21 protein-coding genes and 1 rRNA gene (1 of these 22 running past the window's edge) are annotated in these 57,671 nt (G+C 73.8%); 2 read left to right on the forward strand and 20 right to left on the reverse strand.

From position 1 onward, the window contains the following. The first annotated feature begins 151 nt into the window (after positions 1 to 151). Positions 152 to 268 (forward strand): 5S ribosomal RNA (rrf, locus tag AC0680_RS10745). Positions 269 to 1,035: 767 nt separating this feature from the next. Here rrf and AC0680_RS10750 read toward each other — a convergent pair. The 14 genes from AC0680_RS10750 to AC0680_RS10815 form a co-directional block, all read right to left on the reverse strand. Next, positions 1,036 to 2,127, reverse strand: coding sequence for a hypothetical protein (locus AC0680_RS10750; protein ID WP_478626732.1), 1,092 nt, complete (start codon positions 2,125 to 2,127; stop codon positions 1,036 to 1,038). Then, positions 2,124 to 4,118: a hypothetical protein gene (locus tag AC0680_RS10755; RefSeq protein WP_478626735.1), complete on the reverse strand. Its 1,995-nt coding sequence runs from the start codon at positions 4,116 to 4,118 to the stop codon at positions 2,124 to 2,126. The genes AC0680_RS10750 and AC0680_RS10755 overlap by 4 nt, the downstream gene beginning before the upstream one ends. Then, positions 4,115 to 4,870 carry a toll/interleukin-1 receptor domain-containing protein gene (locus AC0680_RS10760; protein WP_478626737.1) on the reverse strand — a complete coding sequence of 252 codons (756 nt, stop codon included), beginning with the start codon at positions 4,868 to 4,870 and terminating at the stop codon, positions 4,115 to 4,117. Before AC0680_RS10760 ends, AC0680_RS10755 begins: the two co-directional genes overlap by 4 nt. 13 nt (positions 4,871 to 4,883) lie before the next feature. Then, on the reverse strand, positions 4,884 to 5,903 hold the full coding sequence (locus AC0680_RS10765; RefSeq protein WP_478626740.1) for a transcriptional regulator: 1,020 nt from the start codon (positions 5,901 to 5,903) through the stop codon (positions 4,884 to 4,886). Continuing rightward, positions 5,843 to 6,340 (reverse strand): helix-turn-helix domain-containing protein, encoded by a 498-nt coding sequence (locus AC0680_RS10770; protein ID WP_478626743.1) that lies wholly within the window; start codon positions 6,338 to 6,340, stop codon positions 5,843 to 5,845. The genes AC0680_RS10765 and AC0680_RS10770 overlap by 61 nt, the downstream gene beginning before the upstream one ends. Positions 6,341 to 6,603: 263 nt before the next feature. Further along, positions 6,604 to 7,983, reverse strand: a complete 1,380-nt coding sequence (locus AC0680_RS10775; RefSeq protein ID WP_478626746.1) for a helix-turn-helix transcriptional regulator — start codon at positions 7,981 to 7,983, stop codon at positions 6,604 to 6,606. Between the two features lie 668 nt (positions 7,984 to 8,651). Beyond that, a complete protein-coding gene (locus AC0680_RS10780) occupies positions 8,652 to 9,452 on the reverse strand; it encodes an oxidoreductase (protein WP_478626748.1) in 801 nt (266 codons plus the stop codon). Positions 9,453 to 9,525: 73 nt separating this feature from the next. Continuing rightward, complete coding sequence (locus AC0680_RS10785) at positions 9,526 to 9,990, reverse strand: nuclear transport factor 2 family protein (RefSeq protein ID WP_478626750.1); 465 nt, start codon at positions 9,988 to 9,990, stop codon at positions 9,526 to 9,528. 58 nt (positions 9,991 to 10,048) lie between these two features. Further along, complete coding sequence (locus tag AC0680_RS10790; RefSeq protein WP_478626753.1) at positions 10,049 to 11,269, reverse strand: cytochrome P450; 1,221 nt, start codon at positions 11,267 to 11,269, stop codon at positions 10,049 to 10,051. Between the two features lie 56 nt (positions 11,270 to 11,325). Beyond that, on the reverse strand, positions 11,326 to 17,520 hold the full coding sequence (locus AC0680_RS10795) for a type I polyketide synthase (RefSeq protein WP_478626755.1): 6,195 nt from the start codon (positions 17,518 to 17,520) through the stop codon (positions 11,326 to 11,328). A 38-nt stretch (positions 17,521 to 17,558) separates the two neighbouring features. Beyond that, entirely contained in the window at positions 17,559 to 23,198 is a 5,640-nt protein-coding gene (locus AC0680_RS10800) for a type I polyketide synthase (protein ID WP_478627112.1), read from the reverse strand. Then, on the reverse strand, positions 23,162 to 27,877 hold the full coding sequence (locus AC0680_RS10805) for a type I polyketide synthase (protein ID WP_478627114.1): 4,716 nt from the start codon (positions 27,875 to 27,877) through the stop codon (positions 23,162 to 23,164). Before AC0680_RS10805 ends, AC0680_RS10800 begins: the two co-directional genes overlap by 37 nt. A gap of 48 nt (positions 27,878 to 27,925) precedes the next feature. Beyond that, positions 27,926 to 39,751 carry an SDR family NAD(P)-dependent oxidoreductase gene (locus AC0680_RS10810; protein WP_478626758.1) on the reverse strand — a complete coding sequence of 3,942 codons (11,826 nt, stop codon included), beginning with the start codon at positions 39,749 to 39,751 and terminating at the stop codon, positions 27,926 to 27,928. 50 nt (positions 39,752 to 39,801) lie between these two features. Continuing rightward, a complete protein-coding gene (locus tag AC0680_RS10815) occupies positions 39,802 to 47,628 on the reverse strand; it encodes a type I polyketide synthase (RefSeq protein WP_478626759.1) in 7,827 nt (2,608 codons plus the stop codon). A 504-nt stretch (positions 47,629 to 48,132) separates the two neighbouring features. Here AC0680_RS10815 and AC0680_RS10820 point away from each other — a divergent pair. Then, positions 48,133 to 48,960: an SAM-dependent methyltransferase gene (locus AC0680_RS10820; protein ID WP_478626760.1), complete on the forward strand. Its 828-nt coding sequence runs from the start codon at positions 48,133 to 48,135 to the stop codon at positions 48,958 to 48,960. Between the two features lie 58 nt (positions 48,961 to 49,018). Here AC0680_RS10820 and AC0680_RS10825 read toward each other — a convergent pair whose 3' ends face one another. The 6 genes from AC0680_RS10825 to nadC form a co-directional block, all read right to left on the reverse strand. Beyond that, the gene (locus AC0680_RS10825) at positions 49,019 to 49,438 is read right to left on the reverse strand and encodes a MarR family winged helix-turn-helix transcriptional regulator (RefSeq protein WP_478626761.1); all 420 of its coding nucleotides are present in this window, start codon (positions 49,436 to 49,438) and stop codon (positions 49,019 to 49,021) included. A 115-nt stretch (positions 49,439 to 49,553) separates the two neighbouring features. Further along, positions 49,554 to 50,717 (reverse strand): 3-deoxy-7-phosphoheptulonate synthase, encoded by a 1,164-nt coding sequence (locus AC0680_RS10830; protein ID WP_478626764.1) that lies wholly within the window; start codon positions 50,715 to 50,717, stop codon positions 49,554 to 49,556. Continuing rightward, positions 50,714 to 52,684 carry an FAD/NAD(P)-binding protein gene (locus tag AC0680_RS10835; RefSeq protein WP_478626765.1) on the reverse strand — a complete coding sequence of 657 codons (1,971 nt, stop codon included), beginning with the start codon at positions 52,682 to 52,684 and terminating at the stop codon, positions 50,714 to 50,716. The genes AC0680_RS10830 and AC0680_RS10835 overlap by 4 nt, the downstream gene beginning before the upstream one ends. A gap of 44 nt (positions 52,685 to 52,728) precedes the next feature. Next, positions 52,729 to 54,954 (reverse strand): anthranilate synthase component I, encoded by a 2,226-nt coding sequence (locus AC0680_RS10840; RefSeq protein WP_478626768.1) that lies wholly within the window; start codon positions 54,952 to 54,954, stop codon positions 52,729 to 52,731. Between the two features lie 76 nt (positions 54,955 to 55,030). Continuing rightward, positions 55,031 to 56,659: an AMP-binding protein gene (locus AC0680_RS10845; RefSeq protein WP_478626770.1), complete on the reverse strand. Its 1,629-nt coding sequence runs from the start codon at positions 56,657 to 56,659 to the stop codon at positions 55,031 to 55,033. A 253-nt stretch (positions 56,660 to 56,912) separates the two neighbouring features. Further along, positions 56,913 to 57,671: the 3' portion of a carboxylating nicotinate-nucleotide diphosphorylase gene (gene nadC / locus AC0680_RS10850; RefSeq protein ID WP_478626773.1), read on the reverse strand. Its footprint extends 171 nt past the window's final position; only the last 759 of its 930 coding nucleotides appear in the window; its start codon lies beyond the right edge, outside the window; the stop codon is at positions 56,913 to 56,915.

Genomic DNA, 57,671 nt, shown 5'->3' on the forward strand with positions numbered 1-57,671 from the left:
GGTTGATAGGCCAGATATGGAAGCGCCGTAAGGTGTGGAGTTGACTGGTACTAATAGGCCGAGGGCTTGTCCTCAGTTGCTCGCGTCCACTGTGTAGGTTCTGAAGTAACGACCGTTGAGTCATGCTCCGGTTGATTTAACTTCATAGTGTTTCGGTGGTCATAGCGTTAGGGAAACGCCCGGTTACATTCCGAACCCGGAAGCTAAGCCTTTCAGCGCCGATGGTACTGCAGGGGGGACCCTGTGGGAGAGTAGGACGCCGCCGAACTTTCTTTGTGGGAAAGCCCCGCACCGTTATGGTGCGGGGCTTTTCTGCGTTCCGAGTCCGTTCGCCCCCTTCCGAGTGCCGGTCGCTTGGGCCGCTCTACGGGTTCATCAGGGCGCAGGTGGCGTCCGCCCCTTCGCTAGGGTTCGGCTCCGTTGCGTATGCCTCTGCTACGCCGCCTTCTAAATTCCCCTGTCCCGTAAAGAGCCCTCCGTGAGGTCGACAAACGGGTGCTCGCAGAAGGCGCGCTGCTCGTCCTGGCCACCGCCTTCATGGTGGAGGCTGAGGTCCTCGAGGACTGGCTGGCGCAGGATGACAAGCGCCGCGGCCGGGCCACGTGGACCAACCACCGCATCAAGCCGATCTTGGGCCACCGAGGGCGGCGAATCCCTCGCCGATCTGGTTCGGCGGGTGCTCGATGAGCTGGAAGAGCCGGACAGGGACGAGCCGGCCGCGTTCGCACGCGACGGAGGAAAGTGCGGCGGGGCGTCCGTATGGGGCTCCCTCGGGAGCTAAGTGCGGAGAACGTCCCCATGGCCCGCCCTCGGCATCGCCTTCTTTGCCCAGCTCGCCAAGCCCCAGGCTCGGGGCCGGTTGCCGGAGCCGCCACACCGTGCCCCGTAGCGCTCGTTCGATGCTTCGAGAGGCTGACAGCCCGCCTGGCGGGCATCGAAAGGTGGCCGGACCGTCTGAGCTGGGGGGCGAGGGTAGATGCGAGTGGTGGCTCTGGACGTTGTGAGAACGGTCAACTCGCTGTCCATCGCCCTCTCCTAGACGAGTGGGGACCCGGATGTCTCGTCGGGCGCGTCAGTGTGGGGGTTCGGCCCCTCGCCTTCGTTCGGTGTGAAGGTCGCCGGCGGATCGAACCGGCGTAGCAGGCCCTCGGCTGTCTCGTGGCGGTTCTGCTGCTCGATGATGCCGGAGATCTGTTTGGCCAGCATCGCCCGCCGCACGTCTCCCTCTGTGAAGCCCATGGCGTCGAAGAAGCCAGAGAGATGATCCGCAGCCGTCCGCTCCTGCGGGGTGGCAGCGGGGTCCTCCTCCAGCGATTCCGGCGCGGCCGGTTCGCCGGGCTGCTGTGACACGACGTTGCGAAGTCGCTCGGGGATGTCGGTGTCATTGGCTGCGGACGTGAGCTGCGCGAGCAGAGGAAGGTCTGCCACGGTCTTCTCCACGTGCTCGTCGTGCTTGGCGAGCCACCAGACCACTGCACTGCCGGTGTCCTTCAGCACGTCCTCGCCCAGATACTGGCGCTTGCTCTGCTCGTACTTGCGTTGGTGCTCCCAGACCGCCTTGTCCTTGCGTACTCCGGCGAGTCTGTCCAGGCGTTCCTGGTCCTGCCCGAGCAGGGTGAGGTTGATGTTCTCCGCCATGGCCTGGAGGTGTCCTGTGGGGTCCAGGCACATACGGCTGAGGGCACCGCTGAGCTCGTGCTGAACGAGTGAGGCCTGACCCGGCTTCCGTTTCTCGGTGATGGCGCGGGCACGATTCAGGACTGCTTCGACGGCGAGCCCTGCCGGATTGAGGACAGGGGCGCCTCCGGGGGTCTCGGCGAGATACCACCGTACGGTCGCCGAGAAGACGAAGTCGTAGTCGTCCCAGAGGCTGGGCAGTGCCACTTGGCTGACGTGGTGTTCCGTGCGTTCCACGGGGGAGGCCGTGCGCTGTTCTTCGAAGCTGACCGGCACGGCGCCGCGGCGCCGCGAAGCGATCCGGAAGGCCGCTGCGGGGACAACGAGGAGGAGCACGGCCAGCGTCGGCCATGTCCACGTGGGCCACCGTTGCGTCAGGCCGACGATGGTCAACAGCAGGCCGCATAAGACGGTGAGGAAGACGGTCGTCGTCTTTCGTGCGGTCGTCATGGGTGGGTCCCCCTGGCTGATGCCGGCGGCGGGGCGGCAGGACCGAGGCCCTGGGCCACGCCGATCTTGTGGAGTAGTAGTTCGGTGGTCCCGACGGAACGCGCGGGGCCTCCCGGAGCGGTGCGCTCGGCTTCGCGGGCGCTCGCATACAGGGCGGCGAAGACCTCACCCCGCTTTTCCCCGCACCGCTCGGCCGCGCTGACGAGGATGTCCAGCAGAAGCTCACCGCGGTGACCGGTGCCGTCGGCCGCGCGGTGGAGCCAGCGCTCGGCGTGTGGCTGCCACGTTGCCCGCGGTATCTCGGCCAGTACCGTATGCCAGCAGACGGTCAGGGAGCGCTGAACACCGTTCTCCTCCACCAGCGCGCGGGAAGCGGTGGCGGCGTCCGTCAGCGGCACCGGATCGCAGGCTCGCAGGAAGATGCTGACGTCGTCCGGTGAGAGGTCGGATCGTGCCAGGCGGTCGAGCAGCCTGCGGCACAACCGGCGACTGCCGGCCACCAGGTCGCACAGCGCTTGGAGGGCCCGCGTGGTGTCGCGCTCACGACGGGCCAGGTAGTACAGCCTGAGCAGGGCCTGATCCGGGTGGCTGGCCGCAATGACATCGGCGCAGATCTGGACGAGTACCTGTGCGAGCTCTCCCCTCAGACGTCGGTAGGCACACCACTGATAGATCCGTTCGCGGAAGTCTCTGCCGTGAGCCGGATCATTGAGGCCACACGTGAGCGCATGGACAGCGGCTTCGAGCCGCGCCCTGCCGGTCGCCTCGGAACTCCATCCTTCGACGAGAGATGCCAGACCGTCCCCGCGCCCGGTCCGTAGATATTCACCGGCCATACGCGCCACCAGACCGTCACGAACGGCTGGGACGAGGTGCGGCTCGTTCAGATCCACGACTCTCGCAGCCCAAGTGCCGAGGTGTAGCCGTAGGTCAGGCATGTGGTCCCAGAAATGGGCGCGGACGGCGGAGTCGTAGTCCAATTCCGTGAACCGCACGTGTCCGCCCGGCCCGGTGACGGCTGAGATCTCCTTGAACCGCTCAGCGAGGTCCCTGTGCGCGAGCAGCGAGACCCCATCCGACGGGGAGTCGAGGGTGCGCAGTAAGAGCTGGGCCGCACAGTGGATGACGTCGGCGTGTGCCCCATGGAGCATGGAGACGGCGATCAGCAGTGCCCGCTGAGGCGCCTCGCGTAGTCCGGCCACGAGTGCGGCGACTTCCTTCCGCCGGTCGTTGCGTGCTCTCTTGGCCGTTGCGCACCACTGCGCGAAGCCTTCGTCCGGTCGAGCGGTCTCGCGGGCGCGGCGCACCAGGTCGGCGAAGTCCGCGATCTCCCGCATCGGCCTTTCGTGCAAGAACTCGCTGACGGCGACGTCGTCCTGGATGTACTGCTCGTACGGTACGCCGTGCATGCGGAGGTGCCGCCGGAAGACGTCCAGGCCGGGAGGCTGCTGGATCTCGACCCGGTAGTACTGGAGGTCCGGGTCGAGGATGCCTCCCTGCGGCATGACGACGACAAGATGTGCGTGCTGTTCGTGGACGGCCTTGCGGAGGGCGGGGAGGCCGGCCCGTACCGCGGACCACTGGCGGTCGTCGGCGGCGGACAGGTCCAGCAGCAACTGGTCACCGGTTTCGACCAGGGCCGGAGCGTGGAGGGACAGTTCGTCTTCCTCGCCGGGCAGAAGTTCGTGGAAGACGCCGCTGTCCTGGTGATACTCGCGCAGGAGTACGCGGGCCGCAGAGGTCCGGCCGCTGCCCGGTGTGCCGTCCAGGATGACGGTGCCGGTGTCGGCGAGCTTGGAGCGGGCCTCGCCCATGTTGAGGGGTGCTACCAACACGCGCTGCAGCCAGCGGAGTTGGTCATCGGCGATCTGCCGGAAGGCCGGCTTGTCAGAGTCCTGTAATTGCTCACCGATGTTGACGTTGATATCGCCTGGGCCCGTGTGCGTAAAACCCCTGAGGTTCTCGATCCGTGTACTGCTGTGCTGGTTCACCGGCTGTCGTCCTCGCGTCGATCCGGCTCACCGAACCGATGCTGGATGGTGCCGTGATGGTCTCCCTCGAAGTACGTCATCCCGTTCCCCGAGATGTGCCGGTCGCCCGACACGTGGCGGGAGTTCTGGTAGATGTGGCCGTTTCCTGTGTGGACAGGGCCGTGGGAGCCCTTCACGACGGTGCCGCCGACGTCTCCGGTGAAGTCGCGGCTCTGTACGACTGTTCCGGTTACGTCCCTGACCGCATTGGTCACGGTGCCCGACGCGGGCGATGCGATATCGGCTTGGGTCAGGTCGCGTAGTCCTGGGACCATCTCGGCCACCACATCACCGATGCGCCCGACACCTGTCTCGGTGTCGTGGGTGTCGAACGGAATGGATTGGAGGTCGGCGAGCCGTGCCAGCTCTGGCGGCAGGTCGGCCTTGCTCAGCCGGTTCGTCTTCCGGCCGTCCAGGATCGGAACGACCGGAAGTTGGCACCTGAATGCCTCTTCGATCTCCCTGCGCACCCAGTCTTCCGGATCGTGCAGTCGTGTCCGGAAGTTCGTCCAGTCAGGTCCGACAATGGCCAGGAGGAGGGAGCTGTGTCGCAGCGTTCCCAGCAGGGCGTCGGGGTAGGCATCGCCGGGGGCGATGGACTTCGACGCACGGAAGATGTGCTCGCGGCCGAAGCGACGCGACAGCTCCTGGTCGATCAGGGCGGCGGTCTTTTCACCGTCGCCTGTACGGTAGTTGATGAAGACCTTGTTCATGGTGATGTCTCCCTCAGGAAGTGGACAAGCGCGATAACGTGCCGAGCCGCGGCCCCAGCCGACGTACCGAAGGGTGATCCGCATAGCGAGCCAGGACACGGGCGAGGCGCAGCAGATCGGTGGTGACGGTCGCTGAGCGCACTGTCGCCACGCCGTCGAGCAGCGGCGTCGTGAGCGCACATGCGTGGTCGATCTCGCCGGCCGAGGCATAGGCGAGCGCACGGCGTACGCCGTACCGCACCTGCGTGCGCACCGCGTCCGGGCCGACCAGGGCGAGCTGCCGGTCGAGCTCCTCGCTCGCTTCACGCGGCCGGCCGAGATCGACCAGGCACCAGCCGGTGACCATGCTGACCGGATCGGGAAGGTGCATGGTGCCGATAACCGGCTCGTCTGAACCGTCGTCGTGGCGAGCCAGGAGCGTTCGAGCACGCTCCAGAGCTTGCAGACAGGCATGGAGGTCGCCCGCGAGCGCGTGCCCTTGCGCTTCGCGTTGTGCGGCCAGCCCACGGATCCGTGGTGGCAGCGTTGCGCTCTGCGCACGACGGGCCAGGGCAATCGTCTGCTCGGCGTCGTCCCGGTACAGCGTGACCAAGGCCCTACGGACCAGTGCGTAGCCGGCCAGCGCCTGGTCACCGCCGGCGGCTGCCAGATCGACTGCGCGCTGCGTCCACCACAGTGCCGCACGTTCGTCGCCGGTCTCCTGCACCAGCCAGCCGACGTACTCGGCGTACCGGGAGCCGAGCGCCAGCAATTGCCGGCGGGTGCCGGAGTCGGCTTGAGCCGACAGCTCCCGCAGGGTGTGCGTCTGCGCGATCAGGACCGGAAGGAGCAGGCCGGGCTCCACGGCCTGGCCGAGTCTCCGGTAGTGCGTGAACAGCGATCGGGAGGCTTCCAGCATGCCGACACCCGCGGCCGGGGAGGCCGGCCCTGTTCCGTCCGACCGCCATGTCATCAGGGAGGCGACGCCGGCGCTCACCAGCTCTCGCCGGCCCATGGAGTGGAACCGGTTCGGGCCGTCCGGGGACAGCTGCATGATCCATTCCTCCTCGTGCCGGCAGCGGCCTGCGTGACCAGGGCGATCAGCGCACCGTCAGCCCCAAGGGCGGCGTCGCACAGCCGGACGAGGTCACGGCTGGGTGCCTTGAGACCTCGCTCGACTTTGCTCAACTGCGCCTTGCTGTAGTGCACGGCGCCGGACAAGGCCGTGAGGCTCAGTCCAGCCTCCAGACGCCGCTTCCTCAGCTCCTCGCCGAACTCGGTGGACGGCTGTGACACGGAATCCTCCAAAACCCGTCCGCCCAGGCCGAGGGGTTGCTGCACGAAAGAGTGCGGCAACCCCTCCCGGACGGACAAGGCGATCGATGCTGTTTCCCGTTTCCTTCTCCGATGGCAGGGCGCAGCATTCGTGGGATGGGAAGTTGTGCCGGTCACGTAGCCGGGCGAGCCAAGCTCCACCTGGGGGCACGTCACATGGCTCTGCGTCGGCGGGCCGATTTCATGTGGTGCGGTGTGGCTTCGCCCAGGCTGGGGCTACGGGGCGATCACGGGCGGCACGTCCGTAGGTGGGGTGTCAGCCGCATCTCGGGTTCCAGAGGCGGACTCAGCTGGAGCTGCTGGAGGCGAGCAGCTGCGGCTGTCCGGCAAGCCGAGAGGGGAACTGCGAGGCGGCCAGGCGCCGATAGCCGCTCCACTCGCTTGGACAAGGGGCGGGCTGTTCTGCGCCGGGGCAGCTGTCAGTTCGGGATGTCTCTCAGGAGCCTGAGGATTTTTGGGTGGTCGAAGGCGTTGCCGAGGGGGTCGGTGTGGGGGACCTGGTCGGGGTGTTGTTCGCTGAGTTCTCTTCGGATTTCGGTGAGGTGCTCTATTCGGGCCAGGTAGTCCGGGAGGAGGGTGTCGATGCGCTTTGCGGCTTCTTTTGGGTCGCTGGGCATCAGGGCGCGGACCAGGTGTTTGTATTCCTCGGGGGCTTCGAGGGGGGCGTGGCGGCGGGGGAGTTTCTTGATGACGGTGTACGGGTCGACTTCCTCGAAGGCCCAGGTTCCGTCGCTCTGCTCGGTGGCCCAGACGACGGTGCCCCGTTCGCGGGAGAGCGTGAGCTGGTGGCGCGGGCCCGCGAGGCGGCTGAGGAGGGGGAGCGGAATGGCGTGGGGGCCGGCCAGCTTGGCCGCGTCCCGCAGGGAGGGGACGGAGAAGTACGCGCCGGCGGTGGGGTGCGGCTGGGAGGCGCTGCTTGCCGGTGCCGTGTCGTAGGGGGTGCTCAGGGTCGCGTCGTCGGTGGGCTTCGGCTCGCATTCGTCCTTGAGCCAGGTGACGACGACCAGGCGGGAGTTGGGGAGGCCCGCCGGGTAGAGGACGTTGCTCACCACGTGGATGATCTCGTAGTCGTGCCGGGGCAGGGCCTGGAAGAAGTGGCGGCCCTCGCCGCTCTTGCGCACCTCGGAGCTCGCGTGCCACAGCCGTTCGCAGTCCGGGTCCTGGAGGATGTAGGCGAGCAGCTTTTGCAGTTCGGGGTTGTGGGGGTGCTCGGCGAGGGCGAAGCGGAGCTGTTCGAGGTAGATGGCGGCGTGGTGCTCCCAGTTGATGAACTGGCGGCGGGCTTCCTTGCTGCGCAGGGCCCAGCGCATCAGGTTCGCGCCCCGCTCCCGCACCCAGGGGTACCACTCGGCCATGGCGGTGTTGTAGCCGATGATGTCCCAGCTGAGGTCGCTGATGTAGGCCGGGCTGGGCATCTGCTGGTCGAGCAGGAGCTGCAGCAGGGTCGCCGCTTCGGAGCTGAGGGCGGGGATGGTGGTGGTGACGGCGCCGCCCAGGGCGTAGAGGTGGAGGGTCGTCTCCTGGTCGGGGCCGAGCATCAGTTCCCGGGCGAGCGCGTCGAGAATGGTCCGCTCCAGGCGGGGCGTGGCGCCGCCTTCGAGGTCGATGTACCAGCGCACGCTGCGGCCGATGGCCTGGGCCACCTCTTTCTGGGTGAGCGGCCTGCCGAGTCCCCGCTTCTCGCCGGCGGCCGCGCGCCAGGCCCGTAGCAGACCGGCCAGGCCCATGAGTTCGAGGGGAGTGAGCGCCGCTTCCCTGCCGCCCGAGGAGTCGTGGGGTATGGGCGCGGACTCGGGCATGCTCCTGTCCTCCGTAATTGGGAACGGGCCCCAGATCAGTGGGTGCGAAGTGGGGTCGGTAACCGCCTCCGCGGACTCGTTCTCCAGCGACGAATGCCAAGCCAACGCCTTCGAGGCGGGACAAGAGGTTGAAGCAAAAACCGGCCTGCCGGTCGGTAGATGCTCAATGGTGCGGGGGCGCAACACTTTGTACACCGTTTTGCCGCAGCTGTAAAAAATTGCACCCCGGGTGCATCAGTAGGAATCCTCACCTTCTGCCCGGTGGGGTGAGCAATTTCGGCCAGTGATGGCATGGGGGAGATTGCCGGTCATGATTTGGGAAAGTCCGCGGTGGGGTGTGGGTGGGGTGTGCTGGGGGTGGGGTGTGGGAACTGGGGCAAAGGGGGCAAGTGGGGGTGAGGGGGGCGGTTCGGTGGTCGGGTGCGGGGTGGAATCGTTGGCGGTGTGGGGGGTGGGGGTGGCGCCGGGAGGGGTGGAATCCGGCCTGTTGTTCGATCGGGGGGTGCTCAGCGGTTCGGGCCGGCGTCAGGAATGAGACGCCGGCCCGAACGGTCCGTCAGGGGGAGGGGATGTCTGGTAGGGGGAGAGGGGGTGGGGAGGGGGAGTTGCGGTTGGCGGCTGGGGCCGGGGCTGGGGTGGGTGGCTTGGGTTTGTGGTGGGGGTGGGGTCTACACCTGGGGGAGGGCGCCGGCGTCGATCACGTAGCCGGCGCCGGTGATGCGCTGGGCGCGGTCCGAGGCCAGGAAGGCCACGAGGTCGGCGACGTCGGTCGGCTCGGTGATGCCCGCCATCGGGGCGCCTTCGGCCTCGACGATCATGTGGACGACCGCCTCGCCGTCCTGGCCGGTGGCCCCCATGATGTTCTCCGCGACCATGTCCATGGCGGGTGTCTTGACCAGCCCGGGGAGCACGCTGTTGACGCGTACGTTGTGCGGGGCGACCTCGGTCGCCAGCCCCTTCGCGTAGTTGATGAGCGCCGCCTTCGCCGCCCCGTAGTGCAGCAGGGCGCCGGTCGGACGGCGGGCGACGGTCGAGGCCACCTCGATGATCACCCCGCTGCGGCGCTCGATCATCGACGGCAGGACGGCGCGGTCCAGCCGTACCGCGGCGAGGTAGTTCGTCATCAGTGCCTCGACCCAGTCCTCGTCGGGGATCGAGGCGGAGCCGCCGAAGTGCGGCATGCCGCCGCTGCTGGCGCCGCCCGCGTTGTTGACGAGTATGTCCACCCCGCCGAGCAGTTCGAAGGCGGCGTCGGCCAGGTGCTCGACGCCCTCCCGGGTGCTCACGTCGGCGGTGACCAGGTGTACCGAATCCGGAAGTCCCGGTGCCTCCTTGCGCGCCGAGGTCACCACGGTCGCGCCCTCCTCGACCAGGCGCTGAACGATCGCCAGGCCGATTCCGCGGGTGCCGCCCGTGACGAGTGCGCGCTTTCCCCGCAGGCCTGCCGAATTGCTGTTCCCCTGGGCCATGATGTGCTCCTGTCTTCGTCAGCGGTGGTGGTGATGAATGGGCCGGTGGGCTGCGGGCGCGGGCTCGGCGCCGTCAGTTCGCTGCCTTTGCCTTTTGCCGTTCCGCGGCGATATCCGCGATGTTCTTGTTTCCTTCCGCCCAGAGAATCGACATCGCCAGCTCGTCGATCTTCCAGCTGTCGCCGGAACGCACGAGATGGAAGCGGTAGGTTCCGCCGATGCGCCACAAAGGGGAGCCGAGCGGGTTTTCCAGCCGGTGGGTCGCCTGGAAGGAGGCGGTGCATTCCGCGGTGTCGCCGTCCAGGGTCACCAGATGATTGGTCATCAGGTGCTGGGAGGCGTCGTAGCCGCCGAGCACCGCGACCCAGGAATCGATGAGTTCCGTGGCCGTCAGCGTGACCGGCGTTCCGCCGAGCAGGCTGGTGTAGTCCAGGAGAACCTTGTGGGTGAACAAGGCGGTGGCCTTGTCCCATTCGTGGCGGTCGGTGTGCCAGCCCATGCGATCGCAGGTCTCGATGATCGCGTAACGGTCGTCCATATGTACGTCCTAATCGGGGAGGGGAGGCGGGTGGGCGGGTGGCTCCAGCGGGTGGCCCCTACCAGGTGACGGGGAGGTCGTGCAGGCCCTCCAGCGTCATGCCGACCTTCATGGAGACCTGGTCCATCGGGACGGCCAGCCGGAGCGTGGGAATCCGCTTGAACAGGGTGCCGAAGAGGATCTCCAGCTCGGCCCTGGCCAGGTTCTCGCCCAGGCACCGGTGGGGGCCGTGGCCGAATGCCAGGTGACCCTGGGTGGAGCGGCGGATGTCGAAGGTGTCGGGGTCCTCGAAGGCGCTGGGGTCGCGGTTGGCCGCGGCGGTCGAGAGGATGACGCCGTCGCCCTCCTTGATCACCTGCCCGGCCACCTCCACGTCGGTGGTGGCGACGCGCAGCGTGGTCAGGTCGGCGATGGACAAGAAGCGCATCAGCTCCTCCACCGCGCCGGGCAGCAGCTCGGGGTCCTCGCGCAGCATCGCCAGCTGGTCCGGGTGCTCCAGCAGCGTCAGGGTGCCCAGACCGATCATGCTCGTGGTCGTCTCCTGACCGCCGATCAGCAGGGCGACCATGAGCTTCGACACCTCGATCGACGTCAGCTCACCGGTGTTCAGCCGCTCCGTGATGAGCGTGCTGAGCAGGTCGTCGCCCAGGTTGGTCTGCTTGGCCTGTACGACCTTGACCAGGTAGTCCAGCAGCTCCCGGCCGGCCTCGACGGCCTTCTCCAGGTCGGGTGCCTGCATGATGCCCTGGGCGTGCACCTCGAAGAGCTCGTGCTCCTCGTAGGAGATGCCGAGCATCTTGCAGATCACCCGTGACGGCAGCGGGCGACCCAGCACCGAGACCAGGTCGACCGGCCCCCCGTGCCGCAGCAGTTCGTCGATGAGCTCGTCGGCGACCTGCTGGATCATCGGCCGGAGCCGCTCCACCTGCTTGGCGGTGAAGCGCGGCAGCAGCATGCGCCGACGGGACTTGTGCGGCTCCCCGTCCAGGCCGAACAGCTCCTGGGTGAACTCGGGGAAGTTCTTCTCCCGTTCGGCCAGGATCGGGAAGGCCGGGTTGTCGTGGTCGGAGGAGAAGAGCTTGGCGTCGGCGAACATCTCGCGCGTCTCCTTGTGCTGGGTCACCAGCCACGCGGTCCGGCCGTCGTACAGCCGCACCTGGGAGAGCGGGCCCTCCTCGGCGAGCTCGGTGTACTCCGTCGGCGGGTGGTAGGGGCAGCCCCGCCGCATCGGGTACTCGTGCAGTTCCTCGCCGGTCGTCGCCGTCGATGTCTCGGTCATTTCGGTCCTCTTTCGTTCGGAGTTGACGGAGCGTGGGTCTCCCGGGCCGCGGTCTGTCACGGGCCGGGACGGTGGGAGGGGGCGGTGAGCCAGGCGTGCACCGACCGCGCGACCGCTTCGGCGTCGTCCTCCACGATCGTGAAGTGGTCGCCGGGTACGGGCTCGACGGCCATGGGGAACGCCAGGGCGCGCTCCGTGGGGTCGGGCGCCGCCGCCGTGTCGCCGTCGGCGGGCATCGGGTCGGTGGCCTGGATCATGACGGTGGGCGCCTGGGTGGCAGCCGGCGTGAAGTCGGCGAACATCCGCAGATACGCGCCCATCGCGGTCCAGCGGACATGGTCGATCCGGCCGAAGGTGTCCTCCCGGTCGAACATGCCCCGGGTCAGCGCCGGCTGGACCAGCGGCAGGTTGTCGTCGACGAAGTAGGTGTCCAGCAGCACCACGGCCGACGGGCCGCGGCCGCGCCGCTCCAGACATCCCGCCACGGCGTTGGCGAGCCAGCCGCCGGAGGAGTATCCGGCCAGGGCGTACGGGGCGTCGCCCGCACAGCGCAGCACCGCATCGGCCTGGGTCTCCACCATGGTGTCGAAGTCGGCGGGCAGCAGCTCGCCCGCCACGAAGCCCGGCACCGGCAGCACCGACACCTCCCGGAGCCCGTCGAGAGCCGAGGCGAAGCGCGCGTACTGCAGCGGGCTCGACGACGCCCCGACGCTGGGGAAGCAGATCAGGGCGGGCCGTTCGGGGCCCTCGGACAACCGGAGCGGTTCCGCGGCGGCGGCGCCCTCCTGGCCGGCCGTGAACGTCGGCCGCAGCCTGGAGGCGGCTGCCAGGAACTCGTTCGCCTCGCCGATCCTGTCCTCCTCGCAGGCCTGCCGGTACAGGGCGTCGATGGTGTCCTCCGGCTGGGTGCCGCCGGCCTGACCGGGCCGGGCGGCGCCGAGCAGCTCGCCCAGCCGTGCGGCGAGCGCCGCCGGCGTGCCGCTGTCGAAGACCACCGTGGCGGGCAGCCGCAGGCCGGTCGCCTCGCCGAGCGCGTTGCGCAGTTCCACCGCGGTCAGCGAGTCGAACCCCGACTCCAGGAACGGCCGGGAGTCGTCGAACTCCTCCGCCGCGGTGTGCCCCAGCACGCCGGCCGCGCGCGCCCGCACCAACTCGCGCAGCGCCGCCGCCCGTTCCTCCTCGCCGAGTTCGGTCAGCGGCCGGGCCGCCGGGGCCGGCTGTGGACGCTCGGCGGGGAGCAGTCCGCGCAGCGCGGCCGGCACGCCCGCCCGGCCCGCCGTGCCGCGCAGCACCGCGGTGTCCAGGCGCATCGGGACGAGCAGCGGGTCGTCGCCGGCCCAGGCCGCGTCGAACAGGGCCAGGGCCTCCGCGGAGGTCAGCGCGACCACGCCGGTGCGCGCGAGCCGGGCCAGGCCGTCGCGGTCCAGCGTGCCGGTCATACCGCCCCCCTGCTGCTCCCACGGTCCCCAGGCCAGCGAGACCGCGGGCAGCCCCTGGGCGGCCCGGTGCTGCGCCAGCGCGTCGAGGAAGGCGTTCGCCGCGGCGTAGTTCCCCTGGCCCGCGGCGCCCAGGACGCCGGCCGCCGAGGAGAACAGCACGAACGCCGACAGGCCGGCGTCGCGGGTCAGTTCGTGCAGGTGCGCCGCCGCGTCCATCTTGGCCCGCAGCACCGCGTCCACCCGCTCCGGCGTCAGCGAGGTGAGCACGCCGTCGTCGATCACGCCGGCGGTGTGCACCACGGCGGACAGCGGGTGCGCGGCGGGGACGCCCGCCAGCAGCCCGGCCAGCGCGTCCCGGTCGGCCACGTCGCACGCGGCGACGGTGACCTGGGCACCGAGCCCGGCCAGTTCGGCGGCCAGCTCCGCGGCGCCGTCGGCCGCCCGGCCGCGGCGGCTCGCCAGGACCAGGTGCCGCACGCCGTGCCGTTCGGCCAGCCATCGGGCGACCTGGGCACCGAGGCCTCCGGTGCCGCCGGTCACCAGGACGGTGCCGTCGGGGTCCAAGGCGAGGTCCTGCCGCCCGCCGGGCACCGCCACCCGGGCGAGCCGGGGGACGAGGAGAGCGCCGGCGCGGATCGCCAGCTGGGGTTCGCCGGTGCCGAGCGCCGCGGCCAGTGCGCGCCGCGACGCCTCCTCCCCGTCGGTGTCGATCAGCACGAACCGGTCCGGGTTCTCGGTCTGCGCGGAGCGGATCAGGCCCCACACGGGCGCCTGGGCCAGTGCCGGGCCGTCCTCGCCGGGGCCGGTGGCCACCGCGCCCCGGGTCACGAACGCCAGCCGGGTTCCGGCGAAGCGCGGGTCGGCCAGCCACGACTGGGCCGCCGCCAGCGCCTCGTGGACGGCGCCGCGGCCCGCCGCCGCGGCGTCCACGCCGTCGGCGGGCGCGCCGACGGCCAGCATGACCGCGTCCGGTACCGGCGCGCCCGCGGCGACCGCCTCGCCCAGCTCCGCCAGACCGGTGGCGCGGACGACCTGGATGCCGGCGGACGCAAGGCCCGCGGCCGGCTCGGTGCCGTCCGCGCCCACCACGGCGCACGTCCGCACCGGCGCCGCTTCGGACACCCCGGCCCGGGGCCAGTCGACGCGGAAGAGCGCATCGCGCCGGACGCCGCCCGCGGCCCGGATCTGCTCGCGGGTGACCGGCCGCAGGACCAGGGACCGCACCGAGGCCACCGGCCGGCCGTCCTCGTCCGCGGCCGCCACCGCCACGCTGTCGGGCCCGGCCGGCGCGAGCCTGACGCGCAGGGCCGAAGCCCCGGTGCGGTGCAGGGCCACGCCGTTCCAGGAGAACGGCACCCGGGCCCCGCCCCCGCCCTCGATCAGGCCGCCCAGGCCGATGCCGTGCAGCGCGGCGTCCAGCAGCGCGGGGTGCACGCCGAAGTCGCCGGCCCCGCCCGTGCCCTGTGGCGGCAGCGCCACTTCGGCGAACAGCTCCGTGCCGCGTCGCCAGGCGGCCCCAAGGCCCCGGAACACCGGGCCGTACCCCAGGCCCGCGGCGGCGAGATCGTCGTAGAGGTCCGACACCGCGACCTCGGTGGCGCCTTCGGGGGGCCACACCGCGAGCCGCTCGGGCTCCTGGCCGGCCGGGGCGGCAAGGACGCCGGTGGCGTGCCGGGTCGGCTCCTCCTGCGGTGGTGCGTCCTCGGGCCGGGAGTGGACGCTCACCGGACGGCGCCCCGAGTCGTCCGCGGCGCCGACGAGGACCTGGACGTGCACGGCGCCGTGCTCCGCCAGTACCAGCGGCGCCTCCAGGGTGAGTTCCTCGACCTCGGGCAGTCCGGTCTCCCGGCCGGCGGCCAGGGCCAGGTCCACCAGCGCGGTGCCGGGCAGCAGCGGGGTGCCGAGCACCGTGTGGTCGGCGAGCCAGGGGTGGTCCGCCGACGACAGCCGGCCGGTGAGGAGCGTGGCGTCGCCCGTCGGCAGGTCGATGGCGCCGCCGAGCACCGCATGGCCGACACCGCGCAGACCCGCCAGGTGCGCCTGCCCCGCGCCCGGTCCCTCCTGCTCCGCGTCGAGCCAGAAGCGCCGGCGCTGGAACGGATAGGTCGGCAGGTCGACCGGCCGGGCCCCGGTGCCCGAGAAGTACTTCGTCCAGTCCACCGGTGTGCCGTGGGCGTGCAGTCGGGACACCGCCGCGACCAGCGTCTCCTCCTCGGACCGGTCGGCCCGTGCGGTCGCGGCCAGTACCGCGGCGCCGTCGTCCGCGAGCGCGCTCTGGGCCATGGGCGTAAGGACGCCGTCCGGTCCCAGTTCCAGGAATCGGCCGGCGCCGCGGGCTTCGAGGGTGCGGACCGCGTCGAGGAAACGCACCGCCTCGCGTGCGTGGCGCACCCAGTAGCCGGGCGAACCCAGCTCCTGCGCCGTCGCCACGTCCCCGGTCAGGGTGGACACCAGCGGGATCCGCGGCGCCCGGAATTCCAACTCCGCGGCCACCGCGCGGAATTCGTCCAGCATCCCGTCCATGTGGGGGGAGTGGAAGGCGTGGCTCACCTGCAGCCGCCGGGTCTTGCGCCCGCGTGCGGCGAACCCGCGCGCGGTCTCCTCCACCGCGGCCTCGTCGCCGCTGAGGACGAGCGAGGACGGCCCGTTGACCGCCGCGACGGCGACCCTGCCGTGGAAGTCCTCCAGGAACGGCAGCACCTCCTCCTCGGTGGCCTGGACGGCCACCATCGCCCCGCCGGAGGGCATCCGCTGCATCAGCCGGCCCCGTTGCGCCACCAGGAGCGCGGCGTCGGGCAGGGACAGCACGCCGGCCACGTGCGCCGCGGCCAGCTCGCCGATCGAGTGGCCCGCGACGAAGTCCGGCCGCACGCCCCAGCGCTCCAGCAGCCGGAACAGCGCCACCTCGAAGGCGAACAGCGCCGGCTGGGCGTACGCGGTGTGGTCCAGCAGGCCCTCGGCGCCCGCGTCGCCGGCGACCACCTCCTTGAGCGGGCGGTCCAGATGGGCGTCCAGCTGCTCGTAGACCGTGTCCAGCGCGTCGGCGAACGCCGGGAACGCGGCGTACAGCTCCCGGCCCATCTCCCGGCGCTGGCTGCCCTGACCGGTGAACAGGAACGCGAGCGGGGACGTGCCGGACACGCCGCGTACCAGGCCGGGCGCGGCGCTGCCGTCGGCCAGGGCGCCGAGCGCCCGGCGCACCTCGTCGCGGTCCCGGGCCACCACGACCGCGCGGTGGTCGAGCGCCGGGCGCCGGCTCAGCGACCAGGCCGTGTCGACCGGCCGCTCGCCGGGCCGCTCGTCGAGGTGCGCCACCAGAGCGCGCGCCTGCGCCCGCAGCGCCTCGGCGCTCTTCGCCGACAGCAGCCAGGGCAGCACCACGCCGTCGTCGTCGAAGCCCTCCGCGGCCTCGCCGCCCGTCTCCTCCCGGGGTGCCTGCTCCAGGACGACGTGTGCGTTGGTGCCGCTGACCCCGAAGGACGACACGCCCGCCCGGCGCGGCCCGGTGCCCTCGGGCCAGGCGCGTTGCCGGGTCAGCAGCTCGACGCCGCCGGCCGACCACTCCACGTGCGGCGTCGGTTCGTCGATGTGCAGACTCGCCGGCAGCACGCCCTGCCGCATCGCCATCACGATCTTGATCACTCCGGCGACGCCGGCGGCGGCCTGGGTGTGCCCGATGTTGGACTTCACCGAACCCAGCCACAGCGGGCGGTCCGCGGGGCGGTCCTGGCCGTACGTCGCAAGCAGGGCCTGTGCCTCGATCGGGTCGCCGAGGCGGGTGCCGGTCCCGTGCGCCTCGACGGCGTCCACCTCGGACGGCGACAGCCGGGCCTGGGCCAGCGCCTGACGGATCACCCGCTGCTGCGAGGGGCCGTTCGGCGCGGTCAGCCCGCTGCTGGCACCGTCCTGGTTGACGGCGGAGCCGCGGATGACGGCCAGCACCGGGTGGCCGTTCGCCTGCGCGTCCGACAGCCGCTCCAGCACCAGGACGCCGGCGCCCTCGCCCCAGCCGGTGCCGTCGGCGGCCGCGGCGAAGGACTTGCACCGGCCGTCGGAGGCCAGCCCGCCCTGGCGGCTGAACTCCACGAACACGCCCGGGGTGGACATCACCGTCACCCCGCCCGCCAGGGCCAGGGAGCACTCCCCGGAGCGCAGCGCGCTGCTCGCCAGGTGCAGCGCCACCAGCGACGACGAGCACGCGGTGTCCACCGTCACCGCGGGCCCCTCCAGCCCGAACGTGTACGACAGGCGGCCGGAGGCGACGCTGCCGGCGCTGCCGTTGCCGAGGTAGCCCTCCAGCGCCTCCGGGGCGTGGGTGAAGCGGCCGCCGTAGTCGCTGTACATCACGCCGAGGAAGACGCCGGTCCGGCTGCCGCGCAGGGAGTCCGGGGCGATCCGCGCCCGCTCCAGGACCTCCCAGGTCAGCTCCAGCATCAGGCGCTGCTGCGGGTCCATCGCCAGCGCCTCGCGCGGACTGATCCCGAAGAACTCCGGGTCGAACTCCGCGGAGTCGTACAGGAACCCGCCCACCCCGGCGTGCGACCTGCCCGGCCCGTCGGCGTCGGGGTCCAGCAGCCGGTCGAGGTCCCAGCCCCGGTCGGTCGGCAGCCCGGAGAGGGTGTCGCGGCCGTCGGCGACCAGCCGCCACAGGTCCTCGGGGCTGGTGGCGCCGCCGGGGAACCGGCAGGCCATGGAGACCACGGCGATCGGCTCCCGGGCCCGGGCCTCCACCTCGTCCAGGCGCTGCCGCGTCTGCTGCCCCTCCGCGATCGCCCGCTTGAGGTATGCGCGGAGCTTGTTCTCATCCGCCATGCGTTCCCCACCTTCCCGACAGCCGGCACGACGGCTGGTCAATTGGCATTGCTGAACCGGTTGTCCACCAGGTCGAACAGTTCCTCGTCACTCGCCGCGTCGAGTCCCAGGTCCGTGTCGTCGTCGCGCCCGGTCAGCTCGGTCAGCAGCTCCGACAGCAGCTCCAGGGCCCGCTCGCGCACCTCGTCCCCCTGCCGCGTGGCGCGCAGCCCGGCCGCCAGCCGGTCGACGCCGGCGAGGACGTCGGCGGCGGACCGGTCCCCGTCCGGGGCCAGCAGCGTGCCGAGGTGCCGGGCGACGGCCTGTGGCGTGGGGTGGTCGAAGACCAGGGTGGTCGGCAGGCGGCGTCCGGTCGCGGCGGCGAGCCGGTTGCGCAGCTCGACGGCGGTCAGCGAGTCGAAGCCCAGCTCCAAGAAGCCCCGGGTGTCCGCGATCTCGTCCGGGGAGCGGTGCCCCAGCACCGTCGCCACCGTGGTGCGGACGAGTTCCAGCAGCACCCGCTCCCGCTCGTCCTCGGGCAGCGCGTCCAGGCCCTCGACCGCCGTCGGCTCCGACGGGCCCACGGTGCCGCGGCCGGGGGCCGCCGCCCTGCGCACGGCGGGGCCCGCCAGGGTGCGCAGCACCGGCGGGACCGCACCGGAGGCGGCCCGCGCCCGCAGGGCGGCCGCGTCGATCCGCAGGGCCGCCAGCACCGCGTCCCCGTCCGCCAGCGCCCGGTCGAAGAGCTCCAGGCCCTCCTGCGAGGCCAGCGGCCGCATTCCCGAGCGCGCGATCCGGGCCAGGTCCACCTCGCCGAGGTGGCCGGTCATTCCGCTCTGCTGCTCCCAGAAGCCCCAGACCAGCGACGTGGCGGGCAGGCCGGCGGCCCGGCGGCGCTGCGCCAGCGCGTCCAGGGCGGCGTTCGCCGAGGCGTACGCCGCCTGCGCGGCCGTCCCGAAGACGCCCGAGGCCGACGAGAACAGCACGAAGGCCGACAGGTCCGTCCCGCGGGTCAGTTCGTCGAGGTGCGCCGCCGCGTCGGTCTTCGGGCGGCCGACGTGGCCGAGCCGCTCCGGTGTCACATCGGTCACCATCGCGTCGTCCAGCACACCGGCCGCGTGGATCACGGCGGTCAGCGGGGCACTGCCGGGTATCCGCGCCAGCAGCGCGGCCAGGGCGCCGCGGTCGGCCGCGTCGCACGCGGCCACCTCCGCCGTGGCGCCCAGCTCGGCCAGCTCCGCCACCAGCTCGTCGGCTCCCGGCGCCGTCGGGCCCTGACGGCTCACCAGCAGCAGGCGGGTGGCGCCGTGCCCGGTCACCAGATGACGGGCCAGCAGCCTGCCGAGCAGGCCGGTGCCACCGGTGATCAGGACGGTCCCCTCGGCGAACGGCCGCTGCCGCTCGGGCGGTCGCGTCGGTTCGCCGGCTTTGGCCAGCCGCGGTACCAGGGCCTCGCCGGCGCGCACGGCGACCTGGGGTTCGCCGGTGGCCAGCGCCGTGGCCAGCTGCTCGGCGGGCGGCGTGGCGCCGTCGAGGTCGACCAGGACGAAACGGCCGGGATGCTCGGTCTGCGCGGACCGCACCAGCCCCCAGACCGCCGCCTGCGCGGAGTCCGGGACGTCGTCGGTGTGCGCCGCCACCGCGCCCCGGGTCAGGAACACCAGCGGCGAGGCCGCGAGGTGGTCGTCGGCGAGGTGGGCCTGCAGCAGCTCCAGTGCCCGCACCGTCGTCGGCCGCACGGCGTCCATGCCGTCGCCGTCGGACGCCTCCGCGGCGCAGGACACCACCACGACGCCGGGCACCGGCCCGCCCGAGCCGACGCTCTCGCCCAGCGCGGCCAGATCGGGGTGGCGCACCGCGGCCGGTGCGTGCGCGCCCTCCTCGAAGCCGGGAGCGGAGCCCACCAGCGCCCAACCGCCCGGCGGTGCCTGCCCCGTTGCCGGGGCGGCCGGCCAGGTGAGCCGGTACAGCCCGTCGTGCCGGGGCCGGTGCGCGGCAGCCAGCCGGGCGGGGTCGACCGGCCGCAGGGCCAGCGAGTCCACCGAGGCCACCGGATTCCCGGACGGGTCGGTGAGGGTGACCGTCACGGCGTCGGTGCCCGCCGGAGCGAGCGCCACCCGCAGCGCGGACGCCCCGACGGCGTGCAGCGAGACATTGCTCCACGAGAACGGCAGCAGCAGGGGCCGCCCCCCTGCCGGCCCCGCGCCGTCCTCGCCGGCGGCCAGCCCCACGGCGTGCAGCGCCGCGTCCAGCAGCGCCGGATGCAGGCCGAAGGCCTCGGCGTCGGCGAGGTGTTCCTCGTCCAGCCGTACCTCGGCGAAGACCGATGCGCCCTGCCGCCAGGCGGAGCGCAGTCCCTGGAAGGCCGGCCCGTAGGCGTAGCCCCGGTCGGCCAGCGCGGTGTAGTGGTCGCCGACGTCGAGTGCGACCGCGTCCGCCGGGGGCCAGGCCGCGGCCTCGGGCGCGGGTGCCGGTGCGTCCTCGACCAGGACACCGGCCGCGTGCTGCGTCCAGGGCTCCTCGTCCCCGGTCCTGGAGTGCACGCTGACGCTCCACCCCTCGGCGTCGGCCCGGTCGGCGGCGACCACCTGCAGCGTCACCTCGCCGTCCTCGGGCAGCGCCAGCGGGGCCTGGATCGTCAGCTCCCGCACCCGGCCGGCACCCAGCAACTGGCCGGCGTGCAGGGCCAGTTCGAGGAAGGCCGTGCCGGGCAGCAGCACCGTGTCGTGCACCGCGTGGTCGGCGAGCCACGGATGGGAGCGGGCCGAGACCCGCCCGCTGAGCACCAGCCCGTCCCCGGTCGCGGTGGCCACGACCGCCCCGACCAGCGGGTGGTCGCCCGCCGCGAGGCCCGTCGCCGCGACGTCCGCGCCGGAGTCCCGGTCGTCCAGCCAGTAGCTCTGCCGCTGGAAGGCGTACGTCGGCAGGTCCACCCGCGCGGCCTCGCGGCCCGCGAACACCGGTGCCCAGTCGACGTCGACGCCGTGCGCGAACAGCCCGCCGGCCGCGCGCAGGAAGCCGTCCAGCCCCCCGTCGTCCCGGCGCAGCGACCCCGTCACCAGCGCGCCGGTCACCTCGGCGTGCTCCATCGTCTCCTGCATCGGCACGGTCAGCACCGGATGCGGGCTGATCTCCAGGAAGGTGTCGTATCCGCTCGTCGCCAGCTCCCGGGTGACCTCCGCCAGCCGCACCGGCTGCCGCAGATTGCGGTACCAGTACTCGGCCCGCAGGTCGTCCGCCTGAAGGAAGGTGCCGGTGACCGTCGAACAGAACGCCACCCGCGGCGCGTTCGGGGTGATCCCGGCCAGCGCCCGGTGCAGATCGTCGCGGACCGCCTCGACCTGCGGGGAGTGCGAGGCGTAGTCCACCGGGATGCGGCGCGCCCGCACGCCGTCCTCGTCGCACCGGGCCATCAGCTCCTCCAGCGCCGCGCCGTCGCCGGACACCACGACCGAGGAGGGGCTGTTGACCGCCGCCACCGACAGCCGCTCGCCCCAGGGCGCGAGCAGCGCCGCGGCCGCGGTCTCGCCCAGCGCGACGCTGACCATGCCGCCGCGGCCGGCCAGTGCCCGCAGCGCCTTGCTGCGGACGGCCACCACCCGGGCCGCGTCCGCCAGCGACAGCGCGCCCGCCACGCACGCGGCGGCGATCTCGCCCTGTGAGTGGCCCACCACCGCGTCCGGCTCCACGCCCACCGAGCGCCACAGCGCGGCCAGCGACACCATCACCGCGAACAGCGCGGGCTGCACGATGTCGACCCGCTCCAGCCAGTCGTCGTCCGCCTCGCCGCGCAGCACTTGAAGCAGCGACCAGTCCACATGCGGAGCCAGCGCCGCGGCGCACTCCTCGACGGCCTCCCGGAAGACCGGTGAGGTCCGAAGCAGTCCGGCGGCCATGCCGGCGAACTGCGAACCCTGGCCGGGGAAGACGAACACGGTCTTCGCCCGCTCCGCGGCCCCGGCACCCTGGTCGTCGCCGGCGACGACCGCCGGCGACTCCTCGCCGCGGGACAGCGCCACCAGGCCCTTGACCAGGTCGCTCCGGTCGGCGGCGACCACGACCGCGCGGTGCGCGAAGACCGACCGGGTCGTCGCCAGGGCGTGGCCGATGTCCGCCGCGGCTACCTCCGGCCGGCCCTCGGCGTACGCGCCCAGCCGCGCCGCCTGCGCCCGCAGCGCCTGGCGGCTCACCCCGGACACCACCCACGGGAGCGCCGAGGGCCCGGCCGCCGCGGGGGCGGTGTCCGGCGCGGCGGCCTCGGCGGTGAGGTCGTCGGGCAAGGCCTGCTCCAGGACGACATGGGCGTTGGTGCCGCTGACCCCGAAGGACGAGACGGCCGCCCGGCGCGGCCGGTCGTCCGCCGGCCACTGCCGCTCCTCGGTCAGCAGCCGCACCGCGCCCGCCGACCAGTCCACATGCGTCGTGGGCGCGTCGACATGCAGCGTCCGCGGCAGGACGCCGTGCCGCATCGCCATCACCATCTTGATCACTCCGGCCACACCGGAGGCCGCCTGCGTGTGCGCGATGTTGGACTTCACCGACCCCAGCCACAGCGGACGGTCCGCCGCCCGGCCCTGGCCGTAGGTCGCCAGCAGCGCCCGGGCCTCGATCGGGTCGCCCAGGGTGGTGCCCGTGCCGTGTGCCTCGACCGCGTCGACCTCGGCGGGCGAGAGCCGGGCGTCGGCCAGCGCCTCCTCGATCAGCCTCTGCTGGGAGGGGCCGTTGGGGGCGGTCAGACCGTTGCCGGCGCCACCGTGGTTGACGGCGGAGCCGCGGATGACGGCCAGCACCGGGTGGCCGTTGCGCCGCGCGTCGGAGAGCCGCTCCAGCACCAGCGCGCCGGCGCCCTCGCCCCAGCCGGTGCCGTCGGCGGCCTCGGCGAAGGACTTGCACCGGCCGTCGGAGGCCAGCCCGCGCTGCCGGCTGAACTCCACGAAGGCGTTCGGGGTGGCCATCACGGTCACCCCGCCGGCCAGGGCCAGGGAGCACTCCCCGGAGCGCAGCGCGTGGCACGCCTGGTGCAGCGCCACCAGCGAGGACGAGCACGCGGTGTCGATGGTCACCGCGGGACCGGTCAGTCCGAGGACGTAGGACGTCCGCCCGGCCGCCACGGCCGCGGTGGAGCCGGTCAGCCGGTAGCCGGCCGCCTCGTCGCTCGTGCTGACCCGCGACGGGAAGGCGTACCCCTGGTGCGTCAGCCCGACGAAGACCCCCGAGCGGCTGCCCCGCAGGGAAACCGGGTCGATGCCGGCGCGCTCCAGCGCCTCCCAGACGACCTCCAGCCACAGCCGCTGCTGGGGGTCCATCGCCAGCGCCTCGCGCGGGTTGATCCCGAAGAACTCGGCGTCGAATCCCGCCGCGTCGCCGAGGAAGGCGCCGGTACGGACGTAGCTCTTGCCCGGCCGGCCCGGCTCCGGGTCGTAGAGCGCCTCCAGGTCCCAGTTCCGGTCCTCCGGGAGCCCCGAGACGGTGTCGGTGCCGTCGGCGACCAGGCGCCACAGCTCTTCCGGGGACGCCACGTCCCCGGGGAAGCGGCACCCCATGGCGACGATCGCGACGGGCTCGTGCTCCCGCTGCTCGGCGTGGTCGAGACGGGCGCGGGTCTGCCGGAGCTCGGTGGTGACCAGCTTCAGATACTGGCGAAGTTTGTCCTCTGAGGTCGTCACGAGATTCCAAGCTCCTTGTTGACGATGTCGAATATCTCCTCGTCGGTGGCGAGCGTCAGCGCGTCGTCCCCGGCCGCCTCGGTGGTGCCGTCCTCGCGCCGGTCCCACTTCCACAGCAGCGACCGCAGCCGGGCGACGACCCGGCCGCGCGCGTCGTCGTCGGGCGCCATCGCCTCGACGGCCGCCTCCCACCGGTCCACTTCGGCGAGCACCGCGGTGATCTGCCCGCCGTCGGGCCGCAGTTGCTCGCGCAGGTGCCCGGCCAGCGCGGCCGGAGTGGCGTGGTCGAAGACCACCGTGGTCGGCAGGGCGAGACCGGTGGCCTCGTTGAGCCGGTTGCGCAGCGTCAGCGACGCCATCGAGTCGAACCCGAGGTCCCGGAACGCCAGCGTGGCCCGGACGTGATCGGGCGTGCGGTGCCCCAGGGCGTCGGCCGCGTGCGTGCGCACCAGGTCCAGCAGCAGCCGGTCCTGGTCGTCCTCGCCCAGCGCCGCGAGCCGCTCTTGCAGGGCGTCGGCCCGGCCGGGCCCCGCGGCGCCCTGGACGGCGCGCCGCGCCTCGGGCAGGTCGTTCAGCAACGTGCGGGAGCGGGACATGCTGTACGCGGGGGCGAACCGGTCCCAGTCGATGTCGGCGAAGGCCGTGAGGGTCTCGTCGCGGTCGAGTGCCGCGCGCAGACCCGCCAGGGCCGTCTCCGGGGCCATCAGCGGTACGCCGCGCTCGCGCAGGCGCTCGCCCGCGCCGTCGGCGGCGGCCATCCCCCCGCCGTCCCACGCGCCCCACGCCACCGAGGTCGCGGCCCGGCCCCTGGCCCGGCGCGCGCCGGCCAGCCCGTCCAGGAACGCGTTGCCCGCCGCGTACGCCGCCTGCCCGACGTTGCCCCACAGCCCGGCGCCGGAGGAGAAGAGCACGAACGTGTCGGGGGACCGGCCGGGGGACCCGTCGAAGACGGCGTCCAGGTTCCTGGCGCCCTCGACCTTGCCGGACAGCACCTCGGCGATCTCCGCCAGGCCGCACTCGGCCAGCGGCTTCTCGGCCTGGACCGCGCCGGCCGTGTGCACGACGGTGCCGACCGGATGCTGCCGGGGCAACGACTCGACCACCCGCCGCAGTTCGTCCCGGTCGCCGAGGTCGCAGGCGGCGATCGTCACCTCGCTGCCGAGCTCCTTCAGCTCGGCGGTCAGCTCGGCCGCACCGGGGGCGTCGGGGCCGCGGCGGCTGAGCAGCACCAGGTGCTCCGCACCCTGGGCGGCCAGCCAGCGGGCCACCTGCGCGCCGAGCGCGCCCGTTCCGCCGGTCACCAGCGCACTGCCCGTGGGCTGCCAGGCGCGCCGCACCGGCGCCTGCGCCAGCGGCGAGCGCACCAGCCGGCACCCGTGCACCCCGTCGGCCCGGACGGCCAGTTGGCTCTCGTCGCCCGGGTCGGCGAGGACGCCGACGAGGCGGGACAGGGCGGACGCGTCCAGCGGCTCGGGCAGATCGATCAGGCCGCCGCGGCGCTGTGGCCATTCGAGTGCCGCCACCCTGCCCAGCCCCCACACGGCCGCCTGCGCCGGATGCCGCACCGGGGCGTCGCCGGTGGCCACCGCGCCCTGGGTGAGGTACCACAGCGGGGCCTCGACACCGGCGTCGCCGAGCGCCTGCGTCAGCACCGCCGTCGCCGCCAGACCCCGGGTCAGCGCGGGCAGTTCCGGCATCGGCCGGTCGTCCGCGGCCAGTACGGACAGCACACCCGCCAACGGCTCGGCACCGGCGGCCTCCCGCAGCCGGCGGGTGAGCGCCGCCCGGTCGATGCCGGCCGCGTCGACGCCGAGGCGGAGCACCTCGCCCGCCCCGGCGCGCTCGCACGCCGCCACAACCTCGGCCGCCGGGCCGTCGCCGCCGTCGGAGGAGAGAAGCAGCCACCGGCCGGTCAGCCGGTCCGGGCCGGCGTCGGGCAGCGCCGCCCAGTCGACGCGGTAGCGGTGGTCGTCCACCTGGGCCGGGCCGGCGTCGGCCGCGGCCGACGCCAGCCAGAACCGCTCACGCTGGAAGGCGTACGTCGGCAGTGCCACCGGGCGGGCGCCGGTACCGGCGAACACCTGGGGCCAGTCCACCGCGACGCCGCGCACATACAGCTGGCCCAGCGCCGCCAGCAGCGTGCGCTGTTCGGGCTCGTCGCGGTGTGCCGCCGCGGCGAAGACCACGTCGCCGGTGGCGGCGGACTCCTGGCCCATCGCCGCGAGCACCGCGTCGGGGCCGAGTTCCAGGAACGTGGTGGCGCCCTCGGCCTGAAGCGTCCGCACCGCGTCGAGGAACCTGACCGTCTCGCGCGCGTGGCGCGCCCAGTACTCCGGCGCGCACACCTCGTCGGCGCTCACGACGGTGCCGGTCAGCGCGGAGACGACCGGAATCCGCGGGGCGTTGAGACGGACGCCCCGCACCACGGCGGTGAACTCCGCCACCATGGCGTCCATGCGGTGCGAGTGGAACGCATGGCTGACCCGCAGCCGCTTGGTGTTGCGGCCCCGGTCGGCGAAGTGCGCGGCCACCTCGGCGACGGCGTCCTCGTCACCGGCGACCACCACGGAGGAGGGGCCGTTGACCGCCGCGAGCGAGACGCGGCCGGGCCGCTCGGCCAGCAGCGGCGCGACCTCGTCCTCGGTCGCCTGCACCGCGGTCATCGCCCCGCCCGGCGCGAGCGCCTGCATCAGCCGGCCCCGGGCGGCGGCCAGGGTCGCCGCGTCCGCGAGCGAGAGCACCCCGGCGACATGCGCCGCGGCCAGTTCGCCGATGGAGTGGCCGGAGACGAAGTCCGCCCGCACCCCCCACGACTCCACCAGCCGGTGCAGCGCGACCTCGACCGCGAACAGCGCGGGCTGGGTCCAGCCGGTCTCGTCGAGCAGCCCCTCGGTTCCCGGCCGGCCGAAGACCACGTCGCGCAGCGGCCGGTCGAGATGCCGGTCCAGCTCGGCGCACACCGCGTCGAAGGCCTCCGCGAACACCGGGTAGCGGTCGTACCATTCACGCCCCATGCCCACCCGCTGCGCGCCCTGGCCGGTGAACAGGACCGCCAGCTTGCCGTCGGACACCTCACCGCGCGCACCGGCGCCGGGCCGCTCGCCGCCGGCGAGCCGGCGCAGGCCGTCCGCCAGCTCGGCGCGGTCCGCCGCCACGACGACCGCGCGGTGGTCGAACGCCGAACGCGTCGTGGCCAGGGAGTACGCCACGTCGGCGAGGTGCGCGGACCGGTCGCCTTCGAGATGCCGGCGCAGCCGCTCGGCCTGGGCCCGCAGCGCGTCCTCGTCCCGGCCCGACACCGGCCACGGCAGCGCGAGGTCCGCCGCCCGGGGCGGGCGCGCGGCGGCGTCGTCCCGGTCGGCCGCGGGGGCCGCCTCGACGATCACATGGGCGTTGGTGCCGCTGATGCCGAAGGACGACACCCCGGCGCGTCGCGGCCGCCCCGGGTCCGGCCACTGCCGGGTGTCCGTCAGCAGCTCGACCGCGCCGGCCGACCAGTCCACATGGGTCGAGGGCCGGTCGACGTGCAGGGTCTTGGGGAGCACGCCGTGCCGCAGCGCCATCACCATCTTGATGACGCCGGCGACGCCCGCGGCCGCCTGGGCGTGCCCGATGTTCGACTTCACCGAGCCGAGCCACAGCGGGCGTTCGCGCTCGCCGCCGAACGTCGTCAGGATCGCCTGGGCCTCCATCGGGTCGCCGAGCGGTGTGCCGGTGCCGTGCCCCTCGATCGCGTCGACGTCCGCGGCCGACAGGCCCGCGTCGTCCAGTGCCTGCCGGATCACCCGCTCCTGCGACGGCCCGTTCGGCGCCGTCAGCCCGCTGCTCGCGCCGTCCTGGTTCACCGCGGTGCCGCGCACCACGGCCAGGATGCGGCGGCCGTTGCGGCGGGCGTCCGACAGCCGCTCCAGCAGCAGCACCCCGGCGCCCTCGCTCCAGCCGGCCCCGTCCGCGGCGTCGGCGAACGACTTGCACCGGCCGTCGGGGGCCAGCCCCCGCTGCCGGCTGAACTCCACGAACGTCGACGGTGTCGACATCACCGTCACCCCGCCGGCCAGGGCCAGCGAGCACTCGCCCCGGCGCAGTGCCGAGGCCGCCAGGTGCAGTGCCACCAGCGACGACGAGCACGCCGTGTCCACCGTCACCGCCGGGCCCTCCAGGCCCAGGGTGTAGGAGATCCTGCCGGAGGCGACGCTGCCGGCGCTCCCCGTGCCGAGGTACCCCTCCACCTCCTTGGTCGCCACGCCGGGCCGGGCGCCGTAGTCGTGGTACATCACCCCGGCGAAGACACCGGTCCGGCTGCCCCGCAGCGACAGCGGATCGATGGCGGCCCGCTCGACCGCCTCCCAGGAGGTCTCCAGCAGCAGCCGCTGCTGCGGGTCCATGGCGAGCGCCTCGCGCGGCGAGACGCCGAAGAACCCGGCGTCGAACTCCGCCGCGTCGTAGAGGAATCCGCCCTCCCGCGTGTACGAGGTACCGGGCCGGTCGGGGTCGGCGGAGAACAGCGACGTCAGATCCCAGCCCCGGTCGGTGGGGAACCCCGAGACGGCGTCCTTGCCGTCCAGGACCAGCTCCCACAGGTCCTCGGGGGAGCGCACGCCGGCCGGGTACCGACAGCCCATCCCGACGATCGCGATCGGCTCGACCGCGGCCTGGGCCGCGTTCCTGAGCCGCTCGTTCTCCTTCAGCGAAGCCCGTAGTGCTTCGACCACCGCTTCAGACGATGTGGCCATGACCCCTCCCGCAATTGGCATCCAAGATCAGGACTTGTCCCCGCCGAAGGCCGTGCGCACGAGATCCTCGACGTCCATGTCGTCGATCCCGGCCGCCTCGCCCGCCTGTGACGGTTCCGCGGCCGCCTCGCCGCCGGCGAGCCGGAGCACGTCCGCCAGCAGGCCGGCCTGCCGGAAGCGGGCCAGTGGAATCGAGGCCAGCGCCTCGCGGAACCTCTTCTCCTCCGCCTCGGACTCGGTCAGCTCCCGGCTCTCGGGGAAGAGCCGGTCCCGCAGATAGCGGGCCGCGGCGGCCGGTGTGGCCTGGTCGAAGACGAGCGTCGCCGGCAGCCGCAGGCCGGTGGCCGCGCCCAGCCGGCTGCGCAGCTCGACCGCGGTCAGCGAGTCGAAGCCCATCTGCAAGAAGCCCCGGGTGTCCTGGACGGCATCGGGCGAGGCGAGCCCCAGCACCGTCGCCGCCTGCTCCCGTACCAGGCGCAGGAGCGCCGGCTCCCGTTCCTCGGCGGGGAGTTCGGCCACCCGGGCCGCGAACGACCCGCCCGCTCCGCCCGGCGTCTCGGCGCCGCCGCGGCGCCGCCCGGCCCTCACCACCGTGCGCAGCACCGACGGCACCAGCCCGGGCTCGCCCGCGGCCAGCATCGCCGCGGGGTCCAGCTTCATCGGCACCAGCACGGCGTGCGGCGCCTCCAGCGCCGCGTCGAACAGCGCCAGGCCCTCCTCGGTGGGCAGTTGCCCGACCCCGGACCTCGCCATGCGCCGCAGATCCGCCTCGGACAACTCGCCGGTCAGACCGCTGCGCTGCTCCCACATGCCCCACGCCAGCGAGCTGCCCGGCAGACCGGCGGCCCGCCGGCTGCGCGCGAGCGCGTCCAGGAAGGCGTTCGCCGCCGCGTAACCGCTCTGCCCCGCGGTGCCCAGCACCCCGGCGGCCGAGGAGAACAGCACGAAGGCCGACAGCTTCGCGTCCCGGGTGAGGTCGTGCAGGTTCAGCGCGCCGTCCACCTTGGGCCGCAGCACCCGGTCGATCCGCTCCGGCGTCTGCGCGGTGAGCACCCCGTCGTCCAGCACACCGGCGGCGTGCACCACCGCGGTCAGCGGATGCGCCGCCGGGATCCGGCCGAGCACCGCCGCCAGGGCGTCCCGGTCGGCCACGTCGCAGGCCGCCACCGTGACATGGGCTCCCTGCCGGGCCAGGTCCGCCTCCAGCTCGGCCGCGCCCGCCGCGGCCGGGCCGCTTCGGCTGGTGAGCAGCAGCCTGGTGACGCCGTGCCGCGCCACCAGGTGACGGGCGATCAACTCGCCCAGACCGCTGGTGCCGCCGGTGATCAGCACCGTGCCGTCCGGCGCGAGCGCCGGCTGCCCGGCCGGCTCCTCGGCGGCCGCCGGGACCCGGGCGAGCCGCACCGCGCGCACCACGCCGCCACGAAGGACGAGTTGGGGCTCCTCGGACGCCAGGGCCGCCGGCAGGGCGCGGCGGGAGGCGGCGTCCTCGTCGGTGTCCAGCAGGCCGAACCGGCCGGGGTGCTCCGACTGCGCCGAGCGCACCAGACCCCACAGCGGCACCTGCCGCAGGTCGTGCCCGGTGCCCTCGTCGTCGACGTCCATCGCGTGACGGGTGACGAAGACCAGCCGCGAGCCGGCGAACCGCTCGTCGGCGACCCAGGCCTGCGCCTGCGCCAGCGCCCGGTGGGTCGCCTCGCGGGCGGCCCGGGCCGGGTCTGCCTCCTCCTGCGGGTCGCACAGGCAGGGCACCAGGACCACGTCGGGCAGGGGCGCTCCGGAGCCGACCGCCGTACCCAGCGCGTCCAGGCTCTCGTACCCGTCGAGCCGCGCCCCGGCAGCCTCCATGACGGCCCCCAGCTGGAGGTCGTCCGGCCCCAGCACCGCCCAGGTGCCGGTGACCGGGGCGGGTGTCGCCGGCGGCGCGAGCCGCTCACCGGTGATCCGGAAGAGCGAACGGTGCGACACCTGGCGGGCGTTGCCGAGGGATCCCGGCGGTACCGGCCGCACCATCAGCGACCCGACCGAGAGCACCGGTTCGCCGGACGCGTCGACCGCCGTCAGCGACACCGCGTCCGCGCCCGCCGGGGACAGCCGTACGCGCAGCGTCGACGCCCCCGTGGTGTGCAGGTACACGTCGTTCCAGGCGTACGGCAGCCGCGGCTCGCCGCCGTCGGCCACCAGCCCGCCCAGCACCATCGCGTGGAGGGCCGCGTCGAAGAGCGCCGGATGCACGCCGTACTGCCGGGCCTGCGCCTCGTCGGGGAGGTGGACCTCGGCGAAGACGTCCGGGCCCTGCCGCCAGACCGCGCGCAGCCCCTGGAAGGCCGGGCCGTAGTCGAGTCCGGCCGCCGCCAGCACCGCGTACCCGTCGTCCAGCGCCACCGGCTCCGCGTCCGACGGCGGCCACTGGGGCAACCGGGCCGGGGGCGCGGGGCTGCGGGTGGCGAGCACCCCGACGGCGTGCTGGAGCCACGGCGTGTCCGCGGGCGCGTCCTCCGGCCGGGAGTGCACCTCCACCGGGCACCGCCCGGTGTCGTCCACTTCGCCGGCCATCACCCGCAGCTGGACCGCGCCGTCCGCGTCGACGACCAGTGGGGCGAGGAGGGTGAGCTCCTCGATCGTGTCGCAGCCGCTCTCCTCGCAGGCGCGCAGCACCAGTTCGACCAGTCCCGTGCCGGGGAAGAGCACCGTGTCCAGCACCGCGTGGTCGGCGAGCCAGGGCTGGGACCTGACCGACAGCCGTCCGGTCAGCACCGTGCCGGCCGAGCCGGGCAGGGCGACCAGGGCGCCGAGCAGCGGATGGCGGGTCGTGCCCAGGCCGGCGGAGGTCACCTCGCCCGAGCCGCCGACCCGCTCCAGCCAGTACCGCTCACCCCCGAAGGGGTAGGTCGGCAGCTCGGCCCGGCCGACGCGGCGGCCGGCGAAGGCGGCGGCCCAGTCCAGCGTCACGCCGCTGGTGTGCAGCTGCGCGGCCGAGGCCAAGAAGCGCGCCGGGCCGCCGTCGTCGCGGCGCAGCGAGCCCACCGTGATGCCGTGGGCGACGTTCGCGGCGTCCATCGTCTCCTGGATCGCCATGGTCAGTACGGGGTGCGGACTGGCCTCGACGAAGACGTCGTAGCCCTGCTCCAGCAGCAGGCGGGTCACCCGCTCCAGGTGGACGGTCTGCCGCAGGTTGCGGAACCAGTACTCGGCGTCCAGCTCCGTGGTGTCCAGCTCCGTGCCGGTGACCGTCGAGTAGAAGGGGATCTCCGAGCGCCGGGGCGTCAGGGGGGCCAGCTCCTCCAGCAGCCGCTCGCGGACCTGCTCGACCTGCGGGGAGTGCGAGGCGTAGTCCACCGGGAGGGTTCGGGTCCGTACCCCGTCCTCCTTGCAGCGCGCCAGCAACTCCTCCAGCGCGTCCAGGTCCCCGGAGACGACCGTGGACGACGCGCCGTTCACCGAGGCGACGGAGAGCTGACCGTCCCACCGCGCCACCAGGCGGGACACCGCCTCCTCGCCCAGCGCGACCGACACCATGCCGCCCTGGCCCGACATCGCGGCCAGCGCCTTGCTGCGCAGGGCCACCGCCCGGGCCGCGTCGTCCAGCGACAGCGCGCCGGCCACGCAGGCGGCGGCGATCTCGCCCTGGCTGTGGCCCATCACCGCGTGCGGCCGCACCCCGTAGGACTGCCACAGCCGGGCCAGCGACACCATCACCGAGAACAGCGCGGGCTGGACGACGTCGACCCGGTCCAGCGACGGCGCGCCGTCGGCGCCGCGCAGCAGGTCCGTCAGGGACCAGTCCACGAAGGGGGCCAGGGCGGCCTCGCACTCCCGGATCCGCTCGGCGAACACCGCATCGGAGTCGAGCAGTTCGGCGGCCATCCGCGGCCACTGCGATCCCTGGCCGGAGAAGACGAACACCGTCCGGCCCCGGTTGCGGGCCGCGCCCTGGACGACGGAGTCCGCCTCGCGGCCCTCGGCCAGCGCGGTGAGCCCCTCCAGCAGGGCCTGCTGCCCGTCCGCGACCACCACGGCGCGGTGGTCGAGGGTGGCGCGGGTGGTGGCCAGGGAGTGGCCGACGGCCGCCAGGTCGGGGTCGGCGGCGTTGGCGAGGTGGGTCAGCAGCCGGCGCGCCTGGGCGCGCAGCGCCTCCTCGGTCTTGCCGGACAGCGCCCACGGCAGGGCCGTGAGCGGGGCGGCGGCGTCCGGCTCCGGGGTGCTCGCCGCCGGCTCGCCGGTCGCGGCCGGGGACTGCTCGATGATCACATGGGCGTTGGTGCCGCTGATGCCGAAGGAGGAGACCGCGGCCCGGCGCGGCCGCCCGGTCTCGGGCCACGGCGTGGACTCGGTCAGCAGCGCCAGCCCGCTCCCGGACCAGTCGATCTCCGGCGTGGGCCGGTCGACGTGCAGGGTCCGGGGCAGCACCCCGTGCCGCATCGCCGCGACCATTTTGATCACGCCGGCCAGTCCCGCGGCGGCCTGGGTGTGCCCGATGTTGGACTTCACCGAGCCCAGCCACAGCGGACGGTCCTCGGCGCGCTCGCGCCCGTACGTCGCCGACAGGGCCTGGGCCTCGATCGGGTCGCCGAGCCGGGTGCCCGTGCCGTGCGCCTCCACCGCGTCGACGTCGTCGGCCGACAGGCGGGCGTTGGCCAGCGCCTGCCGGATCACCCGCTGCTGGGAGGGGCCGTTCGGTGCGGTCAGGCCGTTGCTCGCGCCGTCGGAGTTGATCGCCGAGCCGCGCACCAGCGCCAGCACCGGGTGGCCGTTGCGGCGCGCGTCCGACAGCCGTTCCAGCAGCAGCGTGCCGACGCCCTCGCCCCAGCCGGTGCCGTCCGCGGCCGCCGCGAAGGCCTTGCAGCGGCCGTCCGGGGACAGCCCGCGCTGGCGGCTGAACTCCAGGAAGATGTCGGGCGAGGCCATGACGGCGGCCGCACCGGCCACGGCCAGCGAGCACTCGTTGCGCTGCAGGGCCTGTACGGCCATGTGCAGCGCCACCAGGGACGAGGAGCAGGCGGTGTCGATGGTCACCGCCGGCCCCTCCACGCCGAAGGCGTAGGCGATCCGGCCGGACATGACGCTGGAGGTGCTGCCGGTCAGCAGATAGCCGCCCAGGTCCTCGGGGGCCTGACGCGGGTCCGAGGGGTAGCCCTGGGCCGCGGCCCCGACGAACACCCCGACCTGATCGCCCTTCAGCGACAGCGGGTCGATCCCGGCCCGCTCCAGCGCCTCCCAGGAGGTCTCGAGCAGCAGCCGCTGCTGCGGGTCCATCGCCAGCGCCTCGCGCGGGCTGATCCCGAACAGCCCCGCGTCGAACCGCGCGGCGTCGTCGAGGAATCCGCCCACCCGCACATACGTCGTGCCCGGCCGGCTCCCGTCCGGGTCGTAGAGGGCCGCCACGTCCCAGCCGCGGTCGGAGGGGAACGGCGAGACCGTGTCCGACTCGTCGGTGACCAGCTGCCACAGGTCCTCGGGCGTCGCGATGCCGCCGGGGTAGCGGCAGCTCATCGAGACGATCGCGATCGGGTCGTCGTCGACGGCCACGGCCTGCGCGGCGGCGGTCGACCGGTCGGCCTCGGCGCCCAGCAGCTCGGTCCGCAGATGGCGCGCCAGCAGGGCCGGCGTCGGGTGATCGAAGATCAGGGTGGAGGACAGCTGTGTGCCGACCGCGCCGCCCAGGCGGTTGCGCAGTTCCACCGCGGTCAGCGAGTCGAAGCCCAGTTCCTTGAACGCGAGGTCGGCCGCGACCGTCGCGCCGTCGGCGTGACCGAGCACCGTCGCGGCGTGCAGCCGCACCAGGTCGAGCAGCAGCTGCTCGCCCTCGGCCTCGGAGACGCCGGCCAGTTGGCTCTGCAGCGCCGCGGACGCGGCGGGCCGGTGCGCCGCGCCGCCGGCCCGGCGCCTGGGCTTCCTGGTGAGCCCGCGGAGCATGTGCGGCATCTCGTCCGCCGGCGTCTGGTGCAGCATCGCGGCGTCGACCCTGGCCGGGATGACGGCGGCCTCGCCGGTCGCGACGGCGGCGTCGAAGAGGTCCAGGCCCTCCTCGTCGGCGAGCGGCACCAGACCGGTGCGGCCGAGACGGACCAGGTCCACCTCGCCCAGCCCGCCGAGCATGCTGCCGGAGTCCTCCCACGGGCCCCACGCCAGCGACACCGCGGGCAGACCCGCGGCCTTGCGGTGGCCGGCCAGGGAGTCCAGCAGGACGTTGGCCGCGGCGTAGTTCGCCTGCCCCGGTCCGCCGAGCACACCGGCGGTCGAGGAGAACAGCACGAACGCGGCGAGGTCCGCGTCCCGGGTGAGCTCGTCCAGGAGCAGTGCCGCGTCCGCCTTGGGACGCAGCACCGTGTCCAGCCGCTCGGGGGTGAGCGACGCCAGTACCCCGTCGTCCAGCACGCCGGCCGTGTGCACCACGGCGGTCAGCGGGTGCTCGGCCGGCACCGAGGCGAGCAGCCGCCGCACCGCGGCACGGTCGGCGACGTCGCAGGCCGCGAGGGTCACCACGGCTCCCCGCTCGGTGAGTTCGGCCACCAGGGCGTCCGCTCCGGGGGCCTTTTCGCCCCGGCGGCTGACGAGCGTCAGATGCCGTACCCCGTGCCGGTCCACCAGCCGGCGGGCGAGGGCTCCGCCGAGCGCGCCGGTGCCGCCGGTGATCAGGACCGTGCCCCGCGGATCGAGCCCGGACGGCACGGTGAGCACCACCTTGCCGATGTGGCGTGCCTGGCTGATGAACCGGAAGGCGTCGGCCGCGTGCCGGACGTCCCACGGGGTCACCGGCGGCAGCCGCAGCGCGTCGTCCGCGAACAGGCCGAGCAGCGCTTCCAGCATCGCCTCGGTGCGCTCCGGTCCCGCGTCGACGAGGTCGAACGCCTGGTAGGAGACGCCGTCGTGCTCGTCGGCGACGGCCTTCGGATCCCGGACGTCGGTCTTGCCCATCTCCAGGAACCGGCCGCCCGCACCCAGCAGCCGCAGCGAGGCGTCGACGAACTCCCCGGCCAGGGAGTTCAGCACGACGTCCACGCCCCGGCCGGTCCGCCGGAACTTCTCCTCGAACTCCAGGTCCCGGGAGGAGGCGATGTGATCGTCGTCCAGCCCCATCGACCGCAGGGTGTCCCACTTCGCCGGGCTCGCGGTCGCGTACACCTCGGCGCCCAGGTGCCGGGCCAGCTGTACGGCGGCCATGCCGACGCCGCCGGTTCCGGCGTGCACCAGCACCGACTCGCCGGGCCGCAGGTCCGCCAGGTCGACCAGCGCGTAGTAGGCGGTGAGGAACACCGCGGGGACGGCCGCCGCCTGCGCGAACGACCAGCCGTCGGGGATCTTGGCGACCATCCGGTGGTCGGTCACGGCGACCGGGCCGATTCCGCCGAAGATCATGCCCAGGACCCGGTCGCCGGGCGCCACCGACGCGACGCCGGGGCCCACTTCGAGCACGACACCGGCGCCCTCCACGCCGAGCGGTCCGGCCTCCCCCGGGTACATGCCCAGGGCGTTCAGCGCGTCGCGGAAGTTCAGCCCGGCCGCCCGCACCCCCACCCGTATCTGACCGGGCGCCAGCGGCGCTGCGGCCTCGGGGTGGTCGAGCAGGGCGAGGCTCTCCAGCGTCCCGCCGCCGTCGACGCCCAGCCGCCAGGTCGGCGTCGCGGGGGCGGACAGCGCCCGCTCGGGGCGCAGCCGCGTCATCCGCGGCGCCCTCAATTCGCCGGCCCGCAGCGCCAGTTGCGGCTCCTGCGAGGCGAGGGCGTCGGCCAGCCGGCCGCGGGAGTCCTGGTGGCCGTCGAGGTCGAGCAGGGCGATGCGGCCCGGGTTCTCCGACTGGGCCGTGCGCACCAGACCCCATACGGCGCTGTGCGCGAGGTCGGTGACGTCCTCGGCGCCCACGGCGACGGCGCGGTGGGTCACCACCACCAGCCGGCTGCCGGCGAAGCGCTCGTCGGTCAGCCAGCGCTGCACCAGGTCGAGCGCCCGGTGGGCGGCGGCCCGCACCGCGTCGGCGCGATCGGCCACCGGGCCCGTGTCGGCGCGGCAGGACACCAGCACCGTGTCGGGGGCCTGCCCGCCCGTGTCCAGCGCCCGGGCGAGCGAGGCCAGGTCCGGGTGGACGTCGACGGGCCGGTCGGCGAGGTACGGCGCCAGATCACCGGTGCCGGTGCCCACCACCGCCCAGGCCGCGGCCGCACCCCGGGCCGCGGTGGGGGCGAGGGTCTCCCAGCCCACCTGGAAGAGCCGGTCGCGGGTGGCGGTGCCGGCCGCCTCGATCCGCTCGCGCGCGGCCGGGCGCAGCACCAGCGCGTCGGCCGACAGCACGGGCCGGCCGGTGTCGTCGGCGGCCACCACGGACACCGCGTCCGTACCGACCGGTGCCAGGCGCACCCGCAACCGCGGTGCGCCGGTGGCGTACCGGGTCACCCCGCGCCAGGAGAACGGCAGCCGGGCCTGGTCCCACTCGGGCAGCACGACGTTGAGCGCGACCCCGTGCAGCGCCGAGTCCAGCAGCGCGGGATGCAGGCCGAACTCCTCGGCGCCGGAGCCCTCCGGCAGGACGGTCTCCACGAACAGTTCGTCACCGCGTTGCCAGGCGGCCCGCAGCCCCTGGAACACCGGCCCGTAGTCCAGGCCGGTCCCGGCCATCAGCGGGTAGAGCCCGGCGACGTCCACCGGCTCCGCGCCGCGCGGCGGCCACACGGTCAGCTCTTCCTCGTCGGCGGGCGACCCGGCCCGGGCGAGCAGACCGGTGGCGTGCAGGGTCCACGGCTCGTCGTCCGCCGCCCCGTCCGGCCGGGAGTGCAGGCTCAGCGACCGCCGGCCGGACTCGCCGGCGCCGCCCACCCGCACCTGCAGGGTGACCGCGTCGCGTTCGGGGACCACCAGCGGTGTGTGGAAGGTCAACTCCTCCACGAGGTCGAGGCCGACCCGTTCGCCCGCGTGCAGGGCCAGTTCGAGGAACCCCGTGCCGGGCAGCAGTGCCTGGCCGAACACCGCGTGGTCGGCGATCCAGCCGTGCGCGCCGGTCGAGAGCCGTCCGGTGAAGAGCAGTTCGTCGTCGTCGGCCAGCGACACCACCGCGCCGAGCAGCGGGTGGTCGGCCGTGGAGAGGCCGGCGGAGCCCACGGCCGCCGAGGACGCGGGGGCGGGCAGCCAGTAGCGGGTGCGCTGGAAGGGGTAGACGGGCAGCTCGGCCGCCCGCGCGCCGGACCCGGCGTAGAACGCCCGCCAGTCCACCGGCACGCCGCGGGTGTGCAGCCGGGCCAGTGCGGTGGTCACCGTGAGCTCCTCGCCGCGGTCCGCCCGCAGCGCCGGAGCCAGGTCGGTGTCCGCCGAGGTGAGGCTCTCCCGCCCCATCGCCGACAGCACTCCGTCGGGGCCCAGCTCCAGGAAGGTGCGGACGCCCTCGGCTTCCATGGCGCGGACCGCGTCGGCGAACCGTACGGTCCCGCGGGCGTGCCGCACCCAGTACTCCGGCGTCCGGATCTCCTCCGGCGTGATCTCCCGGCCGGTCAGGGTGGACACCACCGGGATCTCGGGGGAGTGGAACGACAGTTGGGAGACCACCTGGCGGAACTCCGGCAGCATGGCGTCGATCAGCGGCGAGTGGAAGGCGTGCGAGACCGTCAGCTGCTTGGTCTTGCGCCCCTGTGCCGCGAAGTGCTCGGCGACCTCCCGCACCGCCTGCTCGGCGCCGGCGACCACCACGGAGGACGGTCCGTTCACCGCGGCCAGGTCGACCAGCGCAGCGCGCTTCGCCACCAGCGGCCGCACCTCGTCCTCGGTGGCCTGTACGGCGACCATCGCGCCGCCCTCCGGAAGCGCCTGCATCAGCCGGCCGCGCGCCGCCACCAGCGCCGCCGCGTCCGGCAGCGAGAGCACCCCGGCCACATGCGCGGCGCTCACCTCGCCGATGGAGTGGCCGGCCACATGGTCCGGGGCGACGCCCCAGTGCGCGAAGAGCCGGAACAGCGCCACCTCCAGGGCGAACAGCGCCGGCTGGGTGTACCCGGTGCGGTCCAGCAGCCCCTCGTCGCCGGCGGCCCCGAACACCACGTCGCGCAACGGCAGTTCCAGATGCCGGTCCAGCTCCGCGCACACCGCGTCGAACGCCTCGGCGAACACCGGCGACGCCTCGTACAGCTCGCGCCCCATGCCCACGCGCTGACTGCCCTGGCCGGTGAAGAGGAACCCGAGCTTGCCGCGCACCGCCGTACCGAGCGTCAGCCCCGGATCGGGGCGGTCCTCGGCCAGCGCGGCCAGGCCCCGCGTGAGTTCCTCGCCGCTCGCCGCGACCAGCGCGGCCCGGTGCGCGAAGGCCGACCGCGTGGTGGCCAGCGCGTACCCGACGTCCGCCGCGGCCGGCTCGTCGCCCTCGTCCAGCCGGGCCAGCAGATTGCGGGCCTGCTCCCGTACGGCGTCGGCGCTGCGCGCGGACAGCACCCAGGGCACCACCCGCGGCGGGGTGCCGTCGGCGGCCTCGGCGGTGGGCCCGTCCGCCGCGGGCGCCTGCTCCAGCACCACATGGGCGTTGGTGCCGCTGATGCCGAACGACGACACACCGGCGCGGCGGGGACGGCCGGTCCGCGGCCAGTCCACCGCCTCGGTCAGCAGCTCCAGCCGCCCCGACGACCAGTCCACGTGCGGCGTCGGCTCGTCGACGTGCAGGGTCGGCGGCAGCACGCCGTGCTGCATCGCCAGCACCATCTTGATGACGCCGACGACACCGGCCGCCGCCTGGGTGTGCCCGATGTTGGACTTCACCGAGCCCAGCCAGAGGGGGTCGGTGCGGTCCTGGCCGTAGGTGGCCAGCAGCGCCTGCGCCTCGATCGGGTCGCCCAGTGTGGTGGCGGTGCCGTGCGCCTCCACCGCGTCCACCTCGGCGGCGGTCAGCCGGGCGTCGGCCAGCGCCTGGCGGATCACCCGTTGCTGCGAGGGGCCGTTGGGCGCGGCCAGCCCGTTGCTCGCCCCGTCCTGGTTGGTGGCGCTGCCGCGCACCACGGCGAGGACCCGGTGGCCGAGCCGCTGGGCGTCGGACAGCCGCTCCAGCAGCAGGATGCCGACGCCTTCGGACAGGCCCGTGCCGTCCGCGGCCGCCGCGAAGGACCGGCACCGCCCGTCCGGGGACAGCCCGCGCTGCCGGCTGAACCCCTGCAGCTGATGGGGGGTGGTCATCACGGTGACGCCACCGGCCAGCGCGAGGGTGCACTCGGCGCGGCGCAGCGCCTGGCACGCGGCGTGGATCGCCACCAGCGACGCCGAGCAGGCGGTGTCGACGGTGACCGCCGGGCCTTCGAGGCCGAGCGTGTACGCGATGCGGCCCGAGAGCACGCTCGCCGCCCCCGCGGTCAGGAAATACCCTTCGTACTCGCCGAGTTCGGCCGGCTTGGCGCGCGTCGCGTAATCCTGGAAGGCGGTTCCCAGATAAACGCCGGTGTGGCTGCCCTGCAGCGTCGTCGGATCGATTCCGGCGCGCTCCAGCGTTTCCCATGAGGTCTGCAGCAGCAGCCGCTGCTGCGGGTCCATCGCGGTCGCCTCGCGCGGGCTGATCCCGAAGAACTCCGCGTCGAAATCGGCGATATCGCCGAGAAATCCGCCGTGGCGCGTGTACACGGTGCCCGAGCGGTCCGCGTCCGGGTCGAAAAGAGCCTCCAGATCCCAGCCCCGGTCCGTCGGCAACCCGGAGACCGCATCGCCGCCCGAGGCGATGAGCTGCCAGAACTGCTCCGGGCTGTGTACGTCCCCGGGCAGCCGGCAACCCATGCCGACGATGGCGATCGGCTCGTGCGCGGCGGAGAGCAGGTCCTCGTTCTCCTGCCGCAGCCGCTCCGTCTCCTTCATTGACGCGCGCAGGGCATCGACGATTTTGTCCGGCGACGTGGCCATGGTCCCTCACAGATCGGTTGCCTTGGAACGGAGTTCTCTTCGGTGCGTTGCTACTCTTCGCCGAGCATGAGCCGCACCAAGTCGTCGGCGTCCATCTCGTTTATCCGCGCTTCCGCGTCAAGCAGTTCCTTCTTGCGTTGCTGTTCCTTCTCGCTGACCGGCTCCGGGATTTCCGTGTCGGGTGCTTCGTCGTCCCCGATCGCCGTGGCCAGCAGGAGATCCACCAGCCGCTCCGGCGTGGGATGGTCGAAGACCACGGTGACCGGCAGCCGCAGCCCGGTGTCGGCCTGGAGCCGGTTGCGCAGCTCCACCGCGATCACCGAGTCGACTCCCAGGTCCTTGAACGGCGCACGGTCGCCGACCGCGTCCGCGTCGGCGTAGCCCAGTACGGCCGCCACCTGGCCGCGTACGAGCCGGGAGGCGGTCTCCCGGCGCCGTGCCGGCGTCAGCTCCGCCAGCCGCGTCGCCCACGTCGCGGCGGCGTCGGCGTCGGTGCCGTCCGGCCCCGGTGCCGCCGACTCCTCGGCCGCCCGCCGCACTTCGGGCACCTCGGCGAAGAGCAGGCTCGGGCTCTTCGCGGTGAACGCCGGGAAGAACGTCGCCCAGTCCACGTCGACGACGACCGGCGCCCAGGCGTCGGCGTCGAGGCACTGCCCGAGGGCCTCGACCGCCCGTTCGGGGTCCAGCAGCCGGATCCCGTGGCGGACCACCGTCTCGTCCATGCCGTCGCGGGCCATCATCCCGCCGCCGTCCCACGGGCCCCAGATCACCGAAGTGGCCGGCAGGCCCTGTGACCTGCGGTACTCCGCGAGGGCGTCCTGGAAGGCGTTCGCCGCCGCGTAACCGCCGTTGCCCGCGCTGCCCCACATCCCGGAGACGGAGGAGAACAGCACGAAGGCGTCCAGGTCCCGGTCGCGGGTGAGCTCATGCAGATGCAGCGCGGCGTCGGCCTTGGCGCGTACCACCTCCGCGAAACGCCGCGGGGTCAGCGAGTCGAGCGGGGTGTTCTCGATCAGGCCCGCCGTGTGCACGACGGTGCGCACCGGGCTGCCGTCCGCCTCCAGCCCGGCCAGCAGCCGGGCCAGCGCGTCACGGTCGCCGACGTCGCAGGCGAGGACGGTGACCCGCGCGCCGAGGGCGGTCAGCTGTTCCTCCAGCGCATCGGCGCCCGCCGCCCGCGGCCCGCTGCGGCTGACCAGCACCAGGTGCTCGGCGCCCCGCTCGGCCAGCCAGCGCGCGGCGTGCGCGCCGAGCGCGCCGGTGCCGCCGGTGACCAGCGCGGTGCCGCGCGGCTCCCAGCGCCGCCCAGGGGCGCTCTGCGGCCGCGGTGCGCGCACCAGCCTGCGGGCGAACACCCCCGCCGCGCGCAGCGCCACCTGGTTCTCGCCCTGTGCGGCCGACGGGCCGGCCAGCACGGCCGGCAGCCGCCCGACGACGGCGCCGCCCGCCTCCGCCGGCAGATCGACCAGGCCGCCCCAGCGCTCGGGGAACTCCACGGCGGCGACCCGGCCCAGACCCCATACCTGCGCCTGGTCGGGCGAGGTCACGGTGTCACCGGCGCCCACGGCCACCGCGCCCTGGGTCACCCACCACAGCCGTGCCGCGATCTCGGCGTCGCCGAGCGCCTGGACCAGGGTCAGGGCGTCGGCCCACTGCTCCGAGCCCGAGGGGAGCACCGGCCCGGCGGGCGCGGACGGTGCCGGCAGCGACAGCACACCGGCCGGCGGTGGCCCGTCGCCGGCCGCGGCGCGCAGCCGCTCCGCCAGGTCGCCGCGCCCGATGCCGGGCCGCACCGCCAGCGTGACCACCTCTGCGCCGCTCCGGCCCAGGGCGTCCACGGCGGCCGCCGCGGGCTGTTGCCGCTCGGCGCCCTCGCGCAGCAGCACCAGCCACCGGCCGCTCAGCGCGCCCACCGGCATCTGCGGCAACGGCTGCCAAGTGACCTGGTAGCGCCAGGAGTCGAGCAGGGCCTGCTCGCTCTGCCGTCGGCGCCACGCGGACAGCGCCGGGAGCAGCGCACGCAGGGCGTCCGGGTCCTGGAGGCCGACCTCGGCGGCCAGCCCCTCCGCGTCGCCGCGCTCCACCACCTCCCAGAACCGCTCCTGTGCCGCGTCGCCCCGCGCCACGGCGGCCTCGGGCTCGGGCGGCGTCAGCCAGTACCGCTGGTGCTGGAAGGAGTAGGTGGGCAGTTCCGTGCGCGTCGCGCCGGAGCCGGCGAAGACGGCCGTCCAGTCCACCGGAGCGCCGAGCACATAGGCCTGCGCGAGCGAGGTCAACAACCGCTGCGGGCCGCCCTCGCCGCGGCGCAGGGAGCCCACGACCGCGCCGGACCCGCCGAGCGTGTCGATGGCCTCCTGGGCGCCGACGCCGAGCACCGGGTGCGGGCTGACCTCGACCAGCAGCGTGTGGCCCTTCTTGAGGACCGTGCCCATGGCCCGCTCGAACTGGACCGGTTCGCGCAGGTTGCGGTACCAGTACTCGGCGTCGAGCGTGCCGGTGTCGAGCAGTTCCCCGGTCACCGTCGAGTAGAAGGGGACCTCGCCCGTGCGGGGCTCGATCTCGCTCAGCGCGTCCAGCAGCCGTTCGCGAATGGCCTCGACCTGCGCGGAGTGCGCCGCGTAGCTCACCGGTATCTGCTTGGCGCGGATGTCGCCGGCGGCGCACACCGCCAGCAGCTCCTCCAGCGCGGCCGGCTCTCCGGAGACCACCACCGACGAGGGTCCGTTGACCACGGCGAGGTCGAGACGCTCGTCCCAGCAGGGCAGTTGGCGTACCCGCTCGGCCGACAGCGACACCGACACCATCCCGCCGCGGCCGGAGATCGCGGTCAGCGCCTGGCTGCGCAGTGCCACGATCCGCGCGGCGTCCGCCAGCGTCAGCCCGCCCGCGACGCAGGCCGCGGCGATCTCGCCCTGGCTGTGCCCGATCACCGCGGTCGGCCGCACACCGTAGGACTCCCACAGCCGCGCCAGCGACACCATCATCGCGAACAGCACCGGTTGCACGACGTCGACCCGCTCCAGGGTCGGCGCGCCGGGGGCCCCGCGCAGTACGTCCAGCAGCGACCAGTCCACGACCTCGCCGAGCGCCGCCGCGCACTCCTGCATCCGCTCGCGGAACACCGGTGAGGACTCCAGGAGTTCCACCGCCATCCCGGCCCACTGCGCGCCCTGGCCCGGGAAGACGAACACCCGCTCCGCGCCGGGGACGGCGAGGCCGCGGACCACCGTCTCCGACGGGGCGTCCTGCGCCAGCGTGTCCAGGGCGGCGGCCAGTTGCCGCCGGTCGTCGCCGATCAGCACGGCGCGGTGGTCGAACGCGGCCCGGGTGGTCGCCAGGGAGTAGCCCACGTCGGCGGCCTCGAGGCCGTCACGGCCGTCGAGGTGCGTGCGCAGAACGGCGGCCTGGCCGCGCAGCGCCTGCGGGGTCTTCGCCGACAGCGGCCAGGCCACCGGGCCCGCCGGTGGCGCGGGCCGGTCGCCGGGCCCGGCGACCGGCCCGTCTTCGGCGGGAGCCTCCTCCAAGATGGCGTGGACGTTGGTGCCGCTGATGCCGAACGAGGAGACGCCCGCCCGGCGCACCCGTTCGCCCGCCGGCCACGGCACGCCGTCGGTCAGCAGCGCCACCGAGCCCGCGGACCAGTCCACATGCGGGGTCGGCCGGTCGATGTGCAGGCTGGCGGGCAGCCGGTCGTGCTGCAGCGCCATCACCATCTTGATCACCGCGGCCACCCCGGCGGCCGCCTGGGTGTGCCCGATGTTCGACTTCACCGATCCCAGCCACAGCGGCTCGTCATCGGCCCGGTCCCGGCCGTACGTGGCCACCAGTGCCTGCGCCTCGATCGGATCGCCCAGCTTCGTGCCCGTGCCGTGCGCCTCCACCGCGTCGACGTCCCGCGCGGACACCCGGGCGTCGGCCAGCGCCTGGCGGATCACCCGCTCCTGCGACGGCCCGTTCGGCGCCGTCAGGCCGTTGCTGGCGCCGTCCTGGTTGACCGCCGAGCCGCGCACCAGCGCGAGCACCCGGTGGCCGTGGCGCCGGGCGTCCGACAGCCGCTCCAGCACCACCATGCCCACGCCCTCGCTCCAGCCGGTGCCGTCGGCGGCGGCCGCGAACGGCTTGCAGCGGCCGTCGGGCGCCAGACCGCGCTGCTGGGCGAACTCCACGAACATGCCCGGCGTCGCCATCACCGTCACCCCGCCGGCCAGCGCCATCGTGCACTCGCCCTGCTGGAGGGACCGGCTCGCCATGTGCAGCGCCGCCAGTGACGACGAGCAGGCCGTGTCCACGGTGACCGCCGGGCCCTCCAGACCGAGGGTGTAGGCCACCCGGCCGGAGATGACGCTGGCGGTGTTGCCGGTCAGCAGATAGCCCTGTGCGCCCTCGGCCGGCTCGCCCAGCCTGGGGCCGTAGTCCTGCGCGGTCGCACCGGCGAACACCCCGACCTGACTGCCGCGCAGCGCCGTGGGGTCGATGCCCGCCCGCTCCAGCGCCTCCCAGGCCGTCTCCAGCACCAGCCGCTGCTGCGGGTCCATGGCGAGCGCCTCGCGCGGGCTGATCCCGAAGAAGCCCGCGTCGAAGGCGGCCGCGTCGTGGAGGAACCCGCCCTCCCGGGTGTACCGGACGTCCGGGTTCTCCGGGTCGCGGAGCTCGTCGGCGGGCCAGCCGCGGTCGGTGGGGAACGGGGAGACGGCGTCCTTGCCGTCGGCCACGAGCCGCCACAGGTCCTCCGGCGAACGCACCCCGCCGGGGAAGCGGCAGCCCATGCCCACGATGGCGATCGGCTCGTCGTGACCGGTCGCCGCCGGCCGCCGGTCCTCGACGGCCGGCTTCTCGCCCGACAGCTCGGCCCGCAGGTAGCGCACCAGTTCGACCGGCGTCGGGTGGTTGTAGATCAGGGTGGGGGCCAGCTGCGCCAGGCCGGTCGCCTCGGCCACCCGGTCGCGGAACTCGACCGCGGTGAGCGAGTCGAAGCCCAGCTCCTTGAAGGTCCTGTTGGTGTCGACGGTGTCGGACGACAGATGCCCCAGCACCGTCGCCACACTCGCCCGCACCAGCTCCGCCACGTCCGCCTCGGAGGCGGCGGCGACCGGCTCGGGCCGCTCCGGGGCCGCGGCCGGAGCCGTCACGGCACCGGCCCCGGCGTCCACGGGCGCCGCGGTGTCCGCCTCGTTCGTCTCCTGTGCCCGGTCCGTCCCGCCGACCCAGTAGGACCGCCGCTGGAAGGCGTACGTCGGCAGCTCGACCCGCGCCCCGAAGGACCCGGTGAGCGGCGCGAAGTCCACCGCCGCCCCGCGCACGAACGCCTCGGCGAGCGCGGCGGCCACGGTGCGATCCTCCGGCCGGCCGTCGCGCAGCAGGGGGACGACCGCGGCGCCGGGCCGCCCGCCGTCCGCGGCCAGGCTCTCCCGGGTCATCGCGGTCAGCCCGCCGGGACCGAGCTCCAGATAGCCCGTGACGCCTTCGGAGCGCAGCAGGCGGACGCCGTCGTGGTAGCGCACGGCCGACCGGATGTGCCGCGTCCAGTACTCCGGTGAGCCGAGTTCGTCCGCCGTGGCCAGGTGCCCGGTGACGTTGGAGACCAGCGGGATGTCCGGGGTGCCGTAGCTCAACTGCCGGGCCACGTCCCGGAACTCGTCCAGTACGCCGTCCATGTGCGGTGAGTGGAAGGCGTGGCTGACCCGCAGCCGCTTGGTCCTGCGGCCGTCGGCCGCGAACCCGGCGGCGACGGCCCCGGCCGCTTCCCGGTCGCCGGAGACCACCGTGGTGTGCGGGCCGTTGAGGGCGGCGATCGAGACCAGCCGGTCGTGGCCGGCCAGCGCGGCGCGGACCTCCTGCTCGTCGGCCTCCAGCGCGAACATGGCGCCGCCCGCGGTGGCCTGCTGCATCAGCCGGCCCCTGGCGGCGACCAGGGTGCAGGCGTCGGCGAGGGAGAGCACCCCGGAGACATGGGCGGCGGTGAGCTCGCCGATGGAGTGGCCGAGCAGGAAGTCCGGGCGCAGCCCGCACCGCCGCATCAGGCGGTAGAGCGCGACCTCCACCGCGAACAGCGCGGCCTGGGTGAACCGCGTCTCGTCGAGCAGGGCCGCCTCGGGCGTACCGGGCTCGGCGAAGATCAGATCCTTGAGCCGGTGGGGCAGCTCGGTGTCCAGCTGGGCGCACACCTCGTCCAGCGCGTCGGCGAACGCCGGAACCGTCGCGTGGAGGTGGCGTCCCATCCCGGGGCGCTGGCTGCCCTGCCCGGTGAACAGGAACGCCGTCCGGCCCGCGCCCCGGGTGGTGCCGCGCACCAGGTTCGGCGCGGGCGCGTCGCGCACGAGGGCGTCCAGGCCGCCGAGGTGGTCGCCGCGCTCGCCGCCCAGGATGACGGCGCGCTCCTCGAACGCGGTGCGATGGGCGGCGAGGGAGAACGCGATGTCCGCCGGGTCCAGTTCGGGGTGGGCGGCGACATGGTCGCGCAGCCGCTCCGCCTGGCCGCGCAGCGCGGCCGCGGACCGCCCCGAGAGCTCCCACGGCTGCAGCGGCGAGGCCGCGGCGGGACGGCCGGTGGATGCCCGGCGGTGGCCGGTCCGGGCGTCCGCGGCCCTGGTGTGGGCGTCCGACAGCACCACATGGCAGTTGGTGCCGCCCATGCCGAAGGAGCTGACGCCCGCCAGCAGCGGGGCCTCGCCGCGCGGCCATCCGCCGAGCTCCGTCTGCACCCGCAGGTTCCACTCGTCGAAGCGGATCCGCGGGTTGGGGGTGCGGAAGTTGAGGGTCGGCGGAATCTCCCGGTGCCTGATGCTCAGTGCCGTCTTGATGAGTCCGGCGATACCGGCGGCGGCTTCCAGGTGCCCGATGTTGGTCTTCACCGATCCGACGCGCAGCGGTGCGCCCTCGCCCCGGTCCGCGCCGAACACCGCGCCGAGCGCGGCGGACTCCAGCGGGTCGCCCTTCTTCGTCCCGGTGCCGTGCAGCTCCACGTACTGCACGTCGGACAGGTCGGCCACGCCGGCCTTGCGGTACGCCTCGCGCAGCACCTCCTCCTGCGCCCGGGAGCTGGGGACGGTGAGCCCCTCGCTCGCACCGTCGTTGTTCATCGCGGTGCCCTCGATCACGCAGTGGATGCGGTCGTTGTCGGCAAGCGCCCGGGAGAGGGGTTTGAGCACGACGAGTCCGGCGCCCTCGCCGCGGACGTAGCCGTTGGCGCGGGCGTCGAAGGTGAAGCAGCGGCCGTCCGGGGACAGCCCGCCGAACTTCTCGGAGTAAAGGGTGCTCTCCGGCGCGAGGTTGAGGTTCACCCCGCCCGCCAGTGCGAGCGCGGCCTCGCCCCGGCGCAGGCTCTCGCAGGCCGTGTGCACCGCGACCAGCGAGGACGACTGCCCGGTGTCCAGCACCATGCTCGGCCCGCGCAGATCGAAGGTGTACGACACCCGGTTGGCGATGATGCTGCGATGCAGACCGGTCATGCTGTGCTGGGTGGCCGCGCCCTCGCCGCGCCGGTGCAGCACGGTGGCGTAGTCGTCCCACATGGCTCCCACGAAGACGGCGACCCTGCGGCCTTTCAGGTCCGCGGAGACGATCCCGGCGTCCTCGAATGCCTCCCAGCTCAATTCGAGGGCCAGCCGCTGCTGCGGGTCCATGGCGGCCGCTTCACGGGGCGAGATGTCGAAGAATTCGGGATCGAACTGGTCGACGTGGTCCAGGAAGCCACCCGCGCGGTTACCGGTCGGACGGTCGGGACGGGATTTTGATACGGCGTCGGTGCCGGTGCTCAGGAGCTTCCAGTAGGCATCCGGGTTCGGCGCACCGGGAAATCGACAGGCCAGGCCGACGACGGCGATGGGAGCGCTCTCCGTGCTGGTGCTGTCCTGCCGGAAAACTTGAGCGGTGCGCATGAAACTCCCCCAAAGACCGACGGCGGGCGAATGTCAGGTGACAGTCACGAACCAGGATTTCGATGGACCGAGATATTGGGACCGAGCCCTTGTGGTGTGAATCTGCTCACGTCGGTCGCGCCTGCGCCGGCTGCCCGTTAGATGCCAGTTCCCACCGGCCCTGCTCGATGGCGGGCCCGGTTCGCTCGCAGGGTCTGCCACCTTGCAGAGTCCCTGATGTGATCACGCGTTCATCAGTACACCCGACGCCTGCTGCACTGTCCAATAGCTTGGCCGATGAGGCTGATAACTTCTGCTATGAGGGCCGCCGGGTGGTGCGGGCGGTGATTTGACGAGGAAAAACAAAACGCCCGGCCCAAAAGTCAGGTAAATGCAGTGAATAATGCGGGGAAAGTCGCCGCGGGTGGGTGAAGTGATCCATTGACAAACGGACTTGGCTGTTTGTAGCGTCCGTCCGGCGGTGCGGGCGCACCGGCCGGGGAATGAGGGAAAGGCATATCAGGGATGGCCGAACAGCAAATACCCACCGCGGCGGACGTGGGCAGCATGTACGACCAGTCGACCGATCTCCTCTCCGAAGTGATGGGGGGAAATATTCATCTGGGCTACTGGCGGAGCGATGACGACGACGCGACGGTCGCCCAGGCCACCGACACGCTGACCGACATGGTCGCCGACCGGCTCGACCTCTCACCGGGCCTGCGCGTTCTGGACATCGGCTGCGGCAGCGGAAAGCCGGCCGTCCACATCGCGGGCGGGCGCGATGTGCATGTCACCGGTGTCACCATCAGCGCCCAGCAGGCGGAAGTGGCCGCCGCCCGGCCCGAGGTCGGCGAGGACAGCGGCCAGGTGTCCTTCCGGCAGGCCGACGGCATGGACCTGCCCTTCGCCGACGGCCACTTCGACCGCGTCTACGCCATCGAGTCCTTCCTGCACATGTCCGACCGCGCCAAGGCCGTCGCCGAGGCGACGCGGGTGCTGCGCCCCGGCGGCACGCTGGTGACGGCGAACCCGTACCAGCAGGGTGAACTGGACGCCCGGGAGACCGAGATCGTGGCGGCCAACCGCAGGCTGTTCCAGATCCCGCCGATCGGCGACGCCGACGAGTACGTCGCCCACATGGAGAAGGCCGGCCTCGAGGTCGTCGAGGTACTGGACATCGGCGAGAACGTACGGCGCAGCCACACGCTGGCCGCGGCCGCCATCCGGCAGACCAAGGAGACGTTCGACGACGCGTTCAGCGAGCAGCTCTCCGAGGCCGCCGACATCATCGAGCGCTTCGGGGACCTGCCGCAGATCGGCTACGGCATCATCGCCGCCCGCAAGCCCTGACGCCCGTGTACGTGCGCGGAGCCGGGTCGCCCCGGGTCGCCCGGCTCCGCGCGTACGGTCAGGCCAGTATCCGGCGCAGCAGATCCCGCAGGGTCGCGCGGTCCTGGTCCGGCAGTGCGGCCAGCGGCTCGCGGGCGAAGTCCAGGGAGCCGCGCAGGAGGTCGGCGGTGCGGCGGCCCGCGTCGGTGGCGGCGACCAGCTTGACGCGGCGGTCGGCGGGGTCGGGACGGCGCTGCACCAGGCCGCGGGCTTCGAGGCGGTCGACGATGCCGGTCACGTTGGACGGTTCGCACCTGAGCTGCTCGGCGATCCTGCGCATCGGCAGCGGCCCGTGGGAGAGCAGTGCCAGCAGGCGGGCCTGGGCGCCGGTGAGCCGGTGTTCGGCCGCGGCCGCTTCGTATTCGTCGTAGAAGCGGGACACCATCGTGCCGATGAGGTCGATGACCTCCAGGGACAGCGGGGAAGCCGGTAAGTTCATTGCTTGAGTTTAACCATTGAGGTGATGAAGCAACTGCGGTGCGCAACTTCGGTGCCCGCACCCGGCGTTCGTCCTCCGGCGCACTTGGCCGCACCCCGGCCGACGCTCCGGGAGGTCACCGGCCCGCGTACCGCCCGGCGATCGCGAAGGCGACGTCGAGAGCCTGGTCCGGGCTCAGGCGCGGACCGCCCGCGCCCTTGCGTCCCGCGGTGCCGTCGCCGCCGGCCGGCTCCACCTCTCCGGTCAACTCCAGCCGGACGCCGCCCGGATGGGTGCCCAGCGCCCGGTGCACCTCGAAGAAGGCGCCGACCTCGTCCAGGACGTCGGCGAGGCGGCGCGTACCGGGCCGGCCCGGGGTGCCCGCGCCGCCGTGGTGCGTCGGGTCGCACACCCAGCCCACCTGGGCGCCGCTCGCGCCGGCCTTCGCCACCAGCTCGGGCAGCCGGTCCCGCACCGCCGCCGCGCCCATGCCGACGAGGAACGTCAGCCGCCCCGGAGCGCGTTCGGGGTCCAGGCGGTCGATCAGCGCGAGCACCTCGTCGGCCGTCGCGGCGGGGCCGAGCACGACCCCGAGCGGATTGCGGATGCCCGCGGCGAACTCCACCTGCGCGCCGTCGAGCCGCCGGCCTCCCTCGCCGATCCACACCAGGTGGCCCGACATTCCGTACGCCAGCCCGCTGCGCTCGTCGACCCGGGTCAGCGCGGACTCGTACTCCAGCGGGTGCGCCGCGTGGCCGGCGAAGAACTCCGCTACGCGCGGTGCGTCCCCGGTGGCCCCGGCGGCCTCCATGAAGCGGATCGCCGCGCCGATGTGCCGGGCCAGACGGCCGTGGCGGGCCCGCGCGGGGGAGCGCGCCACGAAGTCCTCGAGGGTGCGGTGCGTGCGTCGCAGATCGGCGTGGTGGCCGGCGGTCAGGCCGCGCAGCAGGTTCAGGGCCGCCGCCGAGGCGTGGTACGTCCGCCGCAGCCGCTCCGCGTCCGGGGCGTGCGGACCCGGCGCGCCGTCCGACCCGTCGCCCCCGGCCGTCGCGGCCACCTTCACCACCGGGACCGAGCCCGCGTAGGACAGCACGACGGCCATCCGCAGCAGTGCCGTCAGCACCCCGCCGGCCGGCGCGCGGCCGCCGCACAGCAGCGCGAACGCCTCGCCGCGGGCGACCTCCGCGAGGCGTGCACGGAGCCGGTCGCACTCGTCGGGGAACACCAGCGGCGGACGGCTCTCAAGCTCCGCGACGGCCTGGCGCAGCGCCGACGCGGCGCCGGTATCGGCGGCGGTCAAGACGCCTGGTGTGCGATGTCCGGGGCGGGCGCGGCGGGCGCGTCGGCCGGGGGCAGGGCGAGGACGGCGCGGGCCATGGCGTCGGAGTCGCCGAGGGTCACCGAGTCCACGCCGGGGCGTATCCCGGCGGCGGTCACCCAGTGCACGGCTTCGGTGGGCACCCCGTAGGCCAGCCGCCGCGGGTGCGCCCGTCCATGGGCGTCGACCAGGCGGTAGGGGCGGGCCGTGACCGCGAGGCCGCCGGTCTCGTAGTCCGTGCCGTCGTCGGCGGCGATGCGGTAGGGGACGCACTGGCCGGTCCGCAGCAGGTGGCGCAGCAGGGGGTCGGCGGTGCGGCGCAGGTCCGGGTCCGGCAGCCGCGCCTCGATCAGCACCCGCGCCTCGACCTCGGGACCGGGCACCGAGGAGCGGGCGCGAAACGCGCTCCGTTCGGCGCAGGGCCGCACCTGCATCCCGGGCCCCAGGACGTCGAGCACCCCCGCCTCCATCAGCGCGGACATCTCCTCGATGCGGGAGGTGGGCGGGCCGATGGACAAGAACGCGTTGAGCGGGGTGTACCAGCCCTGCAGGTCGTCCCGGTAGGAGGCGCCGTCCAGCCCGCCGTGGTCGACCACGAGCCGGATCTCGTTGCGCAGGTCGCGCAGCACGTCCAGGGCGGCCTTGAGCGGTCCGCCGACGTTGCCGGCCCGGGCCTCGCGCGCATCGCGCCGCAGATGCGCGAGCAGCCAGCCGCGGAACTCCGCCCGGCCGGCGAACGACCGGCCGCCGTGGGGCGCGGCGATCCGCTCCCAGTCCCACCGCTCGGCGCCGGGGACGGCGTAGGCGTCCAGCAGGCGCCGCCGGGACGCCGCGTCGGCGGCGGCCGGGTACTGCTCGGTGAAGCGTTCCCGCTCCGCGCCACGGCCGTGCGCGGTCAGCCAGGTGCCGTAGTAGACGCACTCGACCTCCATGGCGATCAGCGGCCACAGATCGGTGCGGAACCGCACCCGCTCACCCCGCTCCGCGCGCCGGCGCAGCCCGTCGACCACCTCCGGGGTCAGCAGCAGCGGACGGTGCCTGCCGTGCGCCCCCTTCTCGTTCTCGCCGCGCGCGTGGTACGGGACGCCGCGCCGCGAGCCGGCGTACAGCCGTGGCTCGTGCCCGGAGGGGTGGTAGACCAGCCCGCGGCCGGTCCGCTCGAAGGAGCCCCCGCGGCCGACGGTGAACAGCGCCAGGTAGTCGAAGAAGGTGAGTCCCAGGCCGCGCAGCAGCACCGCCTCACCGGGCCGGATCTGCGTGACGTCCACATCGGCGGGATTGGCCGGCGGTATGTGGCGAAGCCACGACTCCCGGGCCGAGGCGGTGAACCGCTCCTCCTCGCGGGTGGCCCGGGCGGGGAGGTGCCCCTGCGCGAGCACGACGGCGTCGAGCCCGGCCAGCCGGGTGCCGTCCGCCAGCGTCAGCCGCTGCGCACCGGCCCGCGTGCCGCCCTCGTCGTCGAGCGCGACCGCCCGGGTCCGGTGGACGCACACGGTGAAGTGCTCCGGCGCCCCGGCCACGATCCGCCGGTAGGCGTCCTCCAGGTAGCGGCCGTAGAAGGCGCGGGTGGGGTAGGCGTCCGGCCCCAGGTCCCGGGCCTCGGCGAGGGTCTCGTCGTCGTACGTGCCGAGCGGCTCCGCCAGCGGCCCCATCAGGGACAGCGAACGGGCCCAGTCGTACAGGCCGGGACCGGGTTCGACCGGGCCCGCCATGCTCACGCCGGCGTCGGTGTACACGGTGATCTGCGAGGCGACGGTGTTCATCAGCAGATGCCGGGACTGCGAGGTGCGCCAGACCTGACCGGCGCCGGGCCGGAACGGATCGACGAGGTGGACGACGACGGCGGGGTGCGCCGGCGCCGCGCGCTCGTTGGCGCACAGCCGCTCCAGCACCGACAGCCCTCGTGGCCCGGCACCGACGATGCCGATCCGAAGCGGCCGACCGACCATACGGGTTCTCCTTCTCATGGATGTGCGGTGGGCGTGCCGTCGGCTCACGGCTGCCGTTCGTTCTCCCCGGCGCGCGCCCGGCGGCGGGCCAGGGAGGTCACGGCGCCCTCGACCACCAGGTGGCCGATCCGTTCTCCGGCGGTCATGATCGACTCCGGGTGGAACTGGAGGGCGGCCAGCGGCCGTTCACGGTGCTCGACGGCCATGACCACGCCGTCCGCGGTCTCGGCGGTCACCCGCAGCTCGGCGGGCAGCCGCGCCGCGGTGGCGTACAGCGAGTGGTAGCGCCCCACCTCGAACTCCCGGGGCAGGCCGGCCAGCAGGCGGCTGTCCCCGGCGGTCACCCTGACCCGGGACGGCTTGCCGTGCACCGGCCGGTCCAGCACGCCCAGCGTGCCGCCGAAGTGCTCGACGAGCCCCTGCAGCCCCAGGCACACCCCGAAGACCGGCAGGCCCAGCCGCTCGGCCTCGGTGAGCGTCGCGCCCAGCCCGAAGTCCGCGGGGCGGCCCGGTCCCGGCGAGAGCACCAGGAGGTCGGGCCGCTCCCGCGCCAGCATCGGCAGATGGCCGGGGGCCCGGTAGGTCGTCACGCTCGCCCCGGTCTGGCGCAGGTAGTCGGCGAGGCAGTGGGCGAACGAGTCGCGGTGGTCGACCATCAGGATCCGCAGGCCCTCGCCCGGCCGGTCCCGGCCCGCGGTCGGCGGGCCGGCGGCCGGCACCGGTCCGTCGAGCACCTGGAGCAGCGCCTTGGCCTTGAGCTCGGTCTCGGCCTCCTCCGCCGCCGGCGAGGAGTCGTACAGCAGCGTCGCCCCGGCCCGTACCGTCGCCACGCCGTCGCGCACCTGGATGGTGCGCAGGGTCAGCACCGTGTCCAGGCTGCCGTCGAAGGCGAGGCACCCCACCGCCCCCGCGTACCAGCGGCGCGGTGAGCGCTCCTCGCGCTCGATGAACTCCACCGCCGCCAGCTTGGGCGCCCCGGTGACGGTCACCGCCCACAGATGGGCGAGGAAGCCGTCGAGGGCGTCGCGCCCCGGCGCGAGCACGCCGCGCACCCGGTCCACGGTGTGGATGAGCGTCGCGTACTTCTCGATCCGTCGCCGGGCGGTCACCTCCACGGAACCGGGCACGCAGACGCGGGCCTTGTCGTTGCGGTCCACGTCCGTGCACATGGTGAGCTCGGACTCCTCCTTGGCGGAGTTGAGCAGCCGGCGGATGTGCTCGGCGTCCTCCATGGCGTCGCGGCCCCGCCGGATGGTCCCGCTGATCGGCGAGGACTCCACCACCAGCTGGTCGCCCAAGCCGGCCGCGCCGGCCTCGTGCCGGACCCGTACGAACATCTCGGGCGAGGCACCGACCAGATATTCCCGCTCCCCGAGGTTGGCCAGCAGGCTGTGCGGAGCCGGGTTGTTCTCGCGCAGCCGCCGGAAGAGCACGGAGGGCGGCTGTGCGCAGGGTCGGCGGAAGACCTGGCTCGGCACCACCTCGAACAGGTCGCCCGAGCGGAACAGCTCCCTGGCCCGGGAGACCACCCCGGCGTACTCGCCGGGCGCGTGGTCGCGCAGCCGGCCGGGGGTCCCGGGGGTGAAGTCCGCGGCGCCGGTGGCGCGCGGCAGCCCTTCGGTGCGCTCCCGGCCGACGGTGAACTCGTAGGCGTGCCGGACCGCCTCGTCGCGGCGCAGGTCGAGCTCGTAGATCTCGTCCGGCAGGTGCAGCACCAGGTCGCGGTCGTCCGGATCGCGCCGCCGGCGCAGCTCGACGGGGTCCACCTGGAACAGCAGGTCGTAGCCGAAGGCGCCGTACAGTCCCAGCAGCCGGTCCTCGGGCGCGGCCATGGCCCGCAGCAGCGCACGCACCGCCTCGAAGACGCCGGCGTGCGAGGTGCGGTCCTCCTCCGCGAAGATCCCGGTGCGTCCGGGGACCCGCCCCGACACCTCGTCCGGGCCGGCCTGATGTTCCGTCAGAACCGCCTCCAGCGCCCCGCGCAGCGCGGGGAGCAGCACCCGGCCACGGGAGTTGAGCGCGCGGACGGCGACCCGGTCGCCGCGCACACTCACCTCGACCGGGGGATCGGCGTAGCCGACGACGAGGTCGTCGCCGCGGAACCGCAGCATGCCGCGCCGACGGTCCAGCGCGCTCTCCAGCCCGGCCCGCAGGAGCCGGGCGCTGCCGGCCGGGGTGACCGAGCGGTGCACGGTCACCCCGGCGGGAGTGGTCCACTGCGTCACCCGCCGAGCGGTCGGAGGGACGCCGACGGCCTCCGTCAGCGACATGAGAGCTCACCTGCCTGGAAGAAGAAGACGGCCGGTCGCCACTGGGCCCGGCCGAGACGGTATCGCCGTCCACCGGTCATCCGCGGTCCGCCGCGAGAGCCGCCCGCAGCACATGGCGCTGCAGCTTTCCGGTGTCGCCGAACGGGAGCGCGGCGACGAACTCCACCAGCCGCGGGTACTTGTACGGCGCGATCTCGGACTTGACGAAGTCCTTGATGTCCCGGGCGAGTTCCTCGCCCGCGTCGAAGCCGGGCGCGAGGACGACGAAGCCCTTGACGACCTGGCCGCGCTCCGGGTCGGGCACGCCGACCACCCCGCAGTCCAGGACGGCCGGATGGCGGATCATCGCCTGCTCCACCTCGGGGGCGGCGACGTTGTAGCCGGCGGTGACGATCATGTCGTCGGCGCGGGCCTGGTAGCGGTAGTAGCCGTCGGCGTCGCGGACGTAGATGTCGCCGGTGATGTTCCAGCCGTTCTGCACCTGCGCCCGCTGCCGCTCGTCGCTGAGGTAGCGGCACCCGGTCGGCCCCTGTACGGCGAGCCGCCCCGGCACGCCGTCCGGAAGCGGGGCACCCTCCTCGTCGACCACCCGGGCGCGGAACCCGGGCACCGGCCTGCCGGTCGCGCCGGGCCGGATGTCGTCGTCGGCGGCCGAGATGAAGACGTGCAGCATCTCCGTGGAGCCGATGCCCTCGATGATCCGTTGGCCGGTGGCCCGCTCGAAGGCGTGCCAGGTGTCCGCGGGCAGCGCTTCCCCGGCCGACACGCACCGCCGCAGCGACCGCAAATCGTAGGTCTCGATCCGCCGCAGCGCCGTGCGGTAGGCGGTGGGCGCGGTGAGCAGCACGGTGACCCCGTGCCGGCCCACCGCGCTGAACAGCTCCCCGGGGGAGGCCGCCGGCAGCAGCAGCGCCGACGCGCCGGCCCGCAGGGGGAAGACCAGCAGGCCGCCGAGGCCGAAGGTGAAGGCGAGCGGCGGGCTGCCGGCGAAGAGGTCGTCGGGCCGGGGCCGCAGGACGTGCGCCGAGAAGGTGTCGGCGATGGCGAGCACATCGCGGTGGAAGTGCATCGTCGCCTTGGGCTGACCGCTGGTGCCCGAGGTGAAGGCGATCAGGGCCACGTCGTCCGCGGCGGTGTCCACAGCGGTGAACCCGGCGGCCTTGTGCGCCGCCCGCCGGTTCAGCTCGCAGCCGGCGCCTCCGTAGGCGACGATGCGCAGCCCCGGCAGGCCGGCGCGCCGGAGCTCGCCGGTGAAGTGCTCGTCGCACAGCGCGAGGCCGACGCGGGCCTTGGTCGCCACGGCGCGCAGCTCCTTGGCCCGCAGCAGTGCCATGGTCGTCACCACGACCCCGCCGGCCTTCAGCACGGCCAGCCAGCAGGCGGCCATCCAGGGCGAGTTGGGCCCGTGCAGCAGTACCCGGTTGCCCGGCAGCAGGCCGTGGTCCTCGGTCAGCACCCGGGCGATCGTGTCGACCCGCTGCTTGAGCAGCCCGTACGACCAGACCCGGCCGGCCTCGTCACGAAGGGCGGGCGGCCCGTCGCCGAACCGGGCGATGGTGGCGTCGAGCAACTCGACCGCGCAGTTGAGCCGTTGGGGGTAGCGCAGCTCCGGCAGGTCGAAGACGAGCTCGGGCCACTCCTCGCGCGGTGGCAGACTGTCGCGGGGGAAGGTGTCCTGGTGCGCAGAAGGTGACAGTGGTTCCATCGCTCCTCCGTCAGGGGCCCGGGACGCGGATGTCACGCCATCCCTCGTCCGGGCTCCGCTCGCCGGGGCATCCGGTGCGAGCCCATGCTGCGCGCGCGCTTCGCGCGGTGTGTGGCCCTGGCACCTTCCTGCAGCCTCGGGACGCGACGGTGGCAGCTTGCTGCCTACGGGAGGATCCTTGGGAGCCGACGGAGCGGGAGGCGGACGCCGGGCCGCGCCTCCCGCGATGTGGTGCGGGCCGCTCGCCGCCCGGTCAGTCCCGCGCCTTCAGGTCCAGGCCGATGTCGAGGGCCGGGACGGAGTGGGTCAGGGCGCCCACCGAGAGGAAGTCGACACCGGTCCCGGCGTAGGCGCGGGCGGTGTCCAGGGTCAGGCGCCCGGAGGACTCCAGCAGGGCGCGGCCCGCGACGAGGGCGACGGCCTCCGCGGTCCGGGCGGGGGTGAAGTTGTCCAGCAGGATCAGGTCGGCTCCCGCGTCCAGCACCTCCCGCACCTGGGGCAGGGTGTCCACCTCGACCTCGATGGCCAGGCCGGGGAACTGCCGGCGCACGGCCCGGAACGCCTGGGCGACACCGCCCGCCGCGACGACGTGGTTGTCCTTGACCAGGGCCGCGTCGGACAGCGACATGCGGTGGTTGACACCGCCGCCGCACCGCACCGCGTACTTCTCCAGCGCACGCAGGCCCGGCGTGGTCTTGCGGGTGTCGCGGACCTTCGCCCTGGTGCCTTCCAGGACATCGGCCCAGCGGCGGGTCGCGGTGGCGATCCCGGACAGCCGGCACAGCAGGTTCAGTGCGCTGCGCTCGGCGGTGAGCAGGTCGCGGGTGCGGGTGGTGACGCTCAGCAGGACCTGTCCCGCCTCGATCCGTTCGCCGTCCTCGGCGTGCCGCTCGACGGTGAACTCCTCGGTGCACACCACCGACAGCACGGCCTCCGCGACCCGCAGCCCCGCGGCCACGCCCGCCTCGCGCGCGGTGAAGTCGCCCGAGCAGACCGCGTCTTCGGCGACCGT

It is taken from the genome of Streptomyces sp. NPDC043738 (assembly GCF_056436545.1).

Excerpts from the sequence above, each read along its gene's own strand:
- AC0680_RS10790 (WP_478626753.1), bottom strand. The coding sequence starts at position 11,269 with ATGACCGAGACATCGACGGCGACGACCGGCGAGGAACTGCACGAGTAC.
- AC0680_RS10750 (WP_478626732.1), bottom strand. The coding sequence starts at position 2,127 with ATGACGACCGCACGAAAGACGACGACCGTCTTCCTCACCGTCTTATGC.
- AC0680_RS10810 (WP_478626758.1), bottom strand. The coding sequence starts at position 39,751 with ATGGCCACGTCGCCGGACAAAATCGTCGATGCCCTGCGCGCGTCAATG.
- AC0680_RS10775 (WP_478626746.1), bottom strand. The coding sequence starts at position 7,983 with ATGCCCGAGTCCGCGCCCATACCCCACGACTCCTCGGGCGGCAGGGAA.
- AC0680_RS10815 (WP_478626759.1), bottom strand. The coding sequence starts at position 47,628 with ATGCGCACCGCTCAAGTTTTCCGGCAGGACAGCACCAGCACGGAGAGC.
- AC0680_RS10825 (WP_478626761.1), bottom strand. The coding sequence starts at position 49,438 with ATGAACTTACCGGCTTCCCCGCTGTCCCTGGAGGTCATCGACCTCATC.
- AC0680_RS10780 (WP_478626748.1), bottom strand. The coding sequence starts at position 9,452 with ATGGCCCAGGGGAACAGCAATTCGGCAGGCCTGCGGGGAAAGCGCGCA.
- AC0680_RS10840 (WP_478626768.1), bottom strand. The coding sequence starts at position 54,954 with ATGTCGCTGACGGAGGCCGTCGGCGTCCCTCCGACCGCTCGGCGGGTG.
- AC0680_RS10785 (WP_478626750.1), bottom strand. The coding sequence starts at position 9,990 with ATGGACGACCGTTACGCGATCATCGAGACCTGCGATCGCATGGGCTGG.
- AC0680_RS10795 (WP_478626755.1), bottom strand. The coding sequence starts at position 17,520 with ATGGCGGATGAGAACAAGCTCCGCGCATACCTCAAGCGGGCGATCGCG.
- AC0680_RS10835 (WP_478626765.1), bottom strand. The coding sequence starts at position 52,684 with ATGGTCGGTCGGCCGCTTCGGATCGGCATCGTCGGTGCCGGGCCACGA.
- AC0680_RS10765 (WP_478626740.1), bottom strand. The coding sequence starts at position 5,903 with ATGCAGCTGTCCCCGGACGGCCCGAACCGGTTCCACTCCATGGGCCGG.
- AC0680_RS10820 (WP_478626760.1), top strand. The coding sequence starts at position 48,133 with ATGGCCGAACAGCAAATACCCACCGCGGCGGACGTGGGCAGCATGTAC.
- AC0680_RS10845 (WP_478626770.1), bottom strand. The coding sequence starts at position 56,659 with ATGGAACCACTGTCACCTTCTGCGCACCAGGACACCTTCCCCCGCGAC.
- AC0680_RS10760 (WP_478626737.1), bottom strand. The coding sequence starts at position 4,870 with ATGAACAAGGTCTTCATCAACTACCGTACAGGCGACGGTGAAAAGACC.